The 56,485-nt window shown below is 64.0% G+C and carries 56 protein-coding genes (2 of these 56 running past the window's edge); 16 read left to right on the top strand and 40 right to left on the bottom strand.

The genetic code is table 11. The features are described from left to right. The 6 genes from LB524_RS22805 to LB524_RS22780 form a co-directional block, all read right to left on the bottom strand. Positions 1–1,142 carry the 5' portion of a homospermidine synthase gene (locus tag LB524_RS22805; RefSeq protein ID WP_140661790.1) on the bottom strand. 304 nt of this gene lie to the left of the window's left edge, so 1,142 of the gene's 1,446 nt are visible here — the first part of the coding sequence; it begins with the start codon at positions 1,140–1,142; its stop codon lies off the left edge, out of view. 153 nt (positions 1,143–1,295) lie between these two features. Beyond that, positions 1,296–2,225 carry a heme-dependent oxidative N-demethylase family protein gene (locus LB524_RS22800; RefSeq protein WP_224530306.1) on the bottom strand — a complete coding sequence of 310 codons (930 nt, stop codon included), beginning with the start codon at positions 2,223–2,225 and terminating at the stop codon, positions 1,296–1,298. A gap of 18 nt (positions 2,226–2,243) precedes the next feature. Beyond that, positions 2,244–2,906 (bottom strand): aminotransferase class IV family protein, encoded by a 663-nt coding sequence (locus LB524_RS22795; RefSeq protein WP_224530303.1) that lies wholly within the window; start codon positions 2,904–2,906, stop codon positions 2,244–2,246. Further along, the gene (locus tag LB524_RS22790; RefSeq protein ID WP_411909931.1) at positions 2,855–4,009 is read right to left on the bottom strand and encodes an aminodeoxychorismate synthase component I; all 1,155 of its coding nucleotides are present in this window, start codon (positions 4,007–4,009) and stop codon (positions 2,855–2,857) included. Before LB524_RS22790 ends, LB524_RS22795 begins: the two co-directional genes overlap by 52 nt. 162 nt (positions 4,010–4,171) lie before the next feature. Beyond that, a complete protein-coding gene (locus LB524_RS22785) occupies positions 4,172–4,951 on the bottom strand; it encodes a proton-conducting membrane transporter (RefSeq protein WP_224530297.1) in 780 nt (259 codons plus the stop codon). A 357-nt stretch (positions 4,952–5,308) separates the two neighbouring features. Continuing rightward, positions 5,309–7,147: a M3 family oligoendopeptidase gene (locus LB524_RS22780; RefSeq protein WP_224530295.1), complete on the bottom strand. Its 1,839-nt coding sequence runs from the start codon at positions 7,145–7,147 to the stop codon at positions 5,309–5,311. Between the two features lie 191 nt (positions 7,148–7,338). Here LB524_RS22780 and LB524_RS22775 point away from each other — a divergent pair, with 191 nt between their 5' ends. The 3 genes from LB524_RS22775 (at position 7,339) to LB524_RS22765 (ending at position 11,458) form a co-directional block, all read left to right on the top strand. Further along, positions 7,339–8,880 carry a sigma-54-dependent transcriptional regulator gene (locus LB524_RS22775; RefSeq protein WP_015315854.1) on the top strand — a complete coding sequence of 514 codons (1,542 nt, stop codon included), beginning with the start codon at positions 7,339–7,341 and terminating at the stop codon, positions 8,878–8,880. A gap of 368 nt (positions 8,881–9,248) precedes the next feature. After that, the gene (locus LB524_RS22770; RefSeq protein ID WP_140875216.1) at positions 9,249–11,087 is read left to right on the top strand and encodes a DUF882 domain-containing protein; all 1,839 of its coding nucleotides are present in this window, start codon (positions 9,249–9,251) and stop codon (positions 11,085–11,087) included. Positions 11,088–11,263: 176 nt separating this feature from the next. Beyond that, positions 11,264–11,458, top strand: coding sequence for a hypothetical protein (locus tag LB524_RS22765; RefSeq protein WP_140721389.1), 195 nt, complete (start codon positions 11,264–11,266; stop codon positions 11,456–11,458). Between the two features lie 74 nt (positions 11,459–11,532). Here LB524_RS22765 and LB524_RS22760 read toward each other — a convergent pair whose 3' ends face one another. After that, on the bottom strand, positions 11,533–12,171 hold the full coding sequence (locus LB524_RS22760; protein WP_224530288.1) for a 2-dehydro-3-deoxy-phosphogluconate aldolase: 639 nt from the start codon (positions 12,169–12,171) through the stop codon (positions 11,533–11,535). 201 nt (positions 12,172–12,372) lie between these two features. Between LB524_RS22760 and LB524_RS22755 the strand changes: the two genes are divergently transcribed. The 3 genes from LB524_RS22755 to LB524_RS22745 all read left to right on the top strand — a co-directional run bounded on the left by LB524_RS22755 (position 12,373) and on the right by LB524_RS22745 (position 15,215). Next, positions 12,373–13,305, top strand: coding sequence for a rhodanese-related sulfurtransferase (locus LB524_RS22755; protein WP_140823127.1), 933 nt, complete (start codon positions 12,373–12,375; stop codon positions 13,303–13,305). A 117-nt stretch (positions 13,306–13,422) separates the two neighbouring features. Continuing rightward, positions 13,423–14,160 (top strand): tellurite resistance TerB family protein, encoded by a 738-nt coding sequence (locus LB524_RS22750; RefSeq protein ID WP_140823128.1) that lies wholly within the window; start codon positions 13,423–13,425, stop codon positions 14,158–14,160. Between the two features lie 299 nt (positions 14,161–14,459). Beyond that, positions 14,460–15,215, top strand: coding sequence for an SDR family oxidoreductase (locus tag LB524_RS22745; RefSeq protein WP_135881316.1), 756 nt, complete (start codon positions 14,460–14,462; stop codon positions 15,213–15,215). A 33-nt stretch (positions 15,216–15,248) separates the two neighbouring features. Here the strand turns inward: LB524_RS22745 and LB524_RS22740 are convergent, their stop codons facing one another. Continuing rightward, entirely contained in the window at positions 15,249–15,623 is a 375-nt protein-coding gene (locus LB524_RS22740; protein WP_015315862.1) for a YciI family protein, read from the bottom strand. Between the two features lie 147 nt (positions 15,624–15,770). Beyond that, the gene (locus LB524_RS22735; protein WP_224530287.1) at positions 15,771–16,955 is read right to left on the bottom strand and encodes a pyridoxal phosphate-dependent aminotransferase; all 1,185 of its coding nucleotides are present in this window, start codon (positions 16,953–16,955) and stop codon (positions 15,771–15,773) included. Between the two features lie 83 nt (positions 16,956–17,038). Here LB524_RS22735 and LB524_RS22730 point away from each other — a divergent pair, with 83 nt between their 5' ends. The 4 genes from LB524_RS22730 (at position 17,039) to denD (ending at position 20,000) form a co-directional block, all read left to right on the top strand. Then, the gene (locus LB524_RS22730) at positions 17,039–17,725 is read left to right on the top strand and encodes a GNAT family N-acetyltransferase (protein ID WP_140713423.1); all 687 of its coding nucleotides are present in this window, start codon (positions 17,039–17,041) and stop codon (positions 17,723–17,725) included. Positions 17,726–17,739: 14 nt separating this feature from the next. Continuing rightward, positions 17,740–18,708 (top strand): cation diffusion facilitator family transporter, encoded by a 969-nt coding sequence (locus tag LB524_RS22725; RefSeq protein ID WP_224530285.1) that lies wholly within the window; start codon positions 17,740–17,742, stop codon positions 18,706–18,708. 89 nt (positions 18,709–18,797) lie between these two features. Beyond that, positions 18,798–19,007 carry a hypothetical protein gene (locus tag LB524_RS22720; protein ID WP_015315870.1) on the top strand — a complete coding sequence of 70 codons (210 nt, stop codon included), beginning with the start codon at positions 18,798–18,800 and terminating at the stop codon, positions 19,005–19,007. Between the two features lie 12 nt (positions 19,008–19,019). Next, positions 19,020–20,000 carry a D-erythronate dehydrogenase gene (denD, locus tag LB524_RS22715; RefSeq protein ID WP_224530283.1) on the top strand — a complete coding sequence of 327 codons (981 nt, stop codon included), beginning with the start codon at positions 19,020–19,022 and terminating at the stop codon, positions 19,998–20,000. Between the two features lie 38 nt (positions 20,001–20,038). On the opposite strand, the gene LB524_RS22710 is transcribed toward denD, so the two are convergent. The 4 genes from LB524_RS22710 to LB524_RS22695 form a co-directional block, all read right to left on the bottom strand. Further along, a complete protein-coding gene (locus LB524_RS22710; RefSeq protein WP_224530352.1) occupies positions 20,039–21,133 on the bottom strand; it encodes a nickel/cobalt transporter in 1,095 nt (364 codons plus the stop codon). A gap of 77 nt (positions 21,134–21,210) precedes the next feature. After that, positions 21,211–21,879: a DUF1007 family protein gene (locus tag LB524_RS22705; protein WP_224530281.1), complete on the bottom strand. Its 669-nt coding sequence runs from the start codon at positions 21,877–21,879 to the stop codon at positions 21,211–21,213. Between the two features lie 167 nt (positions 21,880–22,046). Next, positions 22,047–22,946: a LysR family transcriptional regulator gene (locus LB524_RS22700; RefSeq protein ID WP_224530279.1), complete on the bottom strand. Its 900-nt coding sequence runs from the start codon at positions 22,944–22,946 to the stop codon at positions 22,047–22,049. Positions 22,947–22,949: 3 nt separating this feature from the next. After that, a complete protein-coding gene (locus tag LB524_RS22695; RefSeq protein ID WP_140721404.1) occupies positions 22,950–24,146 on the bottom strand; it encodes an amidase in 1,197 nt (398 codons plus the stop codon). A gap of 541 nt (positions 24,147–24,687) precedes the next feature. Here LB524_RS22695 and odc2 point away from each other — a divergent pair. Further along, on the top strand, positions 24,688–25,821 hold the full coding sequence (odc2, locus tag LB524_RS22690; protein ID WP_015315876.1) for an ornithine/lysine decarboxylase: 1,134 nt from the start codon (positions 24,688–24,690) through the stop codon (positions 25,819–25,821). Positions 25,822–25,919: 98 nt separating this feature from the next. Further along, positions 25,920–26,489, top strand: a complete 570-nt coding sequence (locus LB524_RS22685) for a GNAT family N-acetyltransferase (protein ID WP_140721406.1) — start codon at positions 25,920–25,922, stop codon at positions 26,487–26,489. Between the two features lie 77 nt (positions 26,490–26,566). On the opposite strand, the gene LB524_RS22680 is transcribed toward LB524_RS22685, so the two are convergent. The 5 genes from LB524_RS22680 to LB524_RS22660 form a co-directional block, all read right to left on the bottom strand. Then, complete coding sequence (locus LB524_RS22680; protein ID WP_224530278.1) at positions 26,567–26,851, bottom strand: SCP2 sterol-binding domain-containing protein; 285 nt, start codon at positions 26,849–26,851, stop codon at positions 26,567–26,569. A gap of 186 nt (positions 26,852–27,037) precedes the next feature. Continuing rightward, a complete protein-coding gene (locus LB524_RS22675) occupies positions 27,038–27,559 on the bottom strand; it encodes a hypothetical protein (RefSeq protein ID WP_015315879.1) in 522 nt (173 codons plus the stop codon). A 29-nt stretch (positions 27,560–27,588) separates the two neighbouring features. Further along, positions 27,589–28,014, bottom strand: coding sequence for a hypothetical protein (locus LB524_RS22670; protein ID WP_224530277.1), 426 nt, complete (start codon positions 28,012–28,014; stop codon positions 27,589–27,591). A gap of 13 nt (positions 28,015–28,027) precedes the next feature. Then, entirely contained in the window at positions 28,028–28,570 is a 543-nt protein-coding gene (locus tag LB524_RS22665; RefSeq protein ID WP_140661859.1) for a rod-binding protein, read from the bottom strand. Positions 28,571–28,722: 152 nt separating this feature from the next. Then, the gene (locus LB524_RS22660) at positions 28,723–30,378 is read right to left on the bottom strand and encodes a BTAD domain-containing putative transcriptional regulator (protein ID WP_224530276.1); all 1,656 of its coding nucleotides are present in this window, start codon (positions 30,376–30,378) and stop codon (positions 28,723–28,725) included. 473 nt (positions 30,379–30,851) lie between these two features. Here LB524_RS22660 and LB524_RS22655 point away from each other — a divergent pair, with 473 nt between their 5' ends. Then, positions 30,852–31,136 (top strand): hypothetical protein, encoded by a 285-nt coding sequence (locus tag LB524_RS22655; protein WP_224530275.1) that lies wholly within the window; start codon positions 30,852–30,854, stop codon positions 31,134–31,136. Between the two features lie 217 nt (positions 31,137–31,353). Beyond that, positions 31,354–32,049 carry a DUF1194 domain-containing protein gene (locus tag LB524_RS22650; protein WP_224530274.1) on the top strand — a complete coding sequence of 232 codons (696 nt, stop codon included), beginning with the start codon at positions 31,354–31,356 and terminating at the stop codon, positions 32,047–32,049. 30 nt (positions 32,050–32,079) lie between these two features. Here LB524_RS22650 and LB524_RS22645 read toward each other — a convergent pair whose 3' ends face one another. From LB524_RS22645 to flhA, 3 genes are read right to left on the bottom strand one after another with little or no spacing between them, the layout of a single operon-like run. Next, positions 32,080–32,463, bottom strand: coding sequence for a hypothetical protein (locus LB524_RS22645; protein WP_224530273.1), 384 nt, complete (start codon positions 32,461–32,463; stop codon positions 32,080–32,082). A 1-nt stretch (position 32,464) separates the two neighbouring features. Then, positions 32,465–33,217: a flagellar biosynthetic protein FliR gene (gene fliR, locus LB524_RS22640; RefSeq protein ID WP_140619428.1), complete on the bottom strand. Its 753-nt coding sequence runs from the start codon at positions 33,215–33,217 to the stop codon at positions 32,465–32,467. Next, positions 33,214–35,301 carry a flagellar biosynthesis protein FlhA gene (gene flhA / locus LB524_RS22635; RefSeq protein ID WP_015315887.1) on the bottom strand — a complete coding sequence of 696 codons (2,088 nt, stop codon included), beginning with the start codon at positions 35,299–35,301 and terminating at the stop codon, positions 33,214–33,216. Before flhA ends, fliR begins: the two co-directional genes overlap by 4 nt. A gap of 115 nt (positions 35,302–35,416) precedes the next feature. Here flhA and LB524_RS22630 point away from each other — a divergent pair, with 115 nt between their 5' ends. Together LB524_RS22630 and LB524_RS22625 are read left to right on the top strand one after the other, a co-directional pair. Beyond that, the gene (locus LB524_RS22630; protein ID WP_015315888.1) at positions 35,417–35,716 is read left to right on the top strand and encodes a putative quinol monooxygenase; all 300 of its coding nucleotides are present in this window, start codon (positions 35,417–35,419) and stop codon (positions 35,714–35,716) included. A gap of 234 nt (positions 35,717–35,950) precedes the next feature. Further along, entirely contained in the window at positions 35,951–37,732 is a 1,782-nt protein-coding gene (locus LB524_RS22625) for a chloride channel protein (protein ID WP_140875236.1), read from the top strand. Between the two features lie 22 nt (positions 37,733–37,754). On the opposite strand, the gene LB524_RS22620 is transcribed toward LB524_RS22625, so the two are convergent. From LB524_RS22620 to LB524_RS22530, 19 genes are all read right to left on the bottom strand, one after another. Then, the gene (locus LB524_RS22620) at positions 37,755–39,398 is read right to left on the bottom strand and encodes an MFS transporter (protein WP_224530272.1); all 1,644 of its coding nucleotides are present in this window, start codon (positions 39,396–39,398) and stop codon (positions 37,755–37,757) included. 377 nt (positions 39,399–39,775) lie between these two features. Then, positions 39,776–40,042, bottom strand: a complete 267-nt coding sequence (gene fliQ / locus LB524_RS22615) for a flagellar biosynthesis protein FliQ (protein ID WP_013893193.1) — start codon at positions 40,040–40,042, stop codon at positions 39,776–39,778. A 13-nt stretch (positions 40,043–40,055) separates the two neighbouring features. Continuing rightward, a complete protein-coding gene (gene flgD / locus LB524_RS22610; protein ID WP_140619436.1) occupies positions 40,056–40,463 on the bottom strand; it encodes a flagellar hook assembly protein FlgD in 408 nt (135 codons plus the stop codon). Then, positions 40,463–40,906, bottom strand: coding sequence for a flagellar biosynthesis repressor FlbT (gene flbT, locus LB524_RS22605; RefSeq protein WP_224530271.1), 444 nt, complete (start codon positions 40,904–40,906; stop codon positions 40,463–40,465). The genes flgD and flbT overlap by 1 nt, the downstream gene beginning before the upstream one ends. Further along, the gene (flaF, locus tag LB524_RS22600) at positions 40,903–41,250 is read right to left on the bottom strand and encodes a flagellar biosynthesis regulator FlaF (RefSeq protein ID WP_015315893.1); all 348 of its coding nucleotides are present in this window, start codon (positions 41,248–41,250) and stop codon (positions 40,903–40,905) included. The genes flbT and flaF overlap by 4 nt, the downstream gene beginning before the upstream one ends. A 28-nt stretch (positions 41,251–41,278) precedes the next feature. Continuing rightward, complete coding sequence (locus tag LB524_RS22595) at positions 41,279–42,322, bottom strand: flagellar hook-associated family protein (protein WP_015315894.1); 1,044 nt, start codon at positions 42,320–42,322, stop codon at positions 41,279–41,281. 3 nt (positions 42,323–42,325) lie between these two features. After that, positions 42,326–43,780: a flagellar hook-associated protein FlgK gene (gene flgK / locus LB524_RS22590; RefSeq protein WP_015315895.1), complete on the bottom strand. Its 1,455-nt coding sequence runs from the start codon at positions 43,778–43,780 to the stop codon at positions 42,326–42,328. A 27-nt stretch (positions 43,781–43,807) separates the two neighbouring features. After that, the gene (locus LB524_RS22585; RefSeq protein WP_224530260.1) at positions 43,808–45,067 is read right to left on the bottom strand and encodes a flagellar hook protein FlgE; all 1,260 of its coding nucleotides are present in this window, start codon (positions 45,065–45,067) and stop codon (positions 43,808–43,810) included. A gap of 79 nt (positions 45,068–45,146) precedes the next feature. Beyond that, positions 45,147–45,815: a response regulator transcription factor gene (locus LB524_RS22580; RefSeq protein WP_015315897.1), complete on the bottom strand. Its 669-nt coding sequence runs from the start codon at positions 45,813–45,815 to the stop codon at positions 45,147–45,149. A 222-nt stretch (positions 45,816–46,037) separates the two neighbouring features. Beyond that, complete coding sequence (locus tag LB524_RS22575; protein WP_181171169.1) at positions 46,038–46,625, bottom strand: transglycosylase SLT domain-containing protein; 588 nt, start codon at positions 46,623–46,625, stop codon at positions 46,038–46,040. Next, a complete protein-coding gene (locus LB524_RS22570) occupies positions 46,555–47,934 on the bottom strand; it encodes a flagellar hook-length control protein FliK (protein ID WP_224530258.1) in 1,380 nt (459 codons plus the stop codon). The genes LB524_RS22575 and LB524_RS22570 overlap by 71 nt, the downstream gene beginning before the upstream one ends. Beyond that, positions 47,931–49,298 (bottom strand): chemotaxis protein MotC, encoded by a 1,368-nt coding sequence (locus LB524_RS22565; protein WP_224530256.1) that lies wholly within the window; start codon positions 49,296–49,298, stop codon positions 47,931–47,933. The genes LB524_RS22570 and LB524_RS22565 overlap by 4 nt, the downstream gene beginning before the upstream one ends. Next, positions 49,295–50,665, bottom strand: a complete 1,371-nt coding sequence (locus LB524_RS22560) for a MotB family protein (RefSeq protein ID WP_224530254.1) — start codon at positions 50,663–50,665, stop codon at positions 49,295–49,297. The genes LB524_RS22565 and LB524_RS22560 overlap by 4 nt, the downstream gene beginning before the upstream one ends. After that, entirely contained in the window at positions 50,662–51,282 is a 621-nt protein-coding gene (locus LB524_RS22555; RefSeq protein WP_140721456.1) for a hypothetical protein, read from the bottom strand. The genes LB524_RS22560 and LB524_RS22555 overlap by 4 nt, the downstream gene beginning before the upstream one ends. A gap of 3 nt (positions 51,283–51,285) precedes the next feature. Continuing rightward, complete coding sequence (gene fliF, locus LB524_RS22550; RefSeq protein ID WP_224530250.1) at positions 51,286–52,935, bottom strand: flagellar basal-body MS-ring/collar protein FliF; 1,650 nt, start codon at positions 52,933–52,935, stop codon at positions 51,286–51,288. Positions 52,936–53,061: 126 nt separating this feature from the next. Next, positions 53,062–54,132: a flagellin gene (locus tag LB524_RS22545; RefSeq protein WP_224530244.1), complete on the bottom strand. Its 1,071-nt coding sequence runs from the start codon at positions 54,130–54,132 to the stop codon at positions 53,062–53,064. 275 nt (positions 54,133–54,407) lie between these two features. Next, positions 54,408–55,403 (bottom strand): flagellin, encoded by a 996-nt coding sequence (locus LB524_RS22540; RefSeq protein WP_015315905.1) that lies wholly within the window; start codon positions 55,401–55,403, stop codon positions 54,408–54,410. A 242-nt stretch (positions 55,404–55,645) separates the two neighbouring features. Continuing rightward, entirely contained in the window at positions 55,646–56,377 is a 732-nt protein-coding gene (gene fliP / locus LB524_RS22535; protein WP_015315906.1) for a flagellar type III secretion system pore protein FliP, read from the bottom strand. Next, on the bottom strand, positions 56,374–56,485 hold the final stretch of the coding sequence (locus LB524_RS22530) for a flagellar basal body-associated FliL family protein (RefSeq protein WP_224530239.1). 383 nt of this gene lie beyond the right edge of the window; only the last 112 of its 495 coding nucleotides appear in the window; the start codon falls outside the window, past its right edge; its stop codon occupies positions 56,374–56,376. The genes fliP and LB524_RS22530 overlap by 4 nt, the downstream gene beginning before the upstream one ends.

The raw sequence follows: 56,485 nt of genomic DNA, 5'->3' as shown, positions 1-56,485 counted from the left end.
CAGTAGGCATTCTTGTCATGGCCGTAGAGCAGGACGCCGAGTTCGTCGACACCGTCGACCAGTTCGTTCTCGTCGAGCACGTGGTGCACCGGCTGCGGCTTGCCGGCGGCACCGAACATCTCGTCCAGCGACAGCATCGCATCGTTGCAGGGATGGTAGGCGTAGTGGCAGGTCGGGCGGTATTGAACCTTGCCCTTCTTGGAGCGCACTGTGAAGAAATCGGCGATCGAGATCGCCTCGTTGTGCGTTACCAGCAGGCCATATTGCGGTCCCGGCGTCGGGCACCAGGAGCGTACGCGGGTGTTGGCGCCGGGCTGCTCCAGGTAGATCGCGGCCTTTGAACCATGCTTGTGCTTCTTGCCGTTCTTGGGCATCCAGGTCTCATGCGTGCCCCAGCCGAGCTCGGCTGGCTGCAACCCCTCGGAGATGAAGCCCTCGACCGACCAGGTGTTCCAGAACACATCCATCGGCTTGGGCTTCTTGGTCCGCTGGGTGTCGCGCTCGGCGATGTGGATGCCCTTGACGCCGGCCTTCTTCATGAGTTTCGCCCAGCCCTCGCGGTCGTCCTGCGATGGCTCGGAGAATTCCATGCCAAGATCGGTGGCGAGGTTGACCAGCGCCTGCTTGACGAACCACGACACCATGCCGGGATTGGCACCGCAGGTGGATATCGCAGTGGCGCCGCCCGGCTTGTCGTGCTTTTCCTTGATCAGCGCCTCGCGCAACGCATAGTTGGTACGGCTGGCGTTGTCGGCCTTGGCGTCGAAATAGAAGCCAAGCCAAGGCTCGACGACGGTGTCGATATAGAGCACGCCGAGCTTGCGGCAGAGCCGCATCAGGTCCACCGAGCCGGTATCGACCGACAGGTTGACGCAGAAGCCCTGGCCACCGCCATTGGTCAGAAGCGGCGTCAAAAGCTTCTTGTAGTTCTTCTCGGTCACCGCTTCCTGGACGAAGGCGATGCCGCGCTCGTCGAGCAGCTTGCGATCGGTATCGCGCGGGTCGAGGACTGTCATGCGCGACTTGTCGAACTTGAAATGGCGCTCGATGAGCGGCAGCGTTCCGCGTCCGATCGAGCCGAAGCCGATCATCACCACGGGGCCGGTGATCTCACCGTAAACGGGCCAGTTTTCATTCGCCATTTTATCGGGCACTCCTTCAACTGCGTTCAAAAAGCTGGGCAACTGCGTTCAAAAGCTGGGCAACTGCGTGCAAAAGCCCGGCATTTTCGCGCAACGGCCATGCGCTACATCACAGATCATTGTCATAAACCAGCGAAAAGCGCCAACCAGCGACTACGCGTCCTTGGCCATTTGGTTAAGGACAGCGATCAGCCGATCGCGATCCGATGTCAGGCCCTTGTAGTCGAGCTGGGCGACATCGAGCGCTTCGAGCTGCGCGGCAAAGGACGCTGCCAGCGTCGCCCGGTCCGGGTGCCGCGCCAGCACGGCGAGCGGGTCGAGATGGATGCGGATGGTGAACAGGATGTCGCGTGAGGCGGGCAGTTTGCGCAGCGTCTGGCGCTCGACCCGGATGAAGGCGTGCGTCTTCACGTCACCGTCGGGGAAACGCGTCGGCCGGCTGGTGGCGCGGTCGATGCGCTCGATATTGGACAGTGGATGGTAGAGTGCATCGCCTGATTGGATCGACCAATTGTAACGTTCGACAGCCTGGCCCTGCAGGCCATCGAACATCCGGTTGATCAGATCGGCCGGCCTTGTGCCTGGGCCGAAGCCCGGCACCGGCTCGTGGATCTGCTGCAGCGGCTTGCCGAATTTTTCGACAAGCGACCAGGACGAGGGAAAGCACAGCGAACCCGCGGTGAGCCGCCAGCCATCTTCGCCCCGCCGCATGAGGATCAGGTCTTCCTGGACCAGCAGCGAGGCCGCGACGAGGGGGGCGCCGGCGAGGCTGGAGGGGATCGTGGGACGGCTCGTCGCACCCACGACCGCAACGCCCGCATCGCTGCGCCGGTGGGTGTCGGGAAATCTTTCCGGCAGGTAAGCGCCGAGCAATTCGAGCACTTCCTGCTGGGCGTCACGCGTACCGTCCTGCTCGACGAAGACGCGTTCAGGGATTTCGGCATAGAGCCGGCGCTTTTTAGCGAGGTAGGGCAGCAAATGGCCGTCTACCTCGATCCAGTTCGCGGGGTCGAGCGGCTTCAGCCCGATGGTGAAGAGTTTCGACGAGCCGTCATACGGCGTGTGGGCGGGTAGGGACGTCATGCCTCAGATCAGTTGACTTCAGATTAGTTTGGCCGGGATCAGCCCGCGCAGCGAATTGCCGACGAACAGCGCCTTGGCGGATTTCAGGTCATTCAAGCTGTAGATCGCTTCACCGGCGCGGCCTTCATCCAGAAGCGCGCCGCGCAGTACGCCAGGCAGCAGGCCGCAATCGAGCCGGGGCGTTGCCAGCACGCCGTCGCCGAAATCGGCGAAGACATTGGTGATCGTGCCTTCGCAGATCTCGCCGCGCTCATTGGCCAGCAGCACCTCATCGGCCTGGGTGACGAGGTATTCGGAGCGGGCATGGGTATAGAGCTGCCGCCGGCTGGTCTTGTGGCGCAGCAGCATGTTGCTCGAATCGAGCCTCGTCCGCGCCAGCCGCAGTGCCCACACCTTGTCGGCGGCAAGCGGTTCATAGGGCTGCGCCGAGGCGTTGGCCTGGCCATTGCGCGACAGGGCGAGCCGCGTGCGCATGGCGACGGGCGATCGATCGACCGCGTCGCTCAGGGCCTCGCCAACCCTTTGCGGATCATAGCTGAAGCCCAGTTCCGCCGCCGAGCCATAAAGGCGCGCAAGATGGCGATCGAGGCGCAGGAAGCCCGAGGCGGGCTCCCAGCGCATGGTCTCGATCAGCTCGAAACCGGCGGTGTCCCCGTCGCGAAACGGGCTTTGAGCAGACACTCCTGATACTCCTCTTCCGCGACCGAATCGAAGACGATGCCGCCGCCGACATTGTAAACGGCCTCGCCGCTGGCAAAGAGCGAGATGGTGCGGATCGCCACGGAAAAGCGCATCGTGCCGCCGGGCGCGATCCAGCCAATGGCGCCGCAATAGACATCGCGCGGCGTGGCCTCCAGATCGTGCAGGATCTCCATGGCGCGGATCTTCGGCGCGCCGGTGATCGAGCCGCAGGGAAACAGCGCCGCGAATACCTGTCGTATCGAGAGGCCGGGCAGCAGCTTGGCCCTGACGTCGCTCACCATCTGGTGCACGGTCGGGTAGGTCTCGATGCGGAACAGTTCCGGCACCTCCAGCGTGCCGACCTCGCTGATCAGCGATATGTCGTTGCGCAGGAGGTCGACGATCATCCGGTTCTCGGCCTGGTTCTTCTCGTCATTGCGAAGGAAATTCTTCTGCCGCTCGTCCTCGTCCCCGGTTGCGCCGCGCGGTGCGGTACCCTTCATCGGATGCGTCTCGATCATCCCCGCCGCATCGATCTCGAAGAACAGTTCGGGCGAGCGCGACAGGACGATCGGGTCGCCCAGCGCGATCAGGGCGCCATATTTCACGGGCTGGCGTTCGGTCAGCGCGTCGAAGGCGGCGAGCGGATCGCCGGACCATTGCGCGTGCACCGGAAAGGTCAGGTTGCCCTGGTAGCAATCGCCTTGCCTGATGTGCCGATGCAACCGCGAGAACCGCTTCTCGTAGTCCTCGAACGACCACGTTGCCCTTGCGTCGAAGATCGGGCCGTTGGTCGGCGTGCCTGGCGGCGGCACCGCTTCTTCATCAGGAGCATCGAAGACCCCGAGGCAGACCAGCGGGGCCCGGCGCCGGCCCGGCAGCAAGGGAACGAGTTTCGGTTCGAGCAGGTAACCGGCCTCGTAGGAGAAATAGCCGGCCAGCCATTTGCCGGCATCGTGCGCGGCCTGCGCCGCTTGCAACGCCGCCGGGAAGTCTTTGGGCTCATGCGCAACGATGACATCGGCCGGCCGCTTGAAAACGAGCTGGCGCGCGCTTTCGTCGTTGCGGAAAATTGCTGCGGGCAGGGACATGGGAACCGGGATCGATGGAGCTGACGATCGCTCTATATAGGGGGCCGGGCGCGCGCAATCGAGGGAACGGCACCCTGTCCCTCAAAGCCGACCTTTGCCGGATCGAACCTTGCCGACAAAAGAAAGCGGCGGCGCCCTTGGCGCCGCCGGTCGCATGGCCTCTGTATCCGTCGTTCAGGTATTGCTGGCGGTTCCGGCCGTCGGAAACTGCTTGGCGAATTCGGCCTCGTTGCCAGCGGCGAGCAGCTTGGCCTGCTCGATCCAGCGCTCGCGCGCGATGCGGCCGTCGAAGTTCATCACCTCCTCGATCCGCTTGATGTCGGCTGGTGTCCAGCCGGCGATCTGGGCGTATGTGGTGACGCCTTGCGCCTTGAGCAGCTTTTCGTTGACTGGGCCGATGCCGATCAACCGGCGCAGATTGTCGGGCTTGCCCGACGCCGGCTTGGCCGCTGCCGGTGCGGTCTTCTTTGCAGCGGGTGCTGCCTTGGGCACGGTCGAAGTCTTCGCCGGAGCCTTGGTCGCCGGAGCCTTGCTCTGCGAAGCCATGGCTGCCGGTGCCGAAGCAGTTGCGGGTTTGGCGGCCGCGGGCTTCGGTGCTGCCTTTGCCGGGGCCGCCTTCGCGGCGGCTGGCTTGGCTGCCGCCGCAGCGGATTTTGCAACGGCTGACGTCGACATCAGGGCTGCCGGTGGCTGACTTGACGCCTTTGCTCCGCCGGTGCCCGACGAGGCCTGGGCCTCGCGCAGCTGACGCTCGAGGTCGGAGCGGCTCTTGCCGCATGCACTGAGTTCGCCGGTCAGGCGGTCGCTGTCGGCGCGCAGCTTGTCGCGCTCGCTGCGGGTGCGATCGAGGTCGCCGCGAAGACTGTCGAGCTCACCGCGCAGGCGCCCCCAGATGAACCAGCCGACCAACACGCCTACCAACAACGCCAGGACCACGTAGAAAAAAGTGCCCATTGTCTCTCTCCAGTCAGATCCGTCTGCCGTGGGTCATGGCCTTCGGCGCAGGACTACTCGATGATGGTTCCGCGGTTCGCGGAACAGCCGGCTTCGGTCAAGCTGTCGGCGATCGGCTTTGCCTGCCCATGGCCAACGGCCGTTGTCGCGTTCGCCTGATCGCCACCGCCGGCTGAGATTTCCCTCGCCGATCCGCATGCGCTCCGGCTGAGCTTAAACGGAAAGCTACCATAGAGCTTGCGGAAAGCTATGGGAAAACGTCGATGTAGAGTTCTTCAAGAACAAATATTTAGGGCAAGAAAAGTGCGGCCCGAACATGCATTCCGGCTAAACTGTTCTTGCCGGGCGAGAGGCGTCTCAATCGTCGAGCGTTTCCAGTTCGTCAATCAGACCGCCGATGACGCCGAGCCCGATCTGCCAGAAGGCCGGATCGGTGGCGTCGAGGCCGAAGGGCGCCAGAAGCTGCGAATGATGCTTGGTGCCGCCGGCACGCAGCATCTCGAAATATTTGTCCTGAAAGCCGCGTTCGGCATTCTGGTAGACGGCGTAGAGCGAATTCACCAGGCAGTCGCCGAACGCATAGGCATAGACGTAGAAGGGCGAGTGAATGAAGTGCGGAATGTAGGTCCAGAACACCTCGTAGCCCTCGCGCAACTTGATCGCCGGCCCCAGGCTTTCGGCCTGCACCTCCAGCCAGAACTCGCCCAGCCTGTCGGATGTCAACTCGCCGTTGCGGCGCTCGGCATGCACCTTGCGCTCGAATTCATAGAAGGCGACCTGGCGCACCACGGTGTTGATCATGTCCTCGACCTTCTGGGCGAGCATGGCTTTGCGTTCGCGCCGGTCGGTGGTCCGCTCGAGCAGCGAGCGGAAGGTCAGCATCTCGCCGAAGACGGATGCCGTCTCGGCCAGCGTCAGCGGCGTCGAGGCCATCAGCGCGCCCTGGCCGGCGGCCAGCACCTGATGCACGCCGTGCCCAAGTTCATGCGCCAGCGTCATCACGTCGCGCGGCTTGCCCATGTAGTTGAGCAGCACATAGGGGTGAGCCGAGGGTACGGTCGGATGTGCGAAGGCACCCGGCGACTTGCCCGGACGCACCGGCGCGTCGATCCAGTTGCGGTCGAAGAAGGTGCGCGCGATCTCGGCCATCTCGGGCGAGAAGCGGTGATAGGCCGACAGGACCGTGTTCCTGGCCTCACCCCAGCCGATCACCGCCTGCGGCGTCTCCGGCAAGGGCGCGTTGCGGTCCCAGTGGTTCATCACCTCCATGCCGAGCCAGCGCGCCTTCATCGCATAATAGCGGTGCGACAGGCGCGGATAGGCCTCGCGCACGGCGGTGGCGAGCGCATCGACCACGCCGCGTTCGACGCGGTTGGCGAGGTGGCGTGAATCGGCAATGTCCTCGAAGCCGCGCCAGCGGTCCGAAATTTCCTTGTCCTTGGCAAGCGTGTTGGTGATCAGCGTGAAGGTGCGCAGGTTCTTGCGGAAGGTCGTGGCCAACGCCTCCGAGGCGCGGCGGCGGACCTCGCCGTCGGCATCCTGCAAGCGATTGAGGGCCGGCTCCAGGGTCAGTTCCTCGCCGTCGATATCGAAGCGAAGATCGGTCATCGTCTCGTCGAACAGGCGGTTCCAGGCGCCGCGCCCGGTTATCGATTTCTCGTGGAAAAGCTGCTCGACGCGGTCCTCGAGCTGATAGGGCTTGTCCATTCTGAGATCGAGCACCCACGGGCGGTAATGCCCGAAGGCGGGATCGGCGGCCAGCGCGCCCTCGATCGCCGCATCGTCGATCAGGTTCAGCTCGAGCGCGAAGAACAACAGATGCGCGCTGGCGTCGGTCATCTTCTCCTGGATGTCGCCATAGAGCTTGGCGCGCTGCGGATCGGCGGTATTGCCGGCATAGACGAGGCCGGCATAGGAGACGATGCGGCCGATCAGTTCCTCGAGCGCCTCGTACGCGGCCAGTGCCTCGCCCAGCCTGCCGGTAGTTCCGCGCCCGGCCTCGGCGGCGAGCGTGCCTTTCCAGCGGGCCTCGAATGCGACGGTGTCGGCCGCCGCCTTGGCAATGTCACGCTTCAGTTCCGGCGCGTCCATGCCGGCATAAAGGTCGGCGAGGTTCCATTCCGGCAGATCGCCAAGCCCGGCAGCGCCCTGACCGGACGCTGGCGCTGCAATCCGCCGATCAAACATCATGCGCATCGAGATACCTTCTTTGAATCAAATGGCCTGGGTTGAATCACGTGGCCGCAATCACGGAGCCGGACTCAACGGGAATGGAGAAGCCGGTCAAATCCTAAGGAATTCGTTCACCGGGTTTTTTGAAACCTTATTTAGAACCCTGTGCCAAGATGATCCATGGGGTTTTCGGGCGCGGGCGAAGCAAGACAGTCATGACAGGTTCCATACTCATAGTCGATGACGATCCCGTGCAGCGCCGGCTGCTCGAGGCCGCGGTGACGCGGTTCGGCCATACCGCCATCGTTGTGGATGGCGGTACCGCCGGCCTCGAAGTTCTCGACGGGCCTGGCGCCCGCGATGTCTCGGTCGTGATCCTCGACCTTGTCATGCCCGGTCTCGACGGCATCGGCGTGCTGAAGGCGATGCGCGAGCGCGACATCAGCGTGCCGGTCATCGTGCAGACCGCGCAGGGCGGCATCGAAACCGTGGTTTCGGCGATGCGCCACGGCGCTTTCGATTTCGTCGTCAAGCCGGCTTCGCCCGACAGGCTGCAGGCCTCGATCTCCAATGCGCTCAAGGTCGAGGCGGTAGAGGGCGAGGTCAAGCGCACGTCGCGCAAACGCGGCGGGCTGCTGACCTTCAGGGACATGATCACCCACAGTCCGGCCATGGACCGGGTGATACGTCTCGGCCAGAAAGCGGCGGCCTCTCACATCCCGATCCTGATCGAGGGCGAGTCGGGCGTCGGCAAGGAACTGGTGGCGCGTGCCATCCAGGGCAGCGGCGACCGCCGCTCGAAACCCTTCGTCACCGTCAATTGCGGCGCCATTCCCGACAATCTGGTGGAATCCATCCTGTTCGGCCATGAGAAAGGCTCATTCACCGGCGCCACCGACAGGCACACCGGCAAATTCGTCGAGGCGCATTCCGGCACGCTGTTCCTCGACGAGATCGGCGACCTGCCGCTCGACGTCCAGGTCAAGCTGCTGCGCGCCGTCCAGGAAGGCGAGGTCGATCCGGTCGGCGGCCGCTCGACCGTCAAGGTCGACATCCGGCTGATTTCGGCGACGCACCGCAACCTCCTGCAACAGGTCAAGGACGGCAAATTCCGCGAGGATCTGTTCTACCGGCTGAACGTCTACCCGATCTTCGTGCCGCCTTTGCGCGACCGCCGCGACGACATTCCTCATCTGGTCACGCATTTCATGGAGAAGGTGGCGCCGGCCGACCCGCGCCACCGGCTGAAAGGCATTTCGGCGGCAGCACTTGCGGTGCTGCAGGCTTATGACTGGCCCGGCAACATCCGGCAGCTCGAAAACGCCGTCTTCCGCGCCTCGGTGCTGTGCGAAGGCGATGTGTTGACCGCCGATGACTTCCCGCAGATCCGCGCGCAGGTGGAAGGCACCCTCAATCTCGACGCGGACGACACATTGGAAGCAAGCAGCGTTGCGCCGCCGCCGTCGCTGGAGCCGCGCGACGAGGACGTTGTGCCCGACGAGACCGCTCCGGCGGCTGTGCTGCCGGCCGGGGTCCAGGCCCGCTTCGGCACGCTGCGGGCGCTCGACGAGCGCGGCAATGTGCGTGCGCTGGCCGACGTCGAGCTCGAAATGATCAAGCTCGCCATCGATCACTACAATGGCCAGATGAGCGAGGTCGCCCGCCGGCTCGGCATCGGTCGCTCGACGCTTTACCGCAAGCTCAAGGAATATGGCATCGACCCGGAAACCGGCCGCGTCGACAGGCTTGCTTCCTGAGCCGCAAGGCAGGCACCAGTTTCCCTCGTCATTATATGGTTCGACAGAGCGCCGTCGCCGGATAATGGCGGCGCTCGACGGGGTATTGTTCACGCATTGAGGCCGGCGGTAACAGATCGTGTTCGGCCCAAGCCGGAATCCTGATCTAAACCAGCGGTTTACCAAGAAACCTTGCGGACAATTTTTGACGGGATATCGCCATGGTCTTACCGCATTTTGGCTTCAATAAGCGATGATTAACCATTAGGATCGATATTCGGATGTGAAAACGACACGTCCGTTTGGGCAAATCCGGGGACAAACGGCAGCCTGCAAGGCCTTTTGATTTGAACAGAATCGAACGACTCACAAACGGGCGGCACTATCATTTGAGCGTCTGGCCGAGATGGTTGGCGGCGGTGATTGTCGCATTTGGTTTTGTTGCCGCGGCCGCCACGGGCGCCCAGGCCGAAGTTCGTTCACTGAAGCTCTACCATCTTCACACGCATGAGAAGGCGGAGATCGTCTACAAGCGCAATGGCCGCTACGTTCCCGAAGGCCTGAGGAAGATCAACATCATTTTGCGCGACTGGCGTCGCAACGAGCCGACCAAGATGGACCCGCGTCTGCTGGATCTGGTCTGGGAGGCGTATCGGGAAAGTGGCGCCACCGATTATATCCAGGTCGTCTGCGGCTACCGTTCGCCGTCCACCAATTCGATGCTGCGCAGCCGCAGCCGCGGTGTCGCCGAGAAGAGCCAGCATATGCTTGGCAAGGCGATGGATTTCTACATTCCCGGCGTACCGCTGAAGAAGCTGCGCAACATCGGCCTCAAGATGCAGGGCGGTGGTGTCGGCTATTACCCGACCTCCGGTTCGCCATTCGTCCACATGGATGTCGGCAATGTGCGCCACTGGCCCGGCATCAGCCGCCAGGAACTGGTCAGCCTGTTCCCCAATGGCAAGACGCTGCATGTGCCGAGCGATGGCCGGCCGCTGCCCGGCTATGAACAGGCGCTGGCCTCCTACAAGTCGCGCAAGGGTTCGGGCACACCGAATATCGAAGTGGCCAGCGCCGGCGGCAGCGGCAAGAAATCCGGCGGGTTCCTCGCTGCCTTCTTCGGCGGCGGTGGCGATGACGAGGCCGACGACAGCGCAGACGTCGAGACCGCTTCGGCCGCACCCGCGCCCAAGGCTAGAAATCTGAAGCCGGCCGCGACAGCCAAGAGCGGCAACCTGCCTGGCATCGCCATCGTGGCCCCCGAGAATGCCCAGCGCGCCGACATTCCGCAGATTGCCGACGAGCAGGCTCCGGAACCGGAGAAGGACACGCCGGAGACAATCATCGCGGCGCTGCCGGCCAAGGAAATCCCGCTGCCCGATTTCGCGCCTCGGCCGAAGGCCGATGTCGGCGCACAGACGCCTGAAAACGTTCCCTTCGCCACGGCGGATGCGACGACCACCACGGAACAGGCCGTGGCGACCGCGCAGGCGCCGGCGAACATGCCTTTCGGCAAGGCCGATCCGGCGGCGCTGGCAGCGGCGGCCGATCCGGCGCAGGTCGCCGTCAACAATATCCCCTTGCCGACATGGCGTCCCGAACGCACGCTGCCGGCGGATCTCGCGCCGCCGCCCAGCAAGGATGTGCTGATGGCGCTGGCCGAAACGGCTGACCAGGGCAAGACCGCGACGGATGCGTTCTCCGTGCTGCCGACGGCGCGTCCCGAGCCGGCCAAGCCGGATGCCGTCAAGGCCGTGCTCGACGAGGCCAATGCCAAGGCCGGCACGGCCGACGAATATCAGCTCGCCTCGCTGGCCGTAGAACCGCGTTCAGCCTTCAACGATCCGTCTGGCGTCGATGCGGCGTCGCCGCGCCAGGCTGTTGCCGGCCGGCCGGCCGGTTCGGATCCGGCCGCCGCGATCGGCGCCGGTGTGAAGACGACCCGCAAGGAGGCCAGGGCCACCGCCCGCGATCAGAAGCCTGGCCCCAGGGCCGTGGTGGTTGCCGCAGCGCCGCAGGCCGCCCGCTGGGCACTGACCAGCGGCGAGAACGTCGCCACCGTTTCGAGTGCGACGACCGCGCCGGGTTACGCCTACAACATCGTGCATACGCCGCCTAGCGAGGTCTATACGGCCGGCTTCCAGCAGGACAATCAGGTGGCCGACGCCAATCGCTTTACCGGCAACGCCGTCAAGTTCCTGTCTGTCGCCCGCTTCCAGACGAAGTAACGAACAGGCCGCAGTATGAGGCCGCGCCGGGCGACCCGCGCGGCTTTTTGCTGTCCCAGGGTGCGATGCATGCGGCCTCCGACCCCTGAGGATCACGCGCGGCTGAACTTCTCGTGAAGCGGGAACGGCCCGCTCATTTCCGGTTTAGTGTGGGTACGCTCAACCCGAGGATATTCATGAAAAAGATTCTACTGGCATCAGTTATGGCGCTGGCGGCAGCATCGGCCGCGATCGCGCCATCACAGGCGGAGACCGTTGTCGTCAAGACCGACAATCATATGCACATGATGAAGAAGCACTGCCGCACCAGGGTGGTGACGCACTGGCGGCACCATCACAAGGTGACGGAGACGGTCAAGGTCTGCAACTGATCGCAGTCTGGACTAGCCAGTCAAAAAGGCCCGGTCGACGCTCGTCGGCCGGGTTCATGCCGTGCGGAAAGACGCTATTTCCCGAGTTCGCTGGCAGCGCGCGCTAGCGCTTCGATCTCGTCCCACTTGCCGGCCTTGACCATGTCGTCGGGCGCCACCCATGAGCCGCCGACGCAGATGACATTGGACAGGCTGAGATAATCGGCCGCGTTCTTGCCGGTGATGCCGCCGGTCGGGCAGAACTTGACGTCCGCCAGCGGCGAGGCAAAAGCCTTAAGCGAAGCGATGCCGCCGGACTGTTCGGCCGGGAAGAATTTCAGGAAGCGCAGGCCGGCTTCGCGCGCGGCCATGATCTCGCCGGGCGTGATGGCGCCGGGCAGCAGCGGAACCTCGCTGTCGGAGGCGGCAGCCAGAAGTTCGCGGGTGATGCCGGGGCTGACGATGAAGCGCGAACCGGCCGCGGCCGCTTCGTCGAACTGGCTGGCATCCAGAATGGTGCCGGCGCCGACGATGGCTTCCTCGACTTCGCCCGCCACGCGACGGATCGCTTCGAGCGCATCCGCGGTCCTCAGCGTGATCTCGATCGCCGGCAGACCGCCACGCGCCAGGGCACGGGCCAGCGGCACCGCATCGGCAACGTTGGCGATCTTCAACACCGGAATGACCGGCTGGCCATTGAGGAGCGACAGGAGGTTCTCGGTCTTGCTGGACATTCGGTCTCTCCTTGTCGGGGGCGTATCGAAGGGAATTTCAACCGATTAGCAGACAGGTATTGCCCTGTCCACGGAACCCATCGCGGCGCGATGTCACGCGTTGCCGCTCAGCTTAAAGGTTCTTTCCCGACAGGGCCATGACAGACGGATCGAACCCGTTTCACTTGAATCGGCTTCTACTAGCGTCTAGTTGCTCTGGCAATGACAACACTGCCCGCGCCATCCCAGCCAGCCCGCGTCGCCGCGCTCTACCGTTTTGCCCGGCTCGATGCTTTCGAAGCGTTGCGCGCTCCGCTTGCGGCCTTCTGCTGCGGGCGCGGCATCAAGGGCACGCTGCTCCTGGCGCATGAGGGCATCAACGGCACCGTCGCCGGCAGCGACGAAGCGATCGCCGCGCTGATCGAACACATCGAAGCGATCGACGGCCTGTCGGGTCTCGAGGTCAAGTACAGCAGTGCCGCGGCCATGCCTTTCCACCGCATGAAGGTGCGGCTGAAGCGCGAGATCGTCACCATGGGCGTCGAGACCATCGACCCGGCGGCAAGTGCGGGCACCTATGTGGAGGCGGGCGACTGGAATGCGCTGATCTCGCAAGCCGACACGATCGTCATCGATACGCGCAACGCCTATGAGGTCTCGATCGGCAGCTTCAAGGGCGCCGTCGACCCGGCGACGGCGAGCTTTCGCGAATTCCCGGCCTGGGTGGAAGCGCATCGGGCGGATCTCGAAGGACGCAAGGTGGCGATGTTCTGCACCGGCGGCATTCGCTGCGAAAAGGCGACCGCCTATGTGAAGTCACTCGGCTTCGAGGACGTGTTCCACCTCAAGGGGGGCATCCTCAAATACCTTGAGGAGGTTCCAGCGGAGCAGAGCCTGTGGCAAGGCGAGTGCTTCGTCTTCGACGAGCGGGTTTCGGTGTCGCACGGCCTCACCGAGGGTGATGCGGAGCTTTGCCGTGCCTGCCGCCATCCGCTGACGGCAAGCGAGCTGGCTTCGCCTCGATATGCCGCCGGCGTTTCTTGCCCGCATTGTTTTGACGCCCGCTCGGACGAAGACCGGAAGCGCTACGCGGAGCGGCAGCGACAGGTCGAGTTCGCGCAAGCGCGGGGCAGGGGACCGCACATCGGGTCCTGATCGAGGGCGCCGGGGCCGGGCAAACCGGGGCACTGTCATTGCAATGTCAAACTTCGGGACCTACGTCTTCGGCGTTCGAAACCTGCCCGTTCGGCTGGGCAAATCCTGGAGGCATCGATGTTCGATCCCAAGAAGCTTCTCGACGATCTGCTCGGCTCGCAAGTTCCCGGTGCTAGCGGCACGGTCCGCGACAAGGCCGGCCAAGCGGTGCAGATGGCCAAGGACAATCCGCTGGCCGCCGGTGCGCTGGCCGCCGTGCTGCTTGGGACCGGCGCCGGCCGGCAGGTGACGGGTGCCGCGGTGAAGCTCGGCGGACTGGCCGCCATCGGTGGTCTCGCCTACAAGGCCTACCAGAACTACAAGGCCGGCAACGCACCGGAACAGGTGCCCGCCGCCGGCGAGCCGGAATTGCTGCCGCCGCCCAAGGACACCGCCTTCCACCCGTCGCAGGCGCCGCAAGGCGAGGATGAGTTCACGCTGACCTTGGTGCGGGCGATGATCTCGGCGGCCAAGGCCGACGGCCATGTCGACGACGAAGAACGGCGGAAGATCGCCGGCAAGCTCAGCCTCGCCGGGATCGGCACCGATGCGGAAAAATTCCTGATGGCGGAACTGGAGAGCCCACTCGACCTCGACACGCTGGTGGCGGGTGCTCATACTGATGCGCAGAAGCTCGAACTCTACACGGCGTCGCGCCTCACGATCGACCCCGACACGCGCGCCGAGCGCGGTTACCTCGACCTGCTTGCGGGGCGGCTCGGCCTGCCGGACTCGCTGATCGACCATGTCGAGGCGACGGTTTCGGCGGCGAAAGTGCCCACGGCCGAGGGTACGCCACCCAATCCGCAGTGGTAACCCGGATTGGCACAAGGCCGTGGAGGCGTTAACCTTTCGTTAACTCAGGAAGCGCATGATTCTACACAGTCGGATCGGCTTTTCCTCCTCCCAAGCCCGGTTCAGATCAGGGCGGTCGCCAATGACCGCCCTTTTTGTCCGTCCTCGCCGGCTGCCCTCCAAGTAAATGGGTTCACTTTTCGAGGCCATGTCCCAGTGGCCGCGCTTGCCATCGCTGCCATCATTTGCGATGCCTTCTCCACCCGAACCAAATTTGTAGATCAGGCGAGCACGCACATCGCTGCCGGAGGACATCAGCCATGACCGAGCAAAAGACCGCCATCGTCACCGGGGCCGGCACCGGGATCGGCAAGAGCGTAGCCACGGCATTGCTCAAGGCCGGCTGGAATACGGTGTTCTGCGGGCGCCGCAAGCCGGTGCTGGATGCCGCGATCGCCGAGATCGGGCCGACCGAGGCCAGAGCGTTGGCGGTTGCCTGCGACATCAGCAAGGCCGGTGAGGTCGACGATCTGTTCGAGACCGTGGCGGAGGCTTTCGGGCGGGTCGATCTGCTCTTCAACAATGCAGGCATGGGCTACAAGTCGACGCCGATCGACGAGATCCCGGTCGAGGTCTGGAACGATATCGTCGGCGTCAACCTCACCGGATCTTTCTTGTGCGCGCGCGCGGCCTTCGGCGCCATGCGCAAGCAGAAGCCGATGGGCGGCCGCATCATCAACAATGGTTCGGTGTCGGCCTATGCGCCGCGCCCGGGCTCGGTGCCCTATACGGCGACCAAGCACGCCATCACCGGGCTGACCAAGACGCTGGCGCTCGATGGCCGCCCCTATGACATCGCCTGCGGACAGATCGACATCGGCAATGCATTGACCGACATGGCGCAGCCGATGACCGTCGGCGTGCCGCAGGCCAATGGCTCGATATCAGCCGAAGCGGTGATGGATGTCCAACGCGTCGCCGACGCGGTCGTGCACATGGCCAGCCTGCCGCTCGACGCCAACGTGCTGTTCATGACCGTGATGGCGACCAAGATGCCGTTCGTGGGGCGTGGGTGAGCAGCGGGCGCTGGCGGCGCTTTTGCCCGTGCCTCATTTTTCCGCCAGCGGCACGCCGGGCTTGAAGAGTAGAATGGGCCTGATCTCGTAAACGGCGGTCGGATTGACACGACGAAGATCGCGCGCGATCGCGATGGCGTCGTCCCTGGTGACGCAGTCGACGACATAGAGGCCGAGCAACTGTTCCTTGGTCTCGGCGAAGGGCCCATCGATGATCATACCGTCGCCCGGGCCGCGCAAGGTGCAGGCATCCCGTGTCGTTCCCAGACGCGCTGACGGCCCAAGCGTGCCTTCCGCATGAAGCCTGCCGTTGATCTTGAGCAACTCGGCCATCAGCGCCGCATCTTCCTGCGGCGTCAGCGCCTCGATCGCATCTTCCACGTGATAGGCAAGGATTGCATAGAACATGCGAGATTCCCCCATTGGTCCTGATACGGGAATTCGTAGCCGTTTTCGGTATGCCCGCACAGCCTTGGCTACGCGCCTCCGGACGGCTCATGACACCGTCATGGAATGCGGTGGCAAGCTATCCGGCTCGCGCGGCGACGCTGATGCTCACTTGGCCAGAAACGCCCCGATCCGCTCCAGCGCGCGCAGGATGTTCTCCTCGGAATTGGCGTAGGAGAGCCTGATGTAGCCTTCGCCGAGAATGCCGAAATCGGGGCCGCCGATCAGCGCCACACCGGCCTCGTCGAGCAGGGCCGAGGCGAGCTTCTTGGCCTTCCAGCCGGTCTTCGAGACATTGGGGAAGGCATAGAACGCGCCCTTGGGCGTGATGCAGGAGATGTTTGGCAGGGCATTCAGGCCCTCGACCACGATTTTCCTGCGGCGGTCGAAGTCGCGCATCATGGTGTCGACGTCGTCCTGCGGGCCGTCGATCGCCGCGATGCCGGCGAACTGGCTTGGCGCGTTGACGCAGGACCAGCAATTGACCGCCAGCTTGCGCACCTTGTCGTAGAGGTGGGCGCCCTTGTCGCCGTTCGGCCAGATCGACCAGCCCATGCGCCAGCCGGTCATCGCCCAGGTCTTGGACCAGCCGTTGAGCACGATCAGCCGGTCACGGATCTCGGGAAAGCCAAGCAGCGAGCAATGCGTCTCGCCGTCATAAGTCATGACATCGTAGATTTCGTCGGAGAGAATGGCGACGTCTGGATGCTTCTCAAGCCCCTTGACCAGCTTCTCGATCTCGGCGCGCGGGGTGACGCCGCCGGTCGGGTTGGCCGGCGAGTTGAGGATCAAGAGCCTGGTCTTCGGCGTGATCAGCCCCAGCGTCTCTTCGGCCGAGAAGGCGAAGCCGTTCTCCTCGCGCATCGGCACGGGAATGGGGGTTGCACCGGTGAACTCGATCATCGAGCGGTAGATGGGAAAGCCGGGGTCGGGATAGAGGATCTCGGCGCCGGGCTCGCCGAACATCAGGATGGCGGCGAACATGGTCGGCTTGCCGCCGGGCAGGATCATCACCGCCTCCGGCGAGACCTCGACGCCGGTGGTCGTCAGCGTGCGTCGCACCACCGCCTCGCGGGTCGCCAGCAAGCCATTGGCCGGCGTGTAGCCATGGTGGCCGTCACGCAGCGCCTTGATCGCCGCCTCGACGATGTGTTGCGGCGTCTTGAAGTCGGGCTGGCCGATGCCGAGATTGACGATGTCGCGGCCCTGGCTCGCCAGCGCCGTCGCCCGGGCCAGCACGGCAAAAGCGTTTTCCTCGCCGAGACGGTCGAAGGCCGAAATCGTGTGGAGCATTTTTCCCGTCCCTGTGGTTCTTACTGTTGGCGAGCGTTTTTGTGAGCGTCCGCCCGCAAAAGTCAAACGGATTGGAGTTTTCGGTGTCGGAAAATCTCAAAGACTGGCAGCCGCGTCCGCGCCCGGAGCGCAAGGTTCTGGAGGGCCGCTATGTCAGGCTCGAGCCATTGAGGGCCGCAACACATGGCGACGGCCTCTATGAAGCATCGTCCGTGGCCGACGTCGACGGCCGCTTCGCGTGGCTGCCCGACTATCCGCCGGAAACCCGCGCCGCCTTCCAGCCCTGGCTGGACAAGGTGGAGGCGAGCGAGGATCCGCTGTTCTTCGCTATTGTCGACAAGGCAAGCGGCAAGGTCGCCGGCCGCCAGACGCTGATGCGCATCGATCCGACCCATGGCGTCATCGAGATCGGCAACATCTACTGGGGACCCCTCATCTCGCGCAAGCCGGCGGCGACGGAAGCACAGTTCCTGTTCATGAAATACATCTTCGACGAACTCGGCTATCGCCGCTACGAATGGAAGTGCAACAACCGCAACGGGCCGTCGAAGCGCGCGGCGGAACGGTTCGGCTTCAAGTTCGAGGGTATTTTCCGCCAGCATCTCATCGTCAAGGGTGAAAACCGCGACACCGCGTGGTATTCGATCATCGACAAGGAATGGCCGGCTCTGCGCAAGGCTTATGAAGCCTGGCTCGATCCGGCCAACTTCGACGCCAATGGCCAGCAGAACCGCCGGCTCGAGGATTTTCGCGCGGAATTCGGCGCCTAACGGGAGTTTGCCATTTGGCGCATATCCACGATCACAGCGGGCACGATCACGGCGGCGGCCATGTGCATGGGTCGACGGACCAGAAGCGCGTCCTGATCGCGGCCTGCCTGACCGCCGGCTTCATGGTGGCCGAGGCGCTCGGCGGCCTGTTTACCGGGTCGCTGGCGCTGCTGGCCGATGCCGGCCACATGCTCGCCGACGCCATTGCGCTCGGCCTGGCCTGGTATGCCTTCCATCTGGCGGGCCGGCCGGCAACCGGCCAGCTCACCTACGGCTTCGGCCGCGTCAAGACGCTGGTGGCCTACACCAATGGCATCGCCATTTTCGTCATCGCGCTGTGGATCGTCTACGAAGCGTGGAATCGCTTGCTGACACCGGCGCCGGTGCTGGGCGGGCCGATGCTGGTGGTGGCGATCCTCGGCCTGCTGGTCAATATCGGCTCCTTCCTGGTGCTGCATGGCGGCGATCGAGACAACCTCAACATGCGCGGCGCCATCCTGCATGTGCTCGGCGATCTGCTCGGCTCGGCAGCCGCGATCGTCGCGGCACTGGTCATCCTGGCGACCGGCTGGACGCCGATCGACCCGATCCTGTCCGTGCTGGTATCGCTGCTGATCCTGTCCACCGCGTGGTCGCTGATGCGCGCCGCCGCCCACGTCCTGCTCGAAGGCGTGCCGCCAAGCCTCGATCGCGACCTGATCGCCGGGGACATTCAGGCAACGGTCCAGGGCGTGCGCGAGGTGCACCATATGCACATCTGGTCGCTCGACGGGTCGAGCAGCATGGCGACGCTGCATGCCTGCCTCAACGAGGGCGTCGATGCCCATCAGGCGGTCAGCGCCATCAAGAAGCGGCTTGCCAGCGAGCACGGCATCAGCCATGCCACCGTGGAACCGGAATTCGGCCGGTGCGCCGACGATGGCGACGACCATCATCACGAGCATGAGCACGATGCGGCCGCGCATCACGGCCACTATCACTAGGATCGATCGATGACCATTGATCGGACCTGCCTCAGGAGTCCTCCAGCTTTGCAACTCAGCTCGATGAACGACCGCCGTTCCGGTGCGGCATGATGGACCGTGACACGCGCAATGCGGCCATTGCGGCGGTCTGGATCATGCTTCTGTTCGGCATTGCCGCTTTCTACCTGCCGACCGTGATGTTGGCACTCGGCAGTTATTCGACCGTGCTGGCGGGTATCTTCGGCACCGTCTTCGTGCTGGCGTTTTTCCTGGTGTTCTGGTTGCGCGCGCGCACCCAGCGCAAAAATCGGAAGTAAGGGATATCGGACATGCGCATTCTGATCACTGGCGCCGCGGGCATGGTCGGCCGCAAACTCATCGCCCGGCTGGCCAAGGACGGCACGCTGCGCGGCGAGAAGATCACGGCGCTCGACCTCCACGACATCGTGCCGCCGCAGGCGCCAGCCATGGACGGCGTCAGCGTCGCGCTGCACACGGGGGACCTTGCCGAAGCAGGCGCCGCGGAAAGCCTGGTTGTGTCGCGCCCCGATGTCGTCTTCCACCTCGCCGGCATCGTGTCGGGTGAGGCGGAAGCGAATTTCGACCTCGGCTACCGCGTCAACCTCGACGGCACGCGTGCGCTGTTCGACGCCATCCGCCTGGCAGGGTTTGCGCCGCGCGTCGTCTTCACGTCGTCAATCGCCGTTTTCGGCGCGCCGTTCCCGGATGTCATACCGGACGAATTCCACCCGACGCCGCTGACCTCCTACGGCACGCAGAAGCAAATGAGCGAAGCGCTGCTGGCAGACTATTCCAGGCGCGGCTTCTTCGACGGCATCGGCATCCGGCTGCCGACGATCTGCGTGCGGCCCGGCAAGCCCAACAAGGCGGCGTCCGGCTTCTTCTCCGGTATCATTCGTGAACCCTTGAGCGGGCAGGAGGCGATCCTGCCGGTGCCGCGCTCGGTCGTGCACACCCATGCCAGCCCGCGCTCGGCGGTGAGTTTCCTGATCCATGGCGCGGAGATCGAGGGCGCAGCCGTGGGGCCGCGCCGCAACCTGACGATGCCGGGTGTCGCCGTCACCGTTGGCGAGCAGATCGAGGCGCTGGAACGGGTGGCTGGATCGCAGGCGACAAGCCTGATCCGCGAGGTGCCCGACGAGACGATCTGGGCAATCGTCAAGGGCTGGCCGACCCGCTTCGAGGCGCGGCGGTCAAGGGAACTTGGCTTCAGTGCCGAAAAGAGTTTTGACGAGATCATCCGCGCGCATATCGAGGATGAGCTGGGCGGCAACATTCCCGGTCAGTAGCGCACGGTGCCTATCCCATTCCGACGGAATGGTAGGGTCTAAACGCTGCCCGTCAGGCTCGCGGACAGCAGCAGCAGTCCGAACAGGAAGACGAAGGCCGCGCCGCCGATCTCGACGATCGAGTGGATGCGGTTGCCCATGCGGCCGTCGCCGGCGAAATACACCGCCCAGTTCTTGGCGGTCACCGCCAGTGTGGCCAGGGCCGAGACGGTGATCGCGGTTCCGATCGACATTGCCAGCACCGACAGCAGGCCGCCGAGCCAGAGCCCGTTGAGCAGCGCGAAGCTGAGAACGATCAACGCACCGGAGCAAGGGCGGATGCCGACGGCGGCCACCGCCGACCAGGCGGTGCGCCAATCGAATCGGTCGCCCGACAGCAGCGCCGGATCGGGTGCATGCGAGTGGCCACAGGTGTCGCAGACCTCGCCGCTGGCGTGGTCGTGATGCGCATGATTATGCGCGCCGTGGCCGTGATGATCGTGCGAATGGCCATGCCCATGGTCGTGATCGCCATGCCCGTGCAGTGCGTGGGAATGAGCGTGCGCCGCATGGTCGTGAGCGCCATGCGAATGGCCGGCATGGGAATGACCGGCGTGAGCCGCCGACAGGCTGTAGGCCGGGCCCTTGCCAAACAGGCGCAGGACGGCTGGGCCGAGCTTGCGCCACAAAAGCCAGGCGCCAAAGAGGGTGACCAGGGCAAAGCTCATGATCTCCATGAACCAGGCCGCATCGGTCATCGAGATGGTGGTGCCGCGCAGGACGAAATAGGCCAGCAGCATCACCAGGATCGCCGTCAGGCCCTGCAGCAGCGCCGAGACGAAGGACAACAGGATGCCGCGCTTCAGCGCCACTTCGTTGGCCACCATATAAGACGAGATCACCGCCTTGCCGTGGCCGGGGCCGGCGGCGTGGAAAATGCCATAGGCGAAGGACAGGCCGATGAGTATCCAGATCTTGCTGTTGTCCTGGCGCATTGCCTTCATGGCGGTCGCCAGCGCGCGGTAGAATTCCTGCTGCCTCAGATTGATCCACATCAGGATATGGGCGAACGGACCGGTGGTGGGTGCCATGCCGTCATTGACGCCGATGCCGAGCGAACTCTGGGCGTGCGCGGCATTGGCGAAATGCATCATGGCAAAGGCAAGGGCCAACAGGCCGACTGCCAAACGCAGGGACGGTTTCGAACAGTTCCCGATCGGGTTCACCGGATCTATCCTTCTGGCTGACAGGTCAGTTCGAGTTTGGTGGCAAAGATCTTGCTCATGTCGGTGCCTGTCGGATCGTTGAAGAAGGCATCCGTCAGGGTCTTCTGGTTTTCCTTGATCGCTTCGTCCGGGTCCGGTCGGACGACCTTGCTCGTGCAGTTCGACGGCAGGCCCTCGACGGTGATGTTGGAATCCTCGGTGAAGTCGATCGCCGTGTAGAAGGTCGGATCGTAGACGCCGATGTCGATCGTGCCGGACAGCTTGATCGGCGCCTTCGGTTCGGATTCAAACAGGATGATCAACTGGTCGTTGTCGAAATTGGCCATCAGATGCGGCGGCGGCACCATCGCCACGTCCTTGCCGTCCTGCGTGACGAGCTGGAAATAATTGAACTCGGCCAGCGAGGCATGGACGGTGTCGGCGACCTCTTTCAGCTCCTTGTCGTCAAGCTTCAGGTCGGAGTTCTTGTCGAACTCCATCATCACCGTGCTCGAAAACAGATCGTCGAAGCGCCACAGATGACGCAACGCTTTCACACTTTGGTGATCCGGGGACAGGACCACGTCGAGGCGCGCCTCGGCGAAGACGTGCGGATGCACCTCGGCCGGTCCTGTCGCGGCAAAGATCGCCGCCAAGGCCGAGGCCAGCATGATTGCGTGCCGTTTCAGATGCATTCGCGGTCGCGATTCCCTTGGCTTTCGAGAGCGTGGTCGAAGGTTACCAGAAAGGGGGCGAAATTGGGACTGCGGGCGCATGTCACCCAAAAGTGCGCGAGGCTTTGGATAGCGCCACGCATGCAGGAGAGCTCAAAAGCGTGCGGTATCCGGGCTGCTGGGGCAGGTCAGGCGCTCTCGCGCGTCCTGAACCACTGCACCAGGAAATCGACGAAAACGCGCACCTTCGCCGGGAGGTAACGGCGATGCGGATAGACGGCGAAGATGCCGCCGCCCGACAGGATGCGGTCGTCGAGCACCGCCACCAATTGGCCGCTCTTGAGGTCTGGCGCGGCGATGAAATCCGGCAGGATGCAAAATCCAAGCCCCGACAAGGCCGCGGCGCGCGCGGCCATGGGGCTGTTGACCTCGATCGGGCCGGAGACGGCGATGCTGACGGGATCGCCACTGTCGCCCTTGAAGGGCCAGTTGTTCAGTCCGCGGCCATTGGTGTCGACGATGCAGGGCATGTGGCCGAGATCCTGCGGTCGTGTCGGCATGCCATGCTTGGCGATCAGTTCTGGAGAGCCGCAGAGCTTGATCGAAAACGGCGCCAGCCGCCTGGCGATCAGCGACGAGTTCTCCAGCCGCGAGATGCGCACGGCGAGGTCGAAGCCTTCCTCGACCAGATCGACGAAGCGGTCGTCGAGCTGGATGTCGAGCACGATGTCGGGATACTGCTTGGCGAAGTCGATCAGCGACTGGCCGATCGGCGCGTCGGCGAAGGTGCGCGGCGCCGACAGCTTGATGCGGCCGCGCACGTCGCCGGAGGATTCGCGCACGGCGTCGGCCAGGCTATCGACTTCGCGCACGATTTCCGAGGCGCGGCGGTAGTAGGTGTGGCCGGCCTCGGTCATCGAGAACTGGCGCGTGGTGCGGTTCAGCAGCAGAGCGCCGAGCTCGTCCTCCAGCTCGCGCACATATTTCGACAGCAGCGCCTTGGAGCGGCCGATCTTGCGCGCCGCCGCCGAAAAGCCTTCGGCCTCGACGACGTCGATGAAGGCGCGCATGCGGGTCAGTGTGTCCATTGTTCAGGCTCTTTGTGCTGCGTCGAGAAGTTTTCGGCCGAGCCGTATCAGGGCAATGTCGCTGCCGGAAGGGCCAAGCAGCGACAGGCCGAACGGAGCGCCGGCGACCGAGCCGATCGGCAAGGTGATCTGCGGAAAGCCGGAGAGCCCGGCCAGGCATAGAAGATGGAGCGCGCGTTCGCGGTAGGCCTGGAATTGCTCCGGTGTGCTGTCGACATAGGGTGCCGGACCCGGCACCGTCGGCAGGACAAGGAAGCCGTCCTTGCCAAGCAAGGCGCTGAGTTCGCCGCGAAAGGTCAGCCGGCGCACCTTCTCGGCCTGTGCTGTCCGGTCGTCGACCGCACGGCCAAAGCCGAACCGTTCCTCGACGCCGGGCCCGAGCTCGCGCTCGCCGCTGGTGATCCATTCGCCATGCACTGTCCAGGCCTCCTTGGCCTGCAGGCGGCGAAAGCACCAGTAGAGTTCGTCCGGGGACGAGCTGAAGCGCGTCGCTGGCGTCGCCGGCGTGCCGAACACCGTGCCCACCAGCGCCTTCATTCCGGCATATTCGGCGGCCGCCGGCCGGGCGACCATCTCGTCCAGCCAGCCGAGCGCCAGCGGGCGGTCCAGGGAATGCTGGTGCGGATCGCGGCCAAGCAACAGCTTGCCGACAGTCTCATAGGTTTCGATGTCGTCGGCGAACCAGCCGAACGTGTCGAAACTCGGCGCCAGTTGCATGGTGCCGTCGAGGGAAATGCGGCCATGCGTGGTGCGCAGCCCGATCAGCCCGCAGAAACTCGCCGGCGCGCGGATCGAACCCCCGGTGTCTGACCCCGTGGCGATGTCGGCCAACCTGCCCGCCACCGCCGCCGCCGACCCCGACGACGAGCCTCCGGTGACACGGTCGGGAGCCGCGGGGTTCACCGGAAACGGAAAATGCGCGTTCTGGCCGAACAGAGCGAAGGCGAGTTCGTCGGTCTGCGTCTTGCCGATGAAGCGCGCACCGGCGTCGAGAATTGCCTGCACGGCCGGCGCCGTGCGCGAAGCGGCGTGGCCATTGGCGAATTTCTGCAAATTGCCGCAACCGGTGCGGTAGCCGGCAACGTCGTAAATATCCTTGACCGCCAGCCGCAGGCCGGCCAGGGGTCCAAGTTCGGCATGCGCCACCGGCATCTGGCGAAGGTCGAGAAAGGCGTTGAAAGGGCCGTGCGTGCCTGTCATCGTTCGATATCCGTATACGGTTGGCCAACATTGTTCGATGGCAGAAATTTTACAACCTGCGATAAGATTTTTATTGATTGTGAAATGCTTCGCTCTTATATCGCGCTTGCCCAAAGTCGCACGTGCCTGTGGGTGTCCGCCGATCCTCGAATGGTGAGGGAAATCGGTAAGGTAACTGGAGCTAACCCCTCCAGTCGGTTTAGCGGCCAACCGCCAGACCGAGGACACCTTGAAGCAACGACGGTGCGGGCCTTTCTGGTTCTCTGCCGGTTGTCCAAAGACCGGGGTTACTGAAGAGGCACACCTTCATTGCCGGCAGTGCGGAACGGGGTTCTCCCAATCCAAGCCAAGGCAGACAAAGCGAACCGAAGCCGGGCAAGGCTAAGGTTCATCGCCGCGAGACGGCGTTTCATGGTTCCGGGGTCTCCACCGGCTGGTTCCATGGATTTTCCGTCCCGCCTTTGTTTGACCGCGTGTTCGCGAGGCCGACAGCCCGCGCCCGCACCCTTGTGCGCGCCGAAAGGCGCGATGGAGAAACCCGATGGCCACACAGCGCATCCTCGACTTCCTCGCCACCCGACGTCCGTCCGGCCCCTGCCTCGTCGTCGACCTCGACGTCGTGCGCGACAATTTCCGCGCCTTCGAGAAGGCTCTGCCCGATTCCAAGATCTATTATGCGGTGAAAGCAAATCCGGCGCCGGAAATCCTGCGCCTGCTTGCTGCGATGGGCTCGTCCTTCGACACCGCTTCCGTTGCCGAAGTCGAGATGGCGATGGACGCCGGTGCGCCGGCGGACCGAATCTCCTTCGGCAACACCATCAAGAAGGAGCGTGACATCGCACGCGCCTACCAGCTCGGCATCCGGCTGTTCGCGGTCGATTGCGTCGAGGAAGTCGAGAAGATCGCGCGCGCCGCTCCAGGCTCCCGCGTGTTCTGCCGCGTGCTGACCGATGGCGAGGGCGCCGAGTGGCCGCTGTCGCGCAAGTTCGGCTGCGTGCCCGACATGGCCGTCGACGTGCTGCGCCATGCCAGGGGCCTCGGCCTCGACGCCCATGGCGTGTCGTTCCATGTCGGCTCGCAGCAGACCGACCTGACCGCGTGGGACCGTGCTCTGGCCGACGCCAAGAAGGTGTTCGCGACGCTCGCGGAAGAAGGCATCGTGCTCAAGATGGTCAATATGGGCGGCGGCTTCCCGACGCGCTATTTGCGTGACGTGCCGGCGGCCCAGGCCTATGGCCAGGCGATCTTCTCGGCGCTGCGCAAGCACTTCGGCAACGCCATTCCCGAGACGATCATCGAGCCGGGCCGCGGCATGGTCGGCAATGCCGGCGTCATCAAGTCGGAAGTCGTTCTGATCTCGAAGAAGGCCGACAACGACAATGTGCGATGGGTGTTCCTCGACATCGGCAAGTTCGGCGGTCTGGCCGAGACGATGGACGAGGCGATCCGCTATCCCCTCGTCACCCGCCATGACGGCAGCGAGACCGCGCCTTGCGTGCTCGCCGGCCCGACCTGCGATTCGGCCGACGTGATGTACGAGAAGACGCCCTATCCGCTGCCCTTGTCGCTGACCATCGGCGACGAGGTGCTGATTGAAGGCACCGGCGCCTACACGACCACCTACTCGGCGGTCGCCTTCAACGGCTTCGAGCCTCTCCGATCCTACGTGATCTGACGGCTCATTAGAGCTGTTCAGATCATCCCAGGTGGGCGCCCGTCGCCCACTTGGGCTCGCCTGTGGAACATATCTCCGCTCGTGAAGGGATCGCGGAAATGGAAATGTCAGTCGAATTCGTAGCTCATGCGCCGGCCTTCGCCATGGTCGCCGAAACCGCTGCCGACATGGCGGCGCGCGAAGCCTTGCTCGATCGCGCCATGGGGCCGAAGCGCAAGACCAAATCATCGGAGAAGCTGCGCCGCGGCCGCCGGCCCTCGGAGGGGCTTGCCTTCGTCGCGCGCGATGCCTCGGGCGGCGTGGCCGGCACGGTGCGGCTATGGGATGTCATGCTGGGCGAGAGCGGTCCGGCAGCGCTGCTGCTTGGCCCGCTCGCCGTCGACCCGTCGCTCAAGAGTGCCGGCATCGGCTCGGCGCTGATGCGGCATGCCATCGCGGAAGCCGCGCGCCTCGGCCACGCTGCGATCCTGCTGGTTGGGGACGAGCCTTACTATGGCCGCTTCGGCTTTTCGGCTGCCAGGACCGGGGCGCTCGCCATGCCGGGGCCTTACGAACGGCACCGTCTGCTGGCCTTGGAACTGGTGGAGGGCGTGCTTGACGGCGCCAGGGGTACGCTGAAGGCGTCCGGCCGCAAGCTCAAGGCACAGGCGCCGACCTTGGCCGCATGAAGCCTTAAGCGCGACTGCCCTTCAAACGAAACGCCGCCTGAAAAGGCGGCGTTTCGTTTATCTCGAAGTCGTGCCTGTCAACCGATCAACTGGCTTAGCGCCATGGCGACGCTCATGTCGCCCTCGACCTTTATCTTGCCGGTCATGAACGCCATGGTCGGGTTCAGGTCGCCCGCGATCAGCGAATCCAGATCGTCGAGTGACAGCTTGATGGTGCAGTCGGCGGGAGCGTCCGTGGTCGAGACGGCCGCGCCGTCGATGACGATGACGCCGTCGCTGCCGGTGTCGAACTTCACGGAACGGTCGAAGCCGCTGCTGGCCACGCGCGACTTGATCTTCTCGGCTATATCCTGAACGCTCACGCTGTTCTCCCTGTCTGGTTGCATCTGTCACGCTACGCACTTCGGTCCAGCCGAAGTTCATGCGGCATCACTGGCGATCATGATCGCTGCCGCATATAGCTTCGGATTGACGTTTACGTCAACGCGAATTGCAGGGATTGGCCCCAACGCCGACTGCTCTAGGGCCACCGGCACCGGGCCGATGGCTTAGTGCGCGCTGACCGGCTTGGGAGTCTCGGTCGCCTGGGTGCTGGCATCCTGCCGCCGACGCAGCCAGTTGTCGCGGATCTCATCCTTGCTCAGGAAATTGACCTGGTCGATCAGGACCTCATGGACCAGGGTTGCGCCGACCCGGGTGTTGATCGTGTCGCGGATCGCGGCGCGAAAGGCATCGAGGTCGAGCGTCGCCTTCTTGGTGAAGTCGATCTGGGGGTTGGCGTAGAGGTAGGTGTAGACCTGGTCGGTGATGAGCGCCTCGGCCGGGATCGACAGCTTCTTTATCTGCTCCGGCTCGACGGTGTAGACGAGCTTGGCCAGAAAATAGCCGTCGATCTTGGAGTCGTGGATCAGCGGCACCGAAATGATGTCGGTCTTGACGTAGTCCAGCCCGCCCAGCATCGGCTTGGGTTTCTCACCGACGCCCTGTTCACCGGCGGCCTGGAACGAATAGAACACCGCGCCGAGCGTGGCGGCGCAGATCCAGACCGCTATGGCGATGACCTTGATCATTTTGAACCCGAGCCCGGCATTGCCGCGCTCTAACCTTTCATCTTGCCGAACTCGCCGGCGGAGTAGGTGCCGTCGGTCTCGGCGCGCTGGATGGCACTGCGCAGCAAGCCGGCGACCTCGTTGACGGCGCTCAGATGCGCCAGGATAGCGGCTTCGTTCTTCGCCAGCTTCTGGCGCAGCCGGGTCAGGCCCTCGCGGTGCTGCTCGAGGAATTCGGCTTCGCTGCCGCCCTTCATGGCGCGGGTCAGTTCGTAGAGATAGCGGCTCTTGCGGGCGTTCGACGCCTTGAGGTCATAGCTTGTATCGCTGCGGATGCCGGCGGTCTCTTCCTCGACCACCTCCTCGATGCGGCCGATGATGGCGGCAAGGTTTCCAGGCCGCGCGAAAGGAGTCGGTGCGTCCGACGCGGTGGTGCGCGCGGGCAGCTTGGCGGTGAATTCCGAAGAGTCGGCCATGTGTTTCCCAGTCCTAGATCTTGATGTCTGTTTTTTTGGTTGTCTCGTCGCCGGTCATCGACTTGGCGGCTTTGCGCTGCAGCTCCTGGACGAGCGACGTGGACAGACGGGTCTGCTGATCGATCTCGGTTTTTTCCGGCCCATTTGAGATCGGGCCGATCGGAATCTTGCGCTTGCCGTCCATGTAGTGGTCGGCGAGCAGCGACTTGGCGATGCCGATGCCGCCGCGGTCAGCCATGACGTCGGCGACACGCTCGGCGAGCTGCGATTTCCACATGTCGCCTGCGAGACCCGTGCCATAGACGCCCTCGGTGTCCTTGGGCAGCATGTTCTGGATGAAGGTCTGCAGGACCATCGCCTCGAACTTCTTGAACTTCTTGGCCGGGTCGGCTGTTGCGGCGGCCTTGTCCGCCGTCGCGCGCGACAGGATCGAGCCGGCATCGACCGAAGCCGCGGTGTCGACCGAAAACGTGCCGGCGACGCTGCCGGCGCGCTTGGTCAGCGCGGCGCGGGCGGCCTCGATATCCATCGGATCGGCAGCTCGGACGACATCCATCACGATGTCGCTGGGTGGAGAAATCGCCAAGAAGGTCCGCCTTTTGCCGGGTTTCCTTAGCCCGGACCATGCCTCAACAAGCTTGTGGCAGGCTTGCGGGGAGGCGGGCTTGATCTGGTTTCTCCGGGTCCAAGCCGCCTAGCCACCTTCCGTCAGGAAGCAGGAAGGCCAGCTCTCGACAGCATTTCAAGGAATCTCGCGTGATGATGATCCTTCACATAGCGGGGCACAAAGCCGGGGCAGACATTGCCCAGGTTGAGATGAGGAAGTTGTGACAGGCAATGGTGTATGGCCCTAGAGGCTTCTTCGTTGTTTCCGGTCGCCGACGCGGACGCGGCCCAGTAAAGGGCGCCGCGAACAAATCCCGGCTTTGTCCTGACCACCCTGCGGGCGACTTCGAGCGCCCGCCGATCGTCGCCGCCCGCAAACAGTGCGACAACCAAGCCATGATGACGCCAGAAATCGATGACGTCGTGCGTTCCGAGCCGGATTGCCTCGTTCGCCTCACGCACTGCTTCGTTTACCTCTCCGCGCAACGCCAACAGCATCGAAATGTCGCCGTGGCCGGTCGGATAGCTTGGATTGAGACTGATCGCGTGCTGGCATTCGGCGATCGCTTCGTCGATGCGGCCACAGCTTTCGAGCGCGAATGACAGGATGCAGCGGGCAATTTCGTCGTCAGGCACCGCCCGTACCGCCGCCGCCGCAAGCTCGACCGCCCGCTCGATCTGGCCCGGCTCCCTGGGTAACGAGCCGAACGCCACGCCCATTGAAATTGTAATCGAGAGCGTCCGCTTCGCACGCGCGTTGTCGGCGCCTATGGAGACAGCTTTCTCGGCAAGTTCTAGCCCGATCAAAAGCGAGTCCCGGGTCATCTCAAAATACTTCATCAAAGCTTCGTTCACCAACCTGCGCACTTCGGGGGGGCCAGGCGGGCTCTTGTCGCGGACTTTCCAGTTGGTCAGTTGAAGGTCGAGGATCACGGCCAAGACAACAGACTGTGCGATCCTGTCCTGGAATTCGAGCGCATTCTCGGACTGCCCGTCGAATTTCTGGGCCCACACGTTGTGGCCGCCAGCGGCATCGACAAGCTGGATGTTCACCCTCAGCCCATTGCCCGATCTCTGGACGCTGCCGCTAAGCACGTATCGCGCACGGAGCGTTCCCGGGATCTTGGTTCCTTCGGCACCACTTTTCTCCGCAGGCGGCTGTGCGGAGAGCACGACATAATCGGCCACCTCGGAAAGAGCCGTGGTGATATCCTGCATGAGCCCCTTGGAGAAAAAGTCGTCGCCTTGCTTTCCGGTCAGATTGATGAAGTCGGCAACGCTGATCGATGGGCGCCCGTGGCGCTGGTTGGCTGGAACAGTATTTGCCGACTGTGTATTCGACGCCGTATCAGTAGACAGCATGGATTGCCAAAGCGCTCGCGTTTCCGGGCCGACCTCGACCCCGAACTCTTTCTTCAACATGCTTCTGCAAACTTCGTATGTCCTGATCGCCCTGTCGCGTTGACCCGACGCAAGCAGTAATTCCATCTTGAGCCGATAGGCCTCTTCCCGCGTCGGTTTCATGACGAGAACGCGATCGACCAGTATGATTCCGGTTTCCGTGTCAACGAGACGGGCCAATTTTTCGAAAGCTTCAAGTGCGCGGTTCAGCAATCTGTCGCGTTCGGATGTGACCCAGCCATCGAACCCATCGCTTCCCAGATAAAACCCGTCGAGGAACGGCCCGTTGTAGTTCGCCAGAGCCTTTTCGAGTTCCGGCACAGAACGGGCCGTGAGGCCTGCTTCGAACTCGTCCACGTCAACCCGAACCGCGTCTGGCGTGAGGCCAATCGATTCCCCGCGGGAATGGATAAGATTCACGCCTGCCCGCGATAAATCCCGGCGCAGAATACTGGGTTTGCCTCAGACTGTTGCGGGAGTGTTCGCTATCGCTGTCACTCCAGAATAGATCAGCCAGCCTCTCCCGTGTCGCTGCCATGCCTGGAGACCGGGACAGATAAGCGATGATCGCAGGCCCTCGTTTTCCTGTCAGCCGGAGCGAATCCGCCATGGCATTTTCGATCCTGAAACCACCGAAGAGTGAGATTCTATTTGTCTCGTCCTTATCTTCATTTTGCATTTGCTCTCCCCGCCTGACGAAATTCTAACTCAAAACTAACGCTTCGCAAACAGTAGCGCCCCACCCTCAAGCGCTGCCGTGATGCAGGATTGTCTAGGTCCGGCGAGCTAGGGGGGCCGAGTCATCAAGAACTTGGCTTGAGGGGTGCCGGGTGTCTGAGATCAGAGCCAATTTGCTGCTGCTGTTGGCAGCCGCTATATGGGGCCTCGCCTGGCCCGATCCCTTCCGTGGTGCAGTGCTCGCCAGCCGGTTGCCGGCAATGCTAGCGACAACCGTAGCCCTCGGGGGGACCTTCCCGCGGGTCTGGTTGGGCGAGTCCTTCGCGGCGCTCGCCATGCAACTGACTTTGCTGGGCTGTTACCTTCTATGGACCAAGGCGGATCTGCTGCTGCTCGGCGCGCGGAGCAAGGTTCTTCGCGAGATTTCCACATGTTGAAAAATAACTGTTTGAGAATGCCCGTCTTGAGGTGGAGAATAACATGTTGGGTAGTATGCATCGGGGCGTAGGTGCCCTGTCCGTAGCGGCTTCTTTTCGCGAGCAGGCGTGCGCGATATGCAGGGGTACCCTGATATCGGGGACAGAGCGGTCAGCCGAAGGGCCAGCAAAGCGTGCCGGCCTATTTTTGGCGCTGGTGGGGACACTTGGAGCTTCGATGGTTTGGGCGCCGCAGGCCTGGGCGGCCAACGTCGATGTTGCCGTAGTATTCGCTGTCGATTTCTCATCCTCGGTCGATCCAAAGGTCGCCGATCTACAGCGCGAAGGGCATGCTGCGGCACTTACTTCTCCAGAGATCATCGCCGCCATCACGCGCAATTACGTCGGCTGCATCAGCGTTGCCTACTTTGAGTGGTCAAGTCCCGGACACTCACGCGTCGTGCTGCCGTGGACAAACATCTGCGGGCTGGAAGACGCCAGAGCGGCCGCATCGGTGATCAGCAAGAAAGGAGATACCGGCTTCGCCCGTCGGGGGCGGAGCGGAACGTCCGTATCGTCGGCTATTGATGTCGGTGCCCTTCTGCTCGACCAGTTTCCGGGAACGGCAGCAAAGAAAGTAATCGACATCTCAGCCAACGGCGAGAATAATGATGGGCTTCCTGTTCAGCCGAGCAGGCTGAACGCCGTTGCCAAGGGGTATACAATCAACGCGATTGCCATTCCAACGCAGGATGAGGATCCCGATCAACCGTTGGCATCCTATTTTGCCAAATCGGTCATTGGCGGCTCCCAAGCCTTCGTCATAACGCCGAAGGGACCGAGTGACTATGTGATGGCCCTTCGCCGCAAGCTGGTTACGGAAGTAAGCATGGACGTTAGCCGGCAGGCGGATGGACTCTCTACGCAACATTGATGAGTTCGGGCAACGTTCCGGCTCCGCCAATTACTCCTGTCCCCGCTTCTGCGCGATCAGGTCAAGCCGCTCGCGGTCTGATGTCTCGCGCTCGTCGCGGTTGCGCAGGTCCCTGTAGGCGCGCTCGACCATGTTCGTGCGGGCGGTTGCCGCGGCGATGAGGCCGACTTCCTGCCTGGCGCTTTCCAGGCTCTCCTCCTGGCGCACGACGGCTTGGGCGATGCGGCGATGATAGAGATCGGGGAACAGGCTGGAGAGGGAATTGTCCTGGTCGAAATGGCTGATCAATTCGCGGGCCTCGGTCTCGGCGGCGCTTGCCGCGGTGACGAAGGTGGCGTGGCGGGTTTCGTGCAGGGCTTTCAGCTGTCCCTGCACCTTGACCAGTTTCCTCAGACGATCCTTGCGCGTGCTCATGTCACCTCGCCAGCGTGAGGTCGACGAAGCCGTCGACGAACAGCGACAGCATGGTGCCGGCGGCGAAATAGAAGATCAGCATGCCGCCGGCCATGACGAAGGGCTGCGAGATGAAATAAATCGGGATCTGCGGCGTCAGCTTGTTGACGAAGCCGATCGTCAGATTGACGAGAATGGCGTAGGCGACGAACGGGCTGCCGAGGCGGATGACCAGGAAGAAAGTGTCCGACACGGTGTCGGTGATGTCGACCAGCGCCGCCTGCGGGTTGAAGAAGACGTTGACCGGCGCGACCGTGTAGGACGCCACGAGGGCGCGGACGATCTCGTGATCGAAGTCGAAGACGAACAGCATCAGCAGCGCCGAGAACGAAATGATGGCGGCAAGGGCTGCCTGCGGCTCCGGTTCCTCGATCGCCGGTCCGCCGGAACCGCCATAGCCGATCAGCATGGCGATGGCCGAGCCCATGAAGCGAAGCGCCTCCATGTAGAGCCTGGTCATCGCGCCGATCAGCCCGCCGACCAGCAACTCCGAGATGATCATCGGCACCAGGATCTGCGGACGTGGATCGACGAAGGGAAAGATCTTGTCCCACAGGAAGGCAAGCAGGCCGCCGGTGGCGGCGATCGCGACGAACAGCCTGACCTGGACCGGGACGCGGGCGCTGGACAGGCCAGGCATCAGCATGAAACAGGCGCCGATGCGGCAGAAGGCGAGGAACGCCGCGATGACGACGGCCTGCGAGAGAACGCTCACGATATGGTCCCGAGCACCCTGATCTCGACGCCCTTGGCGATTTCGACATGGGAGAGCACCGGCAGCGTGGTGAACAGGCGCTCGATGATCATGCGCACATAGGGGCGGGCGTCGGGCGCGGTGACGAGGACAAAACGCTCGCCGGCTTCGAGGTGTTTCTTGATCGCCTTGGTGGCGTCCTGGCCGAATTCCTCCAACTGGCGCGGATCGATGTCGAATTCGCGCACCTCGCCCTTGGCGTCGCGCTTGAGGCTCTGGTGGAAGGCAAGGTCCCAGCGGTTGCCGAGGCGCAGCACCTTGAGCACGCCGCCTTCGGAGAGGTCGCCGCAGATCTGCTGGGCCATGCGGATGCGCACATGCTCGACGATCTGCTCGGTGCGGCGCACATGCGGCGCGATCTCGGCGATGGCCTCGATGATGAGATGCAGGTTGCGGATCGAGACGCGTTCGGCAAGCAGCAGCTTGAGCACCGCCTGCAGGCCGGGATAGGAGATGTGGGTGGTGCAGATCTCGTCGGCGAGCTTGCGGTATTCCTGGTCCTGGCGTTCGAGTAGCGCCTTCATGTCCTTGTAGGACAGGAGCTGCGGCAGGTTGTTGCGGATGACTTCCGAGAGATGGGTGAGCAGCACCGACATGTTGTCGGCGAAGGTGAAGTTCTCGCGCTTCAGATCCTCGGCGAAGGTTTCCATGACGGAGTAGGCGCGCATGCCGAAGGCGGGCTCGCGAATCTCCTCGCCGGGGATTTCGGGTATGTCGCGGTTGCCGAGCAGCACCATGATCTCGCCGACGCGCATCGAATATTCGGCGACCACGGTGCCGTGCACCTTGATCTGATAGCTTTTCGGTGGGATGGCGAAGTCGTCGGCGACACGGACTTCCGGCACGACGAAGCCGTATTGCTGGGCGAATTTCTTGCGCATCTTGGACATGCGGAAGACCAGTTCCTGGTGCGAGACCAGGAGCCGGGTCGAAAGCTGCTTGCCGATCAGGAGTTCGATCTCGGCGGTGGCGAGCGAGGCCTTGACCGAGTTCTTCTCTTCCTCGGCCTTGCTCGCTTTTTCCTGGCTCTTCAGCGCCTCGGCCTCGGCGACGGCCCGGTTGTGGCGCATTGGAATGACATAGCCGAGGCCGGCCATGCCGGCGGCGAGCGCGAAGAACGGGAACAGTGGCAGGCCGGGCATCAGGCCGAGCAGCACCAGCAGTGCGGCCGCCACGTAGAGCGCGCGCGGATGGGCGCCGAGCTGGCCGAACACGGCCTGGTTGGTCGAGCCGCGCGTGCCGCCCTTGGAGACCAGCAGGCCGGCGGCGAGCGAGACGATGAGCGCCGGGATCTGGGTGACGAGACCGTCGCCGACCGACAGCTTGATGAACACGTCGGCGGCCTCGCCCATGCCCATGCCGTGCCTGATGTAGCCGATGGCGATGCCGCCGACGATGTTGATGGCGGTGATGATGAGGCCGGCGATGGCGTCGCCGCGGACGAATTTCGAGGCGCCGTCCATCGAGCCGAAGAAGGAGGATTCCTCTTCCAGTTCGCGGCGGCGCAGTTGCGCGGTCTTGTCGTCGATCATGCCGGCGGAGAGGTCGGCGTCGATCGACATCTGCTTGCCGGGGATGGCGTCGAGGGTGAAGCGCGCGCCGACCTCGGCGATACGGGTGGCGCCTTTGGTGATGACGATGAAGTTCACCACGATCAGGATCATGAAGACGATCAGGCCGATGACGAAATCGCTGGCCATCACCAGCTTGGAGAAGCCGGCGATGACATAGCCGGCGGCGTGCGTGCCCTCATTGCCGTGCGACAGGATCATGCGCGTGGTGGCGATGTTGAGCGACAGGCGCAGCATGGTGGCAATGAGCAGCACGGTCGGGAAGGACGAGAAATCGAGCGGCCGCTGGATCCACAGCGCCACCATCAGGATCAGCACCGAAAGCGCGATCGAGAAGGCAAGCCCGATGTCGATGAGAAAGGCCGGGATCGGCAGGAACAGAACGGCCAGGATGACGACGATGCCGAGCGCGAAGAAGACGTCGCGGCCGTTCTTGGCCACCGCGCCGGGCTGGATGCTTTCGCTGATCGCCATTCTCGTCCTCGAACCCCTGGGCTGCCGAGCATGCGACAGCCCGGCGAGGGTAGCTGGCCAAGCTTGCGCGAGGGTGGGAGAGTGACGGGATCGACTCTCTCGCGAAGGACACTTCATGCTGCTGATCATCGGTACGATCCGCCTGCCGCCCGACAGGCTTGACGAGGCAAGGCCGGTGATGGAGCGCATGGTTCGCGCCAGCCGCGCCGAGGACGGCTGCCTTGAATATTCCTATGCGCAGGATGTGCTTGATCCCGGTTTGATCCGGATCACCGAGGTGTGGCGCGCCAGACCGGCCCTGGATGCGCATTTCCGCTCGCCGCATCTTGCCGACTGGCGCGCGAGCTGGCCGGGGCTCGGCATCGGCGAGCGCAATCTCGTGCTCTACGAGGCCGGCGAAGCCATGCCGACCTGAGCGGTCCGGCGCCCGGATCCTTGCCGCGCTCCGGCTCGGTGTACGCATTGTGCTGAAAGGGCACGGTTAGTTCGCAACTGGCGGGCAGCCCCGCCCGCCCAAGGCGGGAAAGGCCGGATCGGGCGGTTTCGCGGCCATAATGGCGCCTTTGATGTCGGCATTGTGGTTGTCACGACGTGCCGCCCGGCGTATCAGGCGGGTCTTCCTTTGCCTTGATATCGGCGAGCCGCCCCGGTGCTTTCCAGAAACCAACCCCAAGTCTACGCCCGCCGGCTGCGCGCGGTTCTTTTGAGGTCAGTCCCTCTTCTGGAGGCGCGCGGCATCGCCGTGGTCATGCTGGCGGGCGTTATCGGCGTCATGGCCGGCATACTGGTCACCGCGATGAGCCAGATCGTACAGGACCTGCACGGGCTGCTGTTCGGCGTCCAGCCCGGCGGGCGCCTGTCGGGCATGTTCTCGCTCGCCAATCCGATACAGGCGCTGATCCCGGCGATCGGCGGTATCCTGCTCGGGATATCGGTGGTCTGGCTGAGGCTCCGGAAATTCCGCACGCCGGTCGATCCGATCGAGGCCAACGCGCTCTATGGCGGGCGCATGTCTCTGACCGATACCTTCATCATCGTCGTGCAGACGATGATTTCCAGCGGCTTCGGCGCTTCGGTCGGTCTGGAGGCGGGCTACACGCAGGTCGGCTCAGGCGTCGCCTCACGGCTGGCGCGCGCTTTCCGGTTGCGCCGCAACGACGTCCGCATCCTGGTTGGCTGTGGTGCCGCCGGCGCCATATCGGCCGCCTTCGACGCGCCGCTGACGGGCGCCTTCTACGGTTTCGAACTGGTCATCGGCATCTACTCGGTCGCCAATGTCGCCCCTGTCATGACGGCCGCGATCTCGGCGTCGCTGACGGCGGAAGTGTTCGGCGGCGTGCCCTTTCCGCTCGAGCTTTCAGGGTTGCCGCAACTCACCGCCAGCCAATATGTGCCTTTCCTGTTGCTCGGCCTGCTTGGCGGTGCTGCCTCGATCGCCATCATGCAACTCGTGACGTTGATCGAGCGTGGGTTCAACCGCCTGTCGGTCGACGCCTCGCTGCGCCCCGTCATCGGTGGTGTGCTGGTCGGCCTCCTCGGCCTGATCACGCCGCAGGTCCTGTCCAGCGGCCACGGCGCGCTGCATCGCGAGTTCGCCATGAATTATGGGCTGGCGGTGGTGGCCAGCGTCTTCGTGCTGAAGCTGGCGGCGTCGGCGATCTCACTGGGTTCGGGCTTTCGCGGCGGATTGTTCTTCGCCTCGCTGTTCCTTGGTGCGCTGCTCGGCAAGTCGTTCGCCGGTGTCATGGCGCTCGTGTCGCCGGCGACCGGGATCGACCCCGCCGTCGCCGCCGTTGTCGGCATGACGTCGCTTGCCGTCGGCGTCGTCGGCGGGCCTCTGACCATGACCTTCCTGGCGCTGGAATCGACCCGCGACCTGACGCTCACCGGCGTGGTGCTGGCCGCCTCGATCATGGCGGCGATCCTGGTGCGCGAGACCTTCGGTTATTCGTTCTCGACCTGGCGCTTCCACCTGCGCGGCGAGACGATCCGCAGCGCCCACGATGTCGGCTGGATGCGCAGCCTGACCGTCGGCTCGATGATGCGCGAGGACATCAAGACCGTCGATGCGTCGACGACGCTGGCCGCCTTCCGCAAGGAATTCCCGCTGGGCTCGGCCCAGCGCGTGATCGCCGTCGACCCGGGGGATGAGTATGTCGGCGTGCTGATCGTGGCCGAACTGCACAGCGATCCCTCCGGGGGCGAGGTGCCGGTGCGCGACCTTGCCCAGTACAAGGATGCTGTCCTGGTGCCCAGCATGAACGTGCAGGCCGCCGCCGAGACCTTCCAGCGCGCCGGCGCCGAGGAACTGGCCGTGGTCGAGGACTTCGCCGACCACATCGTGCTCGGGCTGCTGACCGAGGGCCATTTGATGCGGCGCTATGCCGAGGAACTCGAAAAGGCCCGCCGGGACCTGTCGGGAGAGGGGTAGGCGCCGCGAACCTTTGAATTCGTCAGTGCTCGATCGGCCCCTTGGCCATCACCAACGCGGTGCCGGCGGTCGTCGGACGCTCGATGACGCGGCGCACGCGCGGCGGCTCGTTGCCCGAGTGCAGCGCCCGCAAGCGTTCGCCGACCATGGCGTCGGCTTGGGTGATGCGACCGTTATGCCTGACATATTCGAGCCAGGTCGGCGTGTGGTAGTGCTCGATCCAGATCTCCGGATTTTCGAGATCGCGCGCCAGTGTCCAGTTGCGGGCGCCGTCGCGGCGGCGGATGCGGCCGCGCTCGGCCATGGTGGCGAGGAATTCCGCCTCGTCCTCGTGCCGGATGATGTATTCGATCATAATGGCGATCGGACCGCTGCGCGGCTTCAGGTCGAGTGCCAGGTGGGGCTCCTTGAAGCGGTTGAGCGGGTCGAGGTTGAGCACCTGCTGTTGCGGCAGCGGCAGCACGAGGCCGATGGCGCCGCCGGCCAGCATGGCGATGGCCGCGGCGATCAGCGCCGTCTCGGCGCCATGCGCGTCGGCGACGACACCCCAGATCCAGCTGCCCAGTGCTATGCCGCCGAAGGTTGCGGTCTGGTAGACCGACAGAACCCGGCCGACCACCCAGCGCGGTGTCGCCATCTGCACGGTGACGTTGAAATGCGAGAGCGCGATCACCCAGCAGGCACCGCCGACCAGCAGGCCGAGCGAGGTCTGCCAGGCATGCTGGCTGACGGCGGCGTTGAAGGCGCAGGCCGCAAAGCCGGCGAAGGCACAGCGCACCATCGTCTCGCTGGAGAGCAGCTGCCGCAGCCGCACGCTGATCAGCGCCCCGCCGACGGCGCCGATGCCGAAGGCGCCCAGCATGATGCCGTAGGTCAGCGCACCGCCCTTGACCACATCGCGCGCCACCAGCGGCAGCAGCGCCAGCACCGCGCCGGCGCTGAAGCCAAAGGCGGCGCCCCTGACCAGCACCTTGCCGATATTGGGCGACATGGCGACGTAGCGCAGGCCGGCGCCCATGGCGGCCCCCAATGACTCGCGCGGCAAGGTCGAGGCCGGTAGATCCGGCTTCCAGCGTGCCAGCACGACGATAAGCCCGACATAGCTCACCGCGTTCGCCGCGAAGGCCGCGGCCGCGCCGGCGGCCGCGACGATGATGCCACCGATTGCCGGGCCGACGCTGCGTGTCAGGTTGAAGCCCATGGAATTCAGCGCCACGGCGGCAGGCACCTTGTTGCGCGGAACGATGTCGCCGACGGAGGCCTGCCATGACGGGCTGTTGAGTGCCGTGCCGCTGTCGATCAGGAAGGTAAAGGCCAGCAGCGTCCACGGCGTGATCAGGTCCAAATAGGTGAACGCGGTCAAAAGCACCGAAACGACCAGCATGAAGGTCTGGGCGACCAGCATCACCTTGCGGCGATCGAAGCTGTCGGCGATGGCGCCGGCGACAAGCGCGAACAGCATGATCGGCAAGGTGGTCGAGGCCTGGACCAGGGCGACCTGATAGGGCGAGGTGGCTATGGTGGTCATCATCCAGGCGGCGCCGACGCCCTGGATCAAGCCGCCGAAATTGGAGACGAGGCTCGCGCCCCATACGGCCCGGAAGATGCCATGCCGGAACGGCGCCAGCGCCGAGACGCTTTCGCTATCCGGCTTCTCGTCAATCATGGATGGGTTCCTGCCACGGCGCGCTGATCCTTGCGGGAATCCGTTTCCCCGCATGATTTGCCGAAACTATGGCATCGCGGCGCAAAGGGCGAATGCCTTGCAGGGAAGATCATGGTCCAACAAGGGGATAGCGAAGGGCCACACGCTGGCGCCGCCACCGCAAACCGTCGCGCCCTGAATGGCACTCCACAGCATGTCGCGGCGAACAGGATTCGCCCGACCTTGCTGTAAGCTTCTGATTCTATACAGGTCGTTGTTCCGGAACCGGGAACCACTTCCGGGCGAAATGCACTAGCCGCAACCCGGACGCCTGCTAGCTGCGTTTCATCCCGGCGCAAATCTGGGCGGAAGCGTCGAGCACCCTTGCTGGAAATCGCTCAGAAACCGTTCTGGATGCGCTCGAAGATGACATTGGTGAAGGCCGATATCTGGCCGCCGATGAAGGGACCCGTAAGCGCCACCACCAGCATGATGGCGACGATCTTGGGCACGAAGGTCAAGGTGATTTCCTGGACCTGCGTCAACGCCTGGATCAAGGCAATGCCAATGCCGACCGCCATGGCGACCAGGACCACCGGAGCGGATGCGGTCAGCACCGTCCACACCGCATACTGGACGATGTCGAGTGCGTCGGCCTCATTCATGTCGGCGGTTGGCCTAGCTCGCCGGCTTGATCGACACGCCCGCGCCGACAGGGACCGTGGTGCCATCCTGCAACACCGCGATCAGTCCGTTGCTGCCAAGCGTAACCGACGCCACCGTGCCCGTTGTCTTGCCATCGGCCGAGGTGATGTTGCGGCCTATGAGAGCGTCGGCCTGCGACAGCGCCGAGGACTGCATGATCTGGTCGAGCTTGGTGTTGGTCTGCACCGATTGCTCGACCTGGGAGAAGGTGGCGAGCTGGGCGACATACGCCGTCGAATCCATCGGCTTGGTTGGATCCTGGTTCTTCATCTCCGCGATCAGAAGCTTCAGGAAGGACTGATAGTCGACCGCCGTCTTCGAGGTCGACGTGGTGGCCTGGTTGGCGCCAACCGGCACCGTCGTCGTCATGTCCACGGTCATCAGTATCGTGCTCCCACGGCCAGCGGGCGCGCGGCGCCCGGAACATCGTCATTGCCGCCAAGCGCGCGGCGTTCGAGAGGATAAAGCGAGCGGATCGCCTTCAGGGCCTCGTAGATGTGATCCTCGCCGACCATGCGGTCGACCTGTTTCAGCGCGCTGCCGATCTCGGCGTCTTCGAAATTTGCAATGAGCAGTGGCAGCGAGCGACGGAACATCTCGCGCGCTTCGTCGGCGCCAGCGGGGTTTATCAGCATGACCTGCACGATGAAATAGAGCTGCCGCAATGGCGTCGACGCGTCGTCTGCTTGGATCACATGGCTCTCGAGCAGGAACTGCACGTCGTTCATCAGCTCGATGGTGACCTTGCGGTCGACGCGGATGACCGCGCCGTTGATGTAGATCTTCTCGTTGGGCTTCAGCGATAACTTCAACGTGTTGGTCATTGAATGCCGTCGCGGATGATCTGGGATACTTCGATCAGCCCCTCGAAATTGTCGGTGCGGCCCTGGCGGATGTCCTCGGCCTCGCGCAGCAGCCACAGGCCGATGGAGATCAGGTTGGCGCGCAACTCCTTGGGGAGTGCATTGTCGCTGGAGCCGAGATCCTCGACGAAGGTGGTCCAGACGCGATTGGTGAAATGCAGCGCCTCGACCGCCTCCATCGAATGCTGGCCTGCCGCGGCGGCGGCCGACAGCATGTCGATCGAGCGGGTCAGGAGGTCCCGCTCGCGGTCCTTGGCGTCCGCGACGGAGGTGCTCTGAACGTCGGCGTAGGAGAATTGGTACATCGGTGGCTCTACCGTTCCGCTGGAGGTGTCAGGTCAGGTAATTCAACAGGCTGAGCTGCTGCAGGCGCGCCGTCAGGGCGAAAGACGTCTCGATATGCTGCGTCAGATTGGCGACGCGGGTCGCCGCTTCCGCCGGATCGACTGCCTCTAGATCCAGAATGTGGCGTTCGAACAGGTCGATCTGCGTCTTCATGCGGTCGCTGGCATCGGAGACGCGCTTCTGCACAATGCCGGTCTGGGATTGGACCTGGGCGATGCCGCTCAGCGCCTCGCCGACCAATTTCTGCGAGTGGTCGATGATAGTGTCCTTCGCCGCCTGGCTGATGTTGGTGGACATCAGGCTGGAGACCAAGGCCGCCGCCATGGCGAGCTTCCTGATGCCGTCGCTGTTGGCCCCGGTCGAGGTCTCGGTGGTTTCGTTGAGCGCGATGCGGCTGACGATCTGCTGGTCGGTCGCATTCGACATGTTGGTCTGCCAGCCCGCGCCGAGGAACTGCGGCGTGACATCGTTGGTGATGAAATCGTCCATCTGGGCCGCGGTGATGTTGGCCGCGGCCGGGTCACTGGGCGGGAAGCCGAACTTGGCGACGAAGGAGGCGTCAAAGGCAGCCTTGGCGGGAGAGCCGGCGGCGGTGAAATCGTTGATCGGCTTGACGTCGGTGTTGGTGCCAGCGAACAGATATTCGCCGTTGACGCTGGTGTTGAGGATCGACGTAAGCTGCTGGATCGTTGTCTGGCCGGTCGATTGGGTCAGGCTGTCGGAGTTGTCGCCCGACGACGCGGTGGTCAGGCTGGACAGGAAAGTCTGCGCGACGCTGGAGAGCTGGCCGAGCGAGGTCTGGGTGGATGAGAGCCGGGCGGCCACCAGTCCGTTGGAATCGACAACGACGTTGAGCCGGTCGAGGTCGCGCGAAAAGGTGACGGACTGGGCGGTACGCCCACCAAGTGCCAGACCGACATCGGCGACCTTGCCGGTCGAGGACTCTTTCGTGGCTTTGACGAGATCGGCCTGCATGCGCATCTGCTGATAGCGCATGGCATTCGTAAGGGCAGCAGAGGAGACAAAGGTCATGGCTTATCCCACCGCGCTCAACAGCGCCGTCATCATGTCGTCGATGGTCTTCATCATCCGGGCGGATGCCTGATAGGTGTGCTCGAGATCGAGCATCAGCGACATTTCCTGATCGACATTGACGCCCGTTGCGTTGGACAAGGCATCGGCACTGCGCTGTGCCAGGGCTTCCTTGGCGTCGGCGGCGGTCGAAGCCTGCTGACGAACGCCCTGCAACCAGCCGATCGAATTGGCGGCGTAGTCGGCAACGCTGGAGGTTGCCGAAATCCCGGCCAAGGGATCGAACGTCATCGGCTTGTCGAGCTGGTCGCCATAGGCGACCAGAAGGTTGGAGTATGAAGCCCCGCCAGTGGTGTTGGCGACGTAGGCGACGCCATTGGCCCCCCCATCGCGCAGCAATGTCGGGTTGCCGCCGGTGCTGGGATCCATCGCGGCATTGATCTTGATCGTTCCAGCAAGGCCGTCGACGAGCGTGCCCGCGGCTGGCACCGCCGGTGCGCCCGACCAGGTGAACAGGCCCGCCGCATTGGGCATCGACGGTGCCGTTTCGGCAAAGGCGGTGATCAGGCCGCGCGCGGTTTCGTCGAGCTGGCTCTGCATGGTCGAGGCGACGCCGTCGCGCAATTGCAGCAGGCCGGCAATGGTGCCGCTGGCGGTGGTGTTGCCGCCGCTGCCCGCCGAGACCGGTACGTTGTCGATATAGACCGTGTTGCCGGCCGCACCCGCGGCGTACCCCGAAGACGGGGCGAAGCTGACGGTGCGTGGGATCGTCTCGAACAATGTCGTGCCGTCACCCGTGGTGATGACCATGTCGTTGTCGCCACGCGTGAAGGTCGACACCGGAATGTAATTGGCGATCTTCTTCAACAATGCGTCGCGTTGGTCGAGCGCATCGGAAACGTCGGTGCCTGAACGGGTTCCGGACATGACCGCGGTGTTGGCATCCTGGAACTGGTTGAGCAGCGAGTTGAGATCCTTGACGGCGGTATCGATCTGGCCGTCGGTTTGGGTACGAAAATCCTGAATGGCCTTGGAGCCTTCATTCAGGGACCGCACGACCTGTTTGGCCGCGTCGATGACGCTCGAGCCAAGATTCTGGTTGGACGGTGAGGTGGCGTACAGCTGCAGCGCCTGCTGCAGATTGCCGATCGCTGTCGAAGGCGAGGAGGCGTTGTCGACGCCATTCACCGATACGTCGAGCTGATCCATGCCGTTGTAGAGCGCGCTCTGGCCGGCATAGGCGGACAGAGCGCCGAGGTTCTGGCGAAACAGCAGGTCGTTGGCCGCACGCTGGACATCAACCGAACGCGCGCCGGGCGTCGTGCTGGTGACCAGCGCGATGCGGCGCGAATAGTTCGGATTGTCGGCGTCTGCCACGTTGCGCGTGACGACGCTTGTCTGCCGCGAGGTGGCCAGAAGCGCCGATTGGGCGATGCTCAGTGCGGAGGAAAGCGACATGCTGGTCTTTCACGGGCGAAGCCCGGTTTATCTCTTCAGGTTGACAAGGACGTCCATCAGGTCGGAACCGGTCTGGAAGACTTTGGAATTGGCGGTGTAGCTGCGCTGGGCCGCGATCATGTCGGTCAATTCCTCCGCGATATCGACGTTGGAATTTTCGAGCGCGCCCGAGATGATCGAACCGGCCTTGCCTTCGTTGGCAAAGCCGACACGGACCGCACCGGAGTCGGTGCCTTGCGCGTAGACATTGCCAGGCAGCGCCTTGAGCTGGTCGGGGCTCTGCACGTCGGCCAGCGGAATTTTGTAGAGCGGCTTGGAGGTGCCATCCTTGTACTGGGCGTAGATGGTGCCGTCCTTGCTGATCTGCACCTTGTCGATGGTGCTCGGCGCGTTGCCGTTCACCTGGGCGTCGGTGACGGTGAAGCCGGTGCCGAGCTGGGTCAGCGTCGACAGGTCGAGGGCAAGGCTGGCGCCGCCCGGTACGGTGAATGAAATGCCGGTCGGGGTGCCGGTGAGCTTGCCGGTGGTGGTATCGAAGGTCAGGTTGGCCGTGCCCAGGGCGCCGCCGGCAGCGTAGGGGAAGCCAGTTCCGGCTGTCGCCTTCGACTGGTCGAAGACCGCCACCTCCCAGGTGCCTGCGCCGGTGTTGGTGAAATAGACGTCGAGCAACTTCTTGTTGCCGAGATTGTCATAGGCGACCATCGACGACTTCGAAGTATACTGCGCTCCCGCCGAGTTCGTGCTGGGCAGGTTGATGGCAGCGACCGGTGTCGCACCTGCCGGCAGATTGCCGCTGAAATTGCCTTGGGTGCTCGGCGTCGCGGTCAGTCCCTGGTCGGAGATGACAACCGGCTCGAGACCTTCGAAGCCGTTCACCGTGGCCGCCGGCGTGCCATTGGCGTAGCTGTAGGCCATCAGCTGGAAACCGGCGGCATTGACCAGCCGGCCCTGTGCGTCGGGGACGAAGGCGCCGGCGCGGGTCAGGAAAGGCGTGCCGCTTGGATCCTGGACGACGAAGAAACCATCGCCGCTGACGGCAAGGTCGGAGACCGAGGTCGTGTATTGAAGCACGCCCGGATCGCTGACCGCCTGGCGGATCGTGGTGGTGACGCCGCCGGAATTATAGGCGCCACCGGTCGACGGCATGATCAATGTCGAAAATTCGGCCGAGGACCGCTTGTAGCCGGTGGTATCGGAGTTGGCGATGTTGTCGGCTGTCGTCGACAGGCGGTTCGCCTGGGCGTTCATGCCCGAAACGCCGGTCCGCATCATTCCGTAGAGGCTCATCGAGATGTCTCCGCAATATCCATGCCACTGGCTTCGAGGCTACGCGTCCTGTCTTGCGCGAGGCTGGCGCGGTGCCGCATCAGAACACGAGCCGGTAGCCGAGGAAGCGCTTGGAATCGATCGGGTCGGTGCCCAGCTTCTCGCGCAGTTTTTTGCGCAACTTGCTGATGTGGCTTTCCACCACGTTCTCTTCGACCTCTTCGTCGAAGATGCCGTAAATGGCATTGAACACCTGGGTCTTGGTGACGCGGCGGCCACGGTTGCTCGCCAGATATTCCAGGATACGGCGCTCGCGGCGCGGCAAGGGCAGCGGCTGCCCGTCGATCTCGGGATCGCGGCCGTCCATGAAGATGCGCATGGCGCCGATCTCGGTATAGGCGACGTCCTCGCTGGCGCGGCGGCGGATGGCGGTGATGCGGGCCAGGATTTCGCGGATGTGCACCGGCTTGCGGATGACGTCATCGACGCCGCTCTCGAACAACCGCAGCGTGTTTTCCAGCGAATGCTGCTCGCTGAGCGCAATGACCGGAGCTCCGGTGCGGTCGCGGATCTGGCGCGGCGAGATCGCGCCGTCGCGACAGTCGCCGATCAGGAAGGCCCGCACCGATCGCAGATCGGTGTCGGCGGCCGAGTTGACCCACTCGCCGAACTCGCCCGGCGCGAAACCGGCGCAGGCGATCCCCTCGCGGTCGAAAAGTGAATTGTAGCCCTCTGTCACGAGCTCTCGCTCGTCAACGATAACGATCATCGGCCCCGCCTCCGAATCAGCACATTTGCCCCGTGGGGAAAGGCGTATCCGCTGGCGGGAATCCTGAACAACCGTCATTTCTTGTAACTAGTTTCTTGGGAGTCCGGAATCGCATCGGTTGCATTAGCGTGCAGCCAGATATGCTTGGGGCCCAAGTCTCGGCCAAGTCGAATCGACCGCTTCGCAGCCACGGGACTGATGTATTAGAAGTGGAAAATGCGCTTACGGGTTGCAGAAGGCGCGTGCGTTCGTGGTCCATTTGCCGAAGCCGGTGGCCACCATGTTGGCGATCACCCTGCAGACATAGACCTTCTGCGCCGGGTCGTTGTCGGGTCCGGCATGATAGCGGGCGACGGCCATGGACCAGGTCTCATGGCGGGCATGGAGGCTGGCCAGGAAGCGTGCCGCGTAGTCGACGTTCTGGCGCGGGTCGAGCATGTCCTCGACGCTGCGGAAATGCGAGGCATGGTAGTGATGGTTGATCTGCATGCAGCCGAGATCGATCAGCGTCTTGCCCTCGCGCTGGGCGTTGGCGAAGGCGGCAAGCGCTTCGTCCCGGCTTCTCGGGAAGACTGCTTTTCCCTCTATATTCAAGGCATTGGGTTGAAGGCTGCCCTTGTTTCCGGTTTCCGTCAACCCGACGGCATAGAGGATGCCGGCAGGCACGCCATAGCGGTCGGCGGCACGCAGGATCTCGGGTTCGCAAGGATTGGTGGCGGCGCCTGCGCTGCTCGCGAGGCTAGATAAAAACACCGCCGCCAGCGCGCTCGCGAGAAGGCGAAGCGGCGCGGCCATGTGCTTGCGCTTCATCATGATTACCCCTTGCGGATTGCTGACCTGACTGCTGGCCGCCGGTTCCACTGTTGCCGCCGCCGGAATTTCCGGGCTGGAAGGATGACGGATCGCGGCCGGGTGCAGCGCTCATCGAGGCGGTTGCATCCGTGCGGGTTGTAGAGGGAATTGCTACCGAAGGTTGCAGAATGGTGACCTTGTCAACCTCGAAGCCCAGCCCGCGCAGCGACTTGACGATCGCCTCGCTGTCGCTGGAAAGCCGGCGATAGGCATCGTGTGTTTCGGGCTTCAATTCAATCGACAGTTGTTCTCCGGAGAGCCGAAGATGGGCCGTGACCATGCCCAGTTCGGCCGGGTGAAGTTCGATCTTCAACACATGTGTCGGAACGGCAACAGAGCCTGTCAGCTGAGCGGTCGCGGAGGCCGTGGAAAGCGCCTGGTTCGGACCGCCATCGGCTGAAATGGCGCCGATCACGTTGAGGGCTGCCTGGCTTATCGGTGCCTGCGGCGGGGCGGGGAAGCTGCGCTCGGAAACGACGTCGATGCGTGCCGCCGCCGACTGCTGTTTTCCCGGCTCGGACCGCAACGCGGACTGGAGATCGGCGATCGATTTCAACTGCGGCGCCGCCTGCTTCGTCTCCACGCCCGGAACGTCCGCAGGCGCCTCGGGCAAGGGGCCGGCCGTGACCATACTGTCATGTTTAGGGGCGCCGGCGGCATCGCGAATGAGCCGGCCGTCGAGTTTCGTCAACGGTCCGTCGACCAGCGATACCCGCTCGGGCTTGGCCATGGGTTCGAGACCGTCACGCCCGGCGGCGGATTTCTGCCGGTGGGCCTTCGGCGGAAGCTGTCCAACGACCGCGGCGTCCTGTCCCGTTCCGGCCGCGCTCTGGCCGGCCGTTTTGGTCGATGTCGAGAAATGGCGCAGGTCATGAAACGCCATCAGCAGCGCTAGATGCTCGTCGAGTGGCGTCGCGCCCGATTCGGCGGCCGGCGCGTCGGCATCGGCATCCTTGTCCGTCCCGGCGTCCTTGCCGTCCTTCATGGATTTCGCGGCAGACGATCCGCTCGGCGTGGTCCTTGCCTTGCCGGCGGGCCTAGGCTCGTCCTCGCCTGCCTTTGCCGCGAGCTCCGCGGCAAGCTTGCTCCACCGCGGATCGCGGGAGCCTGGCTCGGCCGGTGGCTGCTTCTCCGAATGGGCAGGGCTTGCGCCGCCGTGCACCATCCCTCCGAACCCGGTGTCGTCCTTCTTTCCGGACGCGGCCGGCTGCTCGGCCGTGCGCGCGGCGGTAAATCCTGGCAGGGCTGGGCCGAGGCTGGGGGTCATTTCGGGGCGGCTCCAAGCATCTGGTCGATCAGGTCTAGCTGTCGACGGGTTTTCGTCATGGCGGCGTCGGTCGGGTCTGTCGTGTCGGCGGCGGCCGCGACCGCCGGGGCCGATGCCGGCAGGACGATTGCCGGGTCGGTTGCCGGCGCGGATGTGTTCGGCGCAGCGGGCGCCGCCGCCTGGGGCGCCACGGCCGGCTTCTCGGACACGGCACCCTCGACGGGTGGCAATCCGGCGGCATCCGTGGTCGATGCAGCCGCAATTTCGGGTTCGGGCGATGGTACGACCGGCGCGGGCGCCGGATTTGCGACCGGAAGAAAAGCAGGCGGCGCCACCACTTCGCCGGCGATGGCCTGGGCCGCGTCGAGCAAGGCCCGGTCGCCGTCCGATAATTTGCTGCGGTCGATCTTGCCAAGTTTGGTGCGCACGTCCTCGATCGTATCGGAGGTCACCGTGGACAGGCTGGAATAGAGCAGGGCGCGCGGATCGCCCTGATTGGTGTTGCCGTCGCGACCCTGTTCGGCCCGCGCCGAGGCGAAGGCCGACAAGTCACTCATGCCGTCAATCGCGGCGCGGCGCGCGATACGCAGATAGATCACCTTCTCGCGCTCGGGGTCCATCATCGAGGTGATGTCGGCCAGCTTGTCCTGGCTGATCGACATATGCAGTGCAATGACGCCGGAGACGAAGGAGTCGGCGAACTGGCTGGCGTAAGGCGAATAGAGGTAGCGCTCGACATATTGGGTGGAGGCAAGCGCGAACCGCGCCGCGTCGCCCTGCGTCACGGCAATGCCGACCGAGCGCCGCAAGGCCGCTTCCTCGACCAGAGTGCCGGGGCTGAGCAGCTTGGCTTCATCGAGCAGCGTGAGTGCGGCCGCCGGCTGATCCGTGGCAAGCAATGAGCCTTTGACCAAAGCGAGGAACGCGCCGAGGTCGCCTGGCAGGGTCATCGGGTCGATCGGCCTCAGGGCTTCGATCGCCTCGCCTGGCCGGCCGTTCAGATAGTCGATCACCCCTTTGGCCATGGCAAGGTTCCGCGGATCGGAGGCGGCGCGCGATACGGCCGCCTCGACGGTCACCGGATTGCCGCCGCTCATGCCGTAGACCAGCAACGCGCGAAAATTCTTGGGATCCTTGAAATCCTCGGCGTCCGCCGCGCGCAAACGCGCATCGGTCATCTCGAGCAGCTTGGCCTGCATCGGCATCGCGGCATGATCGCCGGCCGCGATGCGGTCCTGAACGAGCTGCAGCGAGCGGACCAGCTGATAAGGCTGCAGCGTGTCCTGGGCGAGGCCCGCAGACGGACAAGCCGTGGCCAGCAGCAACAGGCCTATCATGCGGCTGGTGAGCGCCGCCCGTTTCATCCGCCGGTTGCCATCAGGATCTCGATGCGGCGGTTGGCCGCCGACAGCGGATCAGCCGCATCCTTGGGCTGGCGATCGGCGAAGCCGGCAACCTCGGTGATGCGGCGTTCATCGACGCCGCCACGCACGAGCATGTAATAGGCCGAGTGCGCGCGCGCCGTCGACAGCCGCCAATTGTCGTAGCTGGCACCGCGGAAGGGACGCGCATCGGTGTGACCGTTGATGCTGATGGTGCCTTTCTGGCCGTTGACGATGCGGCCGATCTTTTCCATCGCCAGTACCAGTTCGCGGCTCGGCACCGCCGAGCCGACCTCGAACATGCCGAAGTCGAGCTGATCGGTGATGGAGATGACGACACCCTTGTCGGTGGCTTCCACCGAGACGCCGTCATGCAGCTTGTCGCCGGGCTTGAAGGCATCGGCCAGCTGTTGCTTGACGTCGGCGGCGGCCTTCAGCGCGGCGGCGGTCGGAGCCTTGTCCGCCGCCTCGGATTGTGTGGCCTCCTGCATCGCAGCGGTCGTGCCCGCCTTGGCCATGTCCGCGGCCTTGCTGTCTCCAGCCTCGGCCTTGGTATCGCCGGCCTTGGCATCAGCAGTCTTGACCATTGTCGCCGCGGCGTCCTTGCCATCCCCGGCCAGGGGCTCCAGTGGCGCATCCTTGATCGGCGGCGCCGGCGGCACGGCCTTGACCTTGGCGATTTGTGTCTCGGCAGCCTTGTCGCCGGGCTTGAGCGGATCGCCCTCGACCCTGGGGCGCTGGGCACTCGCCTCGGCGCCGGGCGCGGCGACCTGCTGCGACCAGAAGTCCGGCTCGAAAGGATCGCGGTAGGACGCGCCCCCCGAGGCGCCCGTCGCCGGGCCGGAACTCTGCGCGCCGCCATCGCCCTTCTGGCTGACATTCTGCATGACGCCGGTATCCGTGGCGATCTCCGAAAGCACCGCATAGGGGTCGGCGAAAAGATGCTCGTCGGACTGTTGCGACTGCTGCGGCTCCTGCTTGTCCTGTTTGCGATTGGACGAGCCCGCGGCGCCGGTGCCGTCCTGTCCAGCCTTGGTGGTCGCTTCCTGCGGGTCTTCGGCCGTCGGCCCGGCCGTGCGCGGTCCATTGCCGAGATCCTTAAGGCCCTTGCGGCTCGATTCGCGGTCGACCAGCTTGACGGGGTTGAAATAGCTGGCGACGGCCGTCTTGGTCTGTTCGTTGGCGGCATTGATCAGCCACATGACCAGGAAGAAGCACATCATGGCGGTCATGAAGTCGGCGAAGGCGATCTTCCAGACGCCGCCATGATGACCTTCGTCGTGGTCGTCATGGCCGCGCCGCACGATTATGATCTCGTGCCTGCCATGATCGGCTTCGGCGACGCTCATGACAGGACCTCGGACAGGGTTGCCGACCATTCGGCCATGCGCGTCTCGAACACGGCCTCTTCGATGGTGACCATCAGGTCGAAGCCGGGCGCCTCGATGAAGTCGAGGTTTGCGGCGCGTGACCCAAGCGACGCCTTCAGCGTTTCGAACAGCGAGAGCGGCCCGCGAACGGCGATGCGCACCGCTTCGCCATCGCCAACGGCTTCGCGGATCGCGCCGGCGAGCGCTTCGAGCGAGCGCTTCCGCAGATCGTCGCTGACAACGCCGCCGATGATGCGGGCGACCGTGGCGGCGACAAGATCCGTCACGCGCGCCTCCATGGCGTCGATGCGCGACGAGACCGCCTTGCCGACATCGCCGCCGAAACTGTCGAGAAAGGCCTTTGCTTCCTCGGCATTTGCCTGGCGTTCCGCTTGCAGCGCTGCTTCATGGGCCGCGGCAAGCCGTTCGCCGAGCGCCGCCTCCGCCTGGGCAACGGCTTCGGCGATCAGCGTGCCGATATCGGCCGTCGGTGCTGCCGCCTCGGGCTTGTGCTCGGCGGTGGCCTGCGGCTGGCTGGCGCGTTGCGCGCGCGTGCCGAAATCCGGGAGAAGATCAAAGAGGGCTGCGGAGGGCATGGTCTACGCCGCGACTTCCTGGGCCGCCCATTTGCGCAGGATCTGCGCGGTGCGTTCCTCGTTGATGTCGACCATGCGGGCAAGCCGCTCCTGCGGAGCCGGCCTGATCTTCTGGCGCAGATCGTCGAGCGGGGTGGCGCCGGCACGCGTGCCGGGCAGAGCGCCAATGGCGGCACCCGCATCGGCGGAAGCGGCTGCCTCCGGGGTGGGCAGGGAGCGCTGGACCTCATCGAAATTGGGGCCTGCTATAGCGGGCGTCGCCTTTGCCGTCAGCGCGGCCGCCATCGGCCGCAGGCCGAAGAAGGCGACCAGGAACACCACCACGATGAAGGCGCCGGCATTGATCAGCGTGCCGGCATGCTGGCCGATGGAATCGAGCATTCCCGCCTGTGGCACCGCCTCGCCGTCCAGCCCGTCGATGAACTCGACCGCCGAGACGTCGATGACGTCGCCGCGCTTGTCGTCGAAGCCGGTGGCGGAGCTTACCATCTTCTGGATTTCGGCGACGCGCTTGGCGATCTGGTCCGGTGTCGCGTCCTTGCCCAGGATCGTCTTCAGCCGGTCCTGGTTGACGACGACGGCGATCGACATCTTGGTGACGCTGTAGCCATTGGAGACGGTGGCGATCTTCTTGGAGTTGATCTCGTAGTTGGTGATCTCCTCCTTGCGGTCGTTGGCCGAGGAGGTCTGCGGACCCTCGGTGCTGGCCGCCTGCGTCTCCGGCAGGTTCTGCTCGACGCTGGCCGGGGTCGAGGCCTGTTTCTGGTTGCTGTTCTCGTTGGCGCGCACCGATTGCACCGAGCGCTCGACACGGGACTCCGGATCGAAGATCGTCTCTTCGGTCTGGCGGGTGTCGGTGTTGACATCAGCTTTTACGCTGGCGCGGAAATTGTCGGGCCCGAGATAGGGCGTGAGCGCGCGGCGAATGTTGTCGCCGATCTGCGCCTCCACGGTCTGCTCGACGCCGAGCGTGCGAGCGGCACTGGTGTTGGACGGATCATCGCCCGCGGCCAGCAGATTGCCGTTGGAATCGAGCACCGTCACCTTGTCGGCCGACAGGCCAGGGACTGCGGCGGCGACGAGATGGCGGATCGACATGGCGCTCTTCTCCGCATCGATGCCGGCGTAGCGGATGACGACCGACGCGGAGGGCTGCTGTTCGTCGCGACGAAAATTGGCGCGCTCGGACATGACGATGTGAACGCGCGCCGCCTTGATACCCGATATCGACTGGATGGTGCGGGCGATCTCGCCTTCGAGCGCGCGCACCCGGGTGATCTGCTGCATGAAGGAGGTGAGGCCCATCGCGCCGACATTGTCGAACAATTCGTAGCCGGCATTGGCGCTGGTCGGCAGACCCTTTTCGGCAAGCAGCATGCGCGCCTGCGCCGTGGTGCCGGCCGGAACCAGCACGGAGGTTCCGTCGGCGCCGACGTCGAAGCCGATGCCGGCCTCGCCCAGCACCAGGCCGATCTGGTTCACGTCGGAGCGATCGAGCCCGACATAGAGCGTGTCGTAGGCCGGGCGGTTGAGATAGACTGAGGCAATGCCGATGACGCCCATCACCAGGACGGCGATGCCCGCCAGCATGGCCAGGCGCCTGACGCCAAAGCCGCGGAGATTCGAGATGATGCTCTGGATCTGTTCCGGCACGATTGAGCGACTCCCAGCATGACTGTCCGCCGGAACACTAGCTCCCGAAGCTTGTGCGAAAATGAAATCGGGCCGCGCTTGCGGCGCGGCCCGTGAATTTCGAAGTATCCGTCAGCTAGGCCAAGGTTAGCCGTTCTTGAACAGCGACAGGATCGACTGCGAGGAGCTGTTGGCGATCGACAGCGACTGGATGCCGAGCTGCTGCTGGACCTGGAGCGCCTGGAGGCGGGTCGATTCCTTGTTCATGTCGGCATCGACGAGCTGGCCGACGCCGCGATCGATCGAGTCCATCAGGCTCTGCGTGAAGGTCTTCTGCAGGTCGATGGAGCTCTTGGCCGCACCGAGAATGGTGGCGGAGTCGGTCAACTGGCTCATGACCTTGTCGATCTTGCCGACCATCTGGGTGATGATGTCGTCGGTCACGCCGGCCGCGGTGATATCGAGGTTGTATGCGGAAACATTGTCGATCCTGGGAACCACCGCCCCGGCCGCGGTCTGGCCGGCGGTGTTGGCGGCAATGTCCGTGCCCCCGCCGGCGATTGCGGCCGCATAAGCGGTATCATACAGGTCCTGGGCCGCCGCCGTGGAATAGACCGAGGTCTGGCGGTCAAGCGTGCCCTGGTTCTTGACGGCGGTGGAGAGACCGGAATCGAACAGCTTGGTGCTCTCTACATCGATGTCGATCGTCCCGAGCGAGATGGCGCCCGACGATGAGCGATTGAAGGACGACACGATCTTGGCGTTGGCCTGGACGCCATCATTGGCGGCGGCGACCTGCGTCGATGTCACCGAAAGATAATTCGAGCCCGAAAAGGTGGCGGCATCGGCAAAGGACTTCATCTGCGCCTGGAGTGCGGTGATTTCAGTCTGCGTCTTTGCCTTGGCGGCACCCGTCTGGCCGATGGTCGAAAGCAACTTGGTCTTGATCTTGCCGATCGTATCCAGCGCATTGTTCATGCCGGTATAGGCAGTGTCGACTTTCGAGGCGCCCAGGCCGAGCGCGTCCTGGACTGTCGACAGCGCCTGGTTGTCGGAGCGCATCGTCGTGGCGATCGACCAGTAGGCGGCGTTGTCGGAGGCCTCGGAGACCCTGTAGCCCGTCGAGATTCGGGACTGCGTTTGCTCGAGCGACTTGTTGGTGGCGTTAAGGCTTTGAAGTGCGGTCAACGCCGCGGCGTTCGTCATGATGCTCGCCAAGAAACTCGCTCCTTTTTCCAGACCGGTCTTTCTCAAACCGGCGTTGCCCTCGCGAGCCGCTCGACCCGCTCGTGGATTACCGTCACCCGATCGGGCCGATTCGGCAATCCGTTGTAAGTCATTGGTTAACCATGACTAGCGCGTTATGGTTAACGGCCTGTTAAAAGCCAGCTTTCGAGGGTTAAGAAACGAGGGTTGCGCGGGGCTGGAGCAAACGCAAAACGGGCCGCGCTTTTGGCGCGGCCCGTTTGCCTGGTTTGATCGGTCGAGAGGGATCAGCCGCGGAAGAGCGACAGGATCGACTGCGACGAGCCGTTGGCGATCGACAGCGCCTGGACGCCGAGCTGCTGCTGAACCTGCAGGGCCTGGAGGCGGGTCGATTCCTTGTTCATGTCGGCATCGACGAGCTGGCCGACGCCGCGATCGATGGAGTCCATCAGGCTCGAGGTGAAGGTCTTCTGCAGGTCGATGGAGCTCTTGGCGGCGCCGAGCTTGGTGGCAGCGTTGGTCATGCCCTTCAGCGCGGCATCGACGACGTTCATCATAGCCTGGATCTGGGTGTCGCTCGCAGCGGTGGTGCCCGAGAAGATCTTCAGGCTGGCGACCGAATAAGTGTCGGTGGCCGCCGCGGCAGCGCCCAGGGTCGGGTTCGAGGCCGCGGCCGCGACGCTGCCATCGGTACCGAGGCGGTCGGCGTCGAGGATACCCTTCGTCACGCCGGCAGCAGTGCCGGCTTCATACAGCTTGATGCTTTCCACGTTGACGTCGATCGTCGAGATCGAAACCGCGCCGGTTGCGCTGCGGTTGAAGGCGGAAACGATCTTGACGTCGGCCGCGGTCGTGGCGGTGGCGCCGCTGTTGACCGAGAGCATGTTGGTGCCGGAGAAGGTGGCGCCATCGGCATAGGCCTTCAACTGCTTCTGAAGAGCGGCGATTTCGACCTGGGTCTTTTCCTTGGAAGCGTCCGTCTGGCCGTAGGATGCGGTCAGCTTCTGCTGGATCTGGTTGATGGTCGTGATCGCGCTGTCCATGCCGGTGTAGGCGGTGTCGACCTTCGAGGCGCCGAGGCCGAGCGCGTCCGAAACGGTGGACATCGCCGAGTTGTCCGAGCGCATCGTGGTGGCGATCGACCAGTAGGCGGCGTTGTCCGACGCCTGGGAGACGCGATAACCCGTGGAGATGCGGGCCTGGGTGGTGTCGAGGTTCTTCTGGGTGGCGTTCAAGCTCTGCAGAGCGGTCAACGCCGAGGCGTTGGTCATGATACTGGCCATGGCTACTCGTACCTTGTTTTACAGGGTGTTTTTTGCATACCGGTTTGTCCGGTATGACGGAGCGGCATCATGCCAATGACCGTTGCGTTTGGGTCACCCGCCATCTGCGAGCGACTATGGCGGCGAGTCCCTACCAAAGGACTAAACTGGACGGTTAATCGAAAATAATTCGGAGGAATTCGATGACGCGGCGCGCTGCCCAATTCCGCAGGCAGGCCATACCCGATGTCGAGCGCGCACGGTCAGGTGAAAGAGCGCACCAGGCTGCCGACGAGCAGGTTCCAGCCGTCGATCAGGACAAAGAACAGGATCTTGAACGGCAACGACACGACCGTGGGCGGCAGCATCATCATGCCCATCGCCATGGTGATGGTGGCCACGATCAAGTCGATGACCAGGAATGGCAGCACGATCAGGAAGCCGATCTCGAAGCCGCGCCGGATCTCGGAGATCATGAAGGCAGGCACCAGGATGCGCAGGTCGACCGTCTCCTTCGCAACGACCTGGCCGCGTTCGCGGGCAAGGTCGGCGAAAAGGTCGAAATCCTTGTCGCGCACATTGTGCAGCATGAAGGTGCGGAACGGATCGGAAATCTTCTCGAAGGCCTCTGTCTGGCTGATCTGATTGTCCATCAACGGCTTGACGCCGGTATTCCACGCCTGATCGAAGGTCGGCGCCATGACATAAAAGGTCATGAACAGCGACAGCGAAATGAGGATGAGGTTCGCCGGCGTCGATTGCAGGCCAATGCCGGCACGCAGGATGGAGAAGGCGATGACGAAGCGGGTGAAGCTGGTCACCATGATCAGCAGCCCCGGCGCCACCGACAGCACGGTGAGCAGGCCGAACATCTGGATGATGTAGCCGACGGTGGCGCCATCGGCCTTGCCGATGCCGCCAAGGTCCAGTTGCTGGGCCGCCGCGACGGAGGTGGCGGCGCCAATCAGTGCCGCGGCAAGAAGGAATTTTCTCATTCGAGCAGCAATGTCCTGACGAGAACCTGTTTGACGTGCCCCTGACTGCGGATCGAGGCGCGTTCGTCGAGATCGGCCTTCAGATGCTGGTAGCCGCTGGCGCCTTCG

The organism is Mesorhizobium sp. ESP6-5, from assembly GCF_020164695.1.
In the GTDB taxonomy this organism is placed as follows: domain Bacteria; phylum Pseudomonadota; class Alphaproteobacteria; order Rhizobiales; family Rhizobiaceae; genus Mesorhizobium; species Mesorhizobium australicum.
The sequence above is the reverse complement of the archived record's forward strand: the minus strand, read 5'-3'. Positions and strand labels throughout refer to the sequence as shown.

Coding starts and splice junctions, on each gene's coding strand:
- flhA (WP_015315887.1), bottom strand. CDS start 35,301: ATGGCGATCAGCGAAAGCATCCAGCCCGGCGCGGTGGCCAAGAACGGC.
- LB524_RS22540 (WP_015315905.1), bottom strand. CDS start 55,403: ATGGCCAGTATCATGACCAACGCCTCGGCGTTGACCGCTCTGCAGAGC.
- LB524_RS22800 (WP_224530306.1), bottom strand. CDS start 2,225: ATGACGTCCCTACCCGCCCACACGCCGTATGACGGCTCGTCGAAACTC.
- LB524_RS22585 (WP_224530260.1), bottom strand. CDS start 45,067: ATGAGCCTCTACGGAATGATGCGGACCGGCGTTTCGGGCATGAACGCC.
- flgD (WP_140619436.1), bottom strand. CDS start 40,463: ATGACCGTGGACATGACGACGACGGTGCCGGTTGGCGCCAACCAGGCC.
- LB524_RS22695 (WP_140721404.1), bottom strand. CDS start 24,146: ATGACAGGCACGCACGGCCCTTTCAACGCCTTTCTCGACCTTCGCCAG.
- denD (WP_224530283.1), top strand. CDS start 19,020: ATGCGCATTCTGATCACTGGCGCCGCGGGCATGGTCGGCCGCAAACTC.
- flgK (WP_015315895.1), bottom strand. CDS start 43,780: ATGTCGCTTTCCTCCGCACTGAGCATCGCCCAATCGGCGCTTCTGGCC.
- LB524_RS22760 (WP_224530288.1), bottom strand. CDS start 12,171: ATGTCCAGCAAGACCGAGAACCTCCTGTCGCTCCTCAATGGCCAGCCG.
- fliQ (WP_013893193.1), bottom strand. CDS start 40,042: ATGAATGAGGCCGACGCACTCGACATCGTCCAGTATGCGGTGTGGACG.
- LB524_RS22665 (WP_140661859.1), bottom strand. CDS start 28,570: ATGGATGTCGTCCGAGCTGCCGATCCGATGGATATCGAGGCCGCCCGC.
- LB524_RS22740 (WP_015315862.1), bottom strand. CDS start 15,623: ATGTTCTATGCAATCCTTGCCTATCACGTGGAAGATGCGATCGAGGCG.
- LB524_RS22780 (WP_224530295.1), bottom strand. CDS start 7,147: ATGCGCATGATGTTTGATCGGCGGATTGCAGCGCCAGCGTCCGGTCAG.
- LB524_RS22630 (WP_015315888.1), top strand. CDS start 35,417: ATGCTGCTGATCATCGGTACGATCCGCCTGCCGCCCGACAGGCTTGAC.
- LB524_RS22710 (WP_224530352.1), bottom strand. CDS start 21,133: ATGATGCATTTCGCCAATGCCGCGCACGCCCAGAGTTCGCTCGGCATC.
- LB524_RS22570 (WP_224530258.1), bottom strand. CDS start 47,934: ATGACCCCCAGCCTCGGCCCAGCCCTGCCAGGATTTACCGCCGCGCGC.
- LB524_RS22685 (WP_140721406.1), top strand. CDS start 25,920: ATGGAAATGTCAGTCGAATTCGTAGCTCATGCGCCGGCCTTCGCCATG.
- LB524_RS22620 (WP_224530272.1), bottom strand. CDS start 39,398: ATGATTGACGAGAAGCCGGATAGCGAAAGCGTCTCGGCGCTGGCGCCG.
- LB524_RS22650 (WP_224530274.1), top strand. CDS start 31,354: ATGGTTTGGGCGCCGCAGGCCTGGGCGGCCAACGTCGATGTTGCCGTA.
- LB524_RS22560 (WP_224530254.1), bottom strand. CDS start 50,665: ATGAGCGTCGCCGAAGCCGATCATGGCAGGCACGAGATCATAATCGTG.
- LB524_RS22720 (WP_015315870.1), top strand. CDS start 18,798: ATGATGGACCGTGACACGCGCAATGCGGCCATTGCGGCGGTCTGGATC.
- LB524_RS22700 (WP_224530279.1), bottom strand. CDS start 22,946: ATGGACACACTGACCCGCATGCGCGCCTTCATCGACGTCGTCGAGGCC.
- LB524_RS22670 (WP_224530277.1), bottom strand. CDS start 28,014: ATGGCCGACTCTTCGGAATTCACCGCCAAGCTGCCCGCGCGCACCACC.
- LB524_RS22565 (WP_224530256.1), bottom strand. CDS start 49,298: ATGAAACGGGCGGCGCTCACCAGCCGCATGATAGGCCTGTTGCTGCTG.
- LB524_RS22705 (WP_224530281.1), bottom strand. CDS start 21,879: ATGCATCTGAAACGGCACGCAATCATGCTGGCCTCGGCCTTGGCGGCG.
- LB524_RS22595 (WP_015315894.1), bottom strand. CDS start 42,322: ATGACCTTTGTCTCCTCTGCTGCCCTTACGAATGCCATGCGCTATCAG.
- LB524_RS22555 (WP_140721456.1), bottom strand. CDS start 51,282: ATGCCCTCCGCAGCCCTCTTTGATCTTCTCCCGGATTTCGGCACGCGC.
- LB524_RS22575 (WP_181171169.1), bottom strand. CDS start 46,625: ATGAAGCGCAAGCACATGGCCGCGCCGCTTCGCCTTCTCGCGAGCGCG.
- LB524_RS22785 (WP_224530297.1), bottom strand. CDS start 4,951: ATGGGCACTTTTTTCTACGTGGTCCTGGCGTTGTTGGTAGGCGTGTTG.
- flaF (WP_015315893.1), bottom strand. CDS start 41,250: ATGTACCAATTCTCCTACGCCGACGTTCAGAGCACCTCCGTCGCGGAC.
- LB524_RS22755 (WP_140823127.1), top strand. CDS start 12,373: ATGACAACACTGCCCGCGCCATCCCAGCCAGCCCGCGTCGCCGCGCTC.
- LB524_RS22775 (WP_015315854.1), top strand. CDS start 7,339: ATGACAGGTTCCATACTCATAGTCGATGACGATCCCGTGCAGCGCCGG.
- LB524_RS22645 (WP_224530273.1), bottom strand. CDS start 32,463: ATGAGCACGCGCAAGGATCGTCTGAGGAAACTGGTCAAGGTGCAGGGA.
- LB524_RS22745 (WP_135881316.1), top strand. CDS start 14,460: ATGACCGAGCAAAAGACCGCCATCGTCACCGGGGCCGGCACCGGGATC.
- LB524_RS22765 (WP_140721389.1), top strand. CDS start 11,264: ATGAAAAAGATTCTACTGGCATCAGTTATGGCGCTGGCGGCAGCATCG.
- LB524_RS22580 (WP_015315897.1), bottom strand. CDS start 45,815: ATGATCGTTATCGTTGACGAGCGAGAGCTCGTGACAGAGGGCTACAAT.
- LB524_RS22735 (WP_224530287.1), bottom strand. CDS start 16,955: ATGCTCCACACGATTTCGGCCTTCGACCGTCTCGGCGAGGAAAACGCT.
- odc2 (WP_015315876.1), top strand. CDS start 24,688: ATGGCCACACAGCGCATCCTCGACTTCCTCGCCACCCGACGTCCGTCC.
- flbT (WP_224530271.1), bottom strand. CDS start 40,906: ATGACCAACACGTTGAAGTTATCGCTGAAGCCCAACGAGAAGATCTAC.
- LB524_RS22675 (WP_015315879.1), bottom strand. CDS start 27,559: ATGATCAAGGTCATCGCCATAGCGGTCTGGATCTGCGCCGCCACGCTC.
- fliP (WP_015315906.1), bottom strand. CDS start 56,377: ATGAGAAAATTCCTTCTTGCCGCGGCACTGATTGGCGCCGCCACCTCC.
- LB524_RS22750 (WP_140823128.1), top strand. CDS start 13,423: ATGTTCGATCCCAAGAAGCTTCTCGACGATCTGCTCGGCTCGCAAGTT.